We start from the raw sequence: 57,671 nt of genomic DNA on the forward strand, positions 1-57,671 counted from the left end.
AATATATAGGCTTGTCCGCTCTTTTGACAAACTTTTACTATTACAACTCTTATAATTGTGTGCAACGATACCTGATAGGGAGTTGAGTTAAATGGAAAAAGTGGAAAGGGATATTATGGACGGTATTGCAGATGTAGACTTTGGCAAATCAAAAGAGGGATTTGGCGTTATATATCATAAATTCCATACGAAAGTAGAAAGCTTTTTTTTGGCCAAAGGCTATATACTTTTGGTTATTGGTTTTCTTTTGGGGAGAGCGCTAATTCTGGCTAAATTGACCCCGTTTGTCCTCCCTTTCTTTGCGGCGGTGTACTTAACGCGAAAGGATAAGGCGCCTTTAGCGCTAGTAGGCTTAATTGGAGGAGCTGCTACTCTTTCCTTAAGGGAGGCTTTTATTAGTTTTATACTCGCATTTTTATTCCTCATTATTTATAAACCTCTCAGTAAGTGGAGAAAAAATGAGAATAATAATAATTTTGTCCCTGTTCTTGTACTTTCAACTGTTTTGTTAGTTAGCTTAGGCGAGTCTTATATTATTTCGGGCGCAATTACAATGTATGGAGCGATGATGGCGCTTGTTGAAGCGAGTCTAGGATATATTCTTACTTTAATTTTTATGCAGAGTCTGCCATTATTGACTATCGGCAAAAGGAGACAAGCATTAAAAACAGAAGAAATCGTATGTCTCATTATTATGCTGGCTTCTGTTATGACGGGAACAATCGGGTGGAGTCTGTATGACTTGTCAATCGAACATATTATGTCACGCTACTTAGTGCTTTTATTTGCATTTATGGCAGGTGCAACAATTGGCTCGACAGTAGGGGTTGTAACTGGTCTTATATTTAGTCTGGCAAGCATTTCGAGTTTCTATCATATGAGCTTGCTTGCGTTCTCTGGTTTACTTGGCGGATTATTGAAGGAAGGCAGAAAGGTAGGTGTTGCATTAGGACTTTATATTGCAACACTATTAATCGGCATGTATGGAGAAGGTGGCGGTGTGCTGTCAGTTTCCCTTATGGAAACAACTGTCTCTGTTTTTCTATTTATGCTTACGCCATCTTTACTTACGTCACGGATAGCCAAGCATATTCCAGGTACTGCCGAATATTCGCAGGAGCAGCAACAATATATGAGGAAAATGCGTGACGTCACAGCTCAAAGAGTCTCCCAATTTTCCACAGTGTTTGAAGCACTTTCAAATAGTTTTTCTGCGAATAATATACAAAAAGATATAGACGATTCAGATAGAGAGCTTGATTATTTCTTAAGCAATGTGACAGAAAAAACATGTCAAACTTGCTTTAGAAAAGAAGCTTGCTGGGCAAGGAACTTTAATACAACTTATGACTATATGAAAGATATTATGACAGAAATGTCAGAGACGGATGGTAGTATTTCATTAGGGTTATCACGAGAATGGGAGAAGCATTGTACAAGATCGAAAAAAGTAGTAGATGCGATTCATCAGGAATTAACACTGTATCAAGCAAACCAGAAACTTAAAAAGCAAGTTCAAGAAAGCAGAAAGCTAGTTGCAGACCAATTATTAGGTGTTTCAGAGGTGATGGGGGATTTTGCGAAAGAAATACAAAGAGAAAGAGAAAACCACCATAAACAGGAGGAATTAATACTTGAAGCTATCCAAGAATTTGGCATTCATATTGAGAATGTGGAAATTTACAGTCTAGAACAAGGAAATGTTGATATTGACATAACCATTCCATATAACACAGGATTCGGAGAGTGTGAAAAGCTTATAGCGCCAATGCTGTCAGATATTTTAAATGAAACAATCATTGTCAATAAAGAAGAGACTGGAGCTTATGGGAATGATTACAGCCATGCAACATTCCGTTCTGCAAAAGCATTTGTCGTTGAAACAGGTGTTGCTCATGCTGCAAAGGATGGTGGGTTTATCTCGGGAGACAGTTATTCAACGATCGAACTTGGATTAGGCAAATATGCTGTAGCAATAAGTGACGGGATGGGTAATGGAGAGCGGGCGCATATCGAAAGTGAGGAAACATTGCAGCTTCTCCAGAAAATACTTCAATCTGGAATTGAAGAACAGGTTGCGATCAAATCTATCAACTCTGTGCTGTCATTAAGAACAACTGATGAGGTATTTGCAACTCTAGATTTGGCGATGATTGATTTGCAAAATGCAAATGCTAAGTTTCTTAAAATTGGGTCCACACCAAGTTTTATAAAAAGGGGATCGAAAGTAATTAAAATACAAGCTAGCAACTTGCCGATGGGGATTGTTCAGGAATTTGATGTTGATGTGGTAAGTGAGCAATTAAAAGCAGGAGATTTATTGATCATGATGAGTGATGGGGTATTTGAGGGACCAAAGCATGTCGAAAACTTTGACTTGTGGATGAAGAGGAAAATCAAAGAGCTTAAAACAGAAAGTCCACAGGAGGTTGCTGACCTTATTATGGAAGAGGTTATCAGGTCTCGGTCTGGTCTAATTGAGGATGATATGACTGTGCTTGTAGCACAGATTAACCATAATATACCGAAATGGGCTTCTATCCCAATGAGAGGATTTCATCAAAAAGCAAACTAGTTCACTAAAATAGAGGTATAAATGCTCTCTTTTCCGTCGAAAATGGGACTAACTCATTAATAGATGGAGGGGAGAAATATGAAAACAGGTACAATAAAACAAATATTGCTTATAACAGACGGGTGTTCTAATCAGGGAAATGATCCAATTGCAATGGCTGCATTAGCGAACGAACAAGGAATTACTGTAAACGTAATCGGGGTAATGGAAAAGGATATTATTGATGATCGTGGTTTGAAAGAAATAGAGGAAATTGCCCTTTCAGGCGGAGGGGTGAGTCAGGTTGTATACGCTCAAGCTTTAGCGCAAACAGTTCAAATGGTAACAAAAAAAGCAATGACTCAAACATTGCAGGGCGTTGTCAACAAAGAGCTGCAGCAGATATTAGGAAAATCAAGCAGTGTGGAAGATTTACCACCGGAAAAACGGGGAGAAGTGATGGAGGTTGTCGATGAGCTCGGTGAAACAGTTGAGCTGGAGGTGCTTGTTTTAGTTGATACTAGTGCGAGTATGAAGCATAAGCTTCCTACAGTGAAAGAAGCTTTGATTGACTTGTCTTTGAGTTTGAATGCAAGATCAGGTGAAAACAGATATTCAGTATTTGTATTTCCCGGGAAAAAGAAAGATGTCGAAAAGCTGCTTGACTGGACTCCGCGGCTAGAATCATTAACAAGTATTTTTTCTAGGCTTACAACTGGGGGTATTACACCTACTGGTCCGGCTTTAAAAGAAGCAATCCAATACTTTAAGCAAAAACGTTCATTAAGGAGTCTGATTAGACGTGACGATGATGAATTCTATGAAGAGTCCATTTAAGATTAATCGCGGAACAATAATCAAAGGGAAATGGCATCGGAAGGATTATACCATAATTAAAGAGCTTGGCTTTGGGGCAAATGGGACTGTGTTTCTCGCAGACTCTGCCCTTGGAAAGGTTGCTTTAAAGCTAAGTGATAATGGCATGTCAATTATTTCAGAGGTAAATGTATTAAAATCCTTTGCTAAGGTCCAAGGTTACAGCCTTGGACCTTCTTTAATAGATGTTGATGATTGGGTCACGACGAGTGGAACAGTATCTTTTTATGTTATGGAGTATATAAATGGACCTGATTTATTAACTTATATTGAAAATAAGGATAGTTCTTGGGTCAATGTATTAATGATACAGCTATTAAAGGATCTTCAAGTTCTACATGATAACAATTGGGTGTTCGGAGATTTAAAGCCGGAAAACTTAATTATAAATGGGCCTCCTACTAGAATAAGATGTATTGATGTAGGTGGTACTACTATTATAGGCAGAGCAATAAAAGAGTTCACAGAATTTTATGACCGCGGCTACTGGGGACTCGGATCAAGAAAGGCAGAGCCTTCTTATGATCTGTTTGCTGTCGCTATGATTATGATAAATATTTTTTATCCGAAGAGATTTAATAAGCTAGAAGGAGGACTTAAGCAGCTCCAAATGATGATTCAAAAGAAGCGGGAATTATTACCTTATGAACTGGTGCTAACAAAAGCGCTAACTGGTAGATACGGCAGTGCTAATGAGATGAGAGGCGAGCTGATTAAACTTTCTAGCGGCCAAGAAGCTAGGACAAATACAAGGACAAGCAACTCTGGCAAAACAAAGGCTCCATCTATAAAAAACAGAGGGGCTAGTCCAAAAAGAGCACAGGCACAGCAAAAAAAGATGGCCAAAAAGAAAAAAAGGACAGGTTATCTAGAATCTATTCTATTAATAGTAGTCATATCATTGCTTTATATTGTATATATTTATGGTCAATTGACTTAATATACGATAGGAAACATAAGGGAAAGCATTTGATGTAGCTTTCGCAAAAATGTTATTCTTACATAAGCAGACTGCATGCTTACATAAAAAGGTCATAACAGATTACTATGCAGAATAGTGATAAATTAAGGAAGTATTTTAATGTTGGAAGAAAAGGTAGTAGAGTATCTGAAAAAGAAGGAATTGTCGCTTAGCGGTGCGAGAGTGCTTGTTGGAGTGTCTGGTGGACCAGATTCCTTGGCACTGCTTCACTTCCTTTGGAGCAAAGAGTCAGCCTGGAATATAAAGGTGATAGCGGCACATGTTGATCATATGTTCAGAGGGGAGGAATCATTAGAAGATGCAAAATTTGTAGAAGAATTTTGCAAGGGAAAATCCATTCCATTCATTTGGAAGCAAATCGATATGCCGGCTATTATAAAGCAAACCGGAAAAAATGGCCAGCTGGCTTCACGAGAATGCCGATATGCATTTTACAAAGAAATTATGGAAGAGAGCGGTATATCCCTTCTTGCCCTCGGTCATCATGCAGATGATCAGATTGAGACGATTTTAATGCGCTTGACGAGAGGAAGTAGTGCTAAGTCGAGAGCTGGAATTCCCTTCAGCCGCCCTTTTGGGCCGGGAAGATTATTTAGGCCATTTTTATGTTTAGAAAAGCAGGAAATAGAGGAATACTGTAATAGGCATATGCTTTTCCCTAGAAGAGATCCGAGCAATGATAAAGAAGTATACAGCAGGAACAGATTTCGAAAGCATGTTCTGCCATTCTTAAAGCAGGAAAATCCGAATGCCGCAGCCCATTTTCAGCGTTTTAGCGAGGAAGCGGAGGAGGACGAGGCCTTTTTATTGGCAGCAACGAAATCAGTTTGGAGTAAAGTGGTAAAGAGCCAGAGAGAAAATGAGATAACAGTTGATATTAACGCATTCCTCTCAATAGCTATTTCTTTACAAAGAAGATGTATTCATCTAATATTAAATTATCTCTATAAAGAGAAGATATCTTCCTTATCCGCATTACATACTAACCAAATTATTGCATTGTTTCAGAATCCTCATTCTTCCGGAAACATTGATCTCCCAGAAGGTTTGAAGGTAATTAAATCCTACCATTTGGCACACTTTCAATTAAATATTTCACCAAATGAACCCTTTTATCATGAATTTTTGAAATCGGGAGAGATATTATTACCAAATGGGCATTATATTAGGGTAGAATATACTAGCAGCATTCAAACTCCGATTGCAGATGCTATCCTTGTTGATCCTGAATCAATTACCTTTCCGCTTGTTATAAGGACAAGGAAAAACGGGGATAAGATACAAGTTAGAGGAATGAATGGGATGAAGAAAGTGAAGAAACTGTTCATCGATGCAAAGATTCCTCTGCAAGAGAGAGACGGATGGCCAATCATTACAGATGGGAACGATAACATATTATGGGTTCCTGGGCTAAAAAAATCTGTTTTTTCTTTAAAGCAGGCGAATAGTGGTTATAATCTATTAATAACATATAAAAAGCAATGATCTTCTAGGGGGCACACAAGCAATGAAACATGATATCGAAAAAATATTGATTTCTGAAGATGAACTACAAGGCAAGATTAAGGACCTTGGTTTTCAATTAACAGAGGATTATAAGGATAAATTTCCTTTAGCTGTAGGAGTGCTTAAAGGAGCTATGCCATTTATGGCTGACCTTTTGAAACGCATGGATACATATCTAGAAATGGACTTTATGGATGTTTCTAGCTATGGAAACTCAACAGTATCTTCTGGTGAAGTGAAAATCTTAAAGGATTTGGATACTTCTGTAGAAGGAAGAGATATCCTCATTATTGAAGACATAATTGACAGCGGCTTAACATTAAGCTACCTTGTTGAGCTATTCCGTTACCGCAAAGCAAAATCCATCAAGATTGTGACGCTGCTTGATAAGCCTTCTGGAAGGAAAGTAGATTTACAAGCTGATTACATTGGATTTATCGTTCCAGATGAATTTGTTGTAGGTTATGGACTTGATTATGCTGAAAGATACCGTAATTTGCCTTACATTGGTGTTTTAAAACCAGAAGTTTATACTAACAATAACGAGTAATTGGAGTGACAGGGAAGTTTTGTGTTCAAGAGGGTAATTTCTTGAATTTACACAATTTTCTATGTTACTATACAATATAGTTTGTTTACCGTGGGAGGAGGTAAGGGATGAACCGTATTTTCCGTAATACCATCTTTTATTTATTAATATTTTTAGTAATTATTGGTGTGGTAAGTTTCTTTAATGGTAATAACGAGCCAACCAAGCAATTATCGTATACCGATCTGATTAAGCACCTTGAAGAAGGTGATGTCAGTTCCATTACACAGCAGCCTGAACGAGGCGTTTTAGAATTACGCGGGCAGTTAGATTCTTACAGTGAAGATGAATACTTCGTTTCTTACGTAACGAATAATGAAACTGTTCAAAACCGCATTGATAAAGCGGCTACAGAAGGATCAAAAATTGATGTCCTTCCTGCTCAAGAAACGAGCAGCTGGGTGACATTCTTTACTTCTATTATTCCTTTTGTCATTATATTCATCTTGTTCTTCTTCTTGCTCAACCAAGCGCAAGGCGGCGGCAGTCGAGTAATGAACTTTGGAAAGAGCAAAGCGAAGCTTTATAATGAAGAGAAGAAGAAAGTCCGTTTTAAAGATGTAGCAGGAGCGGATGAAGAGAAGCAAGAGTTAGTAGAAGTTGTAGAATTCCTGAAAGACCCAAGAAAATTTGCTGAGCTAGGAGCAAGAATTCCGAAGGGTGTCCTTCTTAATGGACCTCCAGGAACAGGTAAAACATTATTAGCAAGAGCTGTCGCAGGTGAAGCAGGAGTTCCATTCTTCTCCATCAGCGGATCTGACTTTGTGGAAATGTTTGTTGGGGTCGGTGCATCTCGTGTACGTGACCTATTTGAAACAGCGAAAAAGAATGCACCATGTATTATCTTTATAGATGAGATTGACGCAGTAGGTCGTCAGCGTGGGGCAGGGCTCGGCGGAGGCCATGATGAGCGTGAACAAACTCTGAACCAATTGTTGGTTGAGATGGATGGTTTTGGAGCAAACGAAGGGATCATCATTATCGCTGCGACTAACCGACCGGACATTCTTGACCCAGCGTTATTGCGTCCAGGACGTTTTGACCGTCAAATCACTGTTGACCGACCTGATGTTACTGGCCGTGAAGCAGTATTGCGTGTACATGCCCGCAACAAGCCATTAGATCCATCAGTAGATTTAAAAAGCATTGCGATGCGTACACCTGGTTTCTCAGGCGCAGATTTAGAAAACTTGCTTAACGAAGCAGCACTTGTCGCTGCAAGAGCAGATAAGAAAAAGATTGATATGGAAGATATGGATGAGGCAACAGACCGTGTAATTGCTGGTCCGTCCAAAAAGAGCCGTGTCATTTCTAAAAAAGAAAGAAATATTGTGGCATACCACGAAGCTGGTCATACAATCATAGGTGTTGTCCTTGATGAGGCAGATATGGTGCATAAAGTTACCATCGTACCAAGGGGTCAAGCTGGAGGCTATGCAGTTATGCTTCCAAAAGAAGACCGCTTCTTACTGACAAGGCAAGAGTTGTTAGACAAAATTACTGGATTGCTTGGCGGCCGTGTGGCAGAGGATATTGTCTTCGGTGAAGTCAGCACTGGTGCACATAATGATTTCCAAAGAGCAACAAACATTGCTCGCAAAATGGTTACTGAATATGGAATGAGCGAAAAGCTTGGACCGCTTCAATTCGGTCAAGCGCAAGGAGGTCAAGTCTTCCTTGGCAGAGATTTGAATAATGAACAAAACTATTCAGATGCTATCGCATATGATATTGACCAAGAAATTCAACGCATCATTAAAGAGAGCTATGAAAGAGCGAAAACAATCTTAACTGAAAACAGGGAGAAGCTAAACTTGATTGCCGAAACATTGTTAGAAATCGAAACATTGGATGCGGAACAAATCACTAGCCTGTATAAAGATGGAGTTCTTCCAGACCGTTCTAAAAAATCATTCACAAATGATGATGTGAAAGTCAACATCAATATGAAAAAAGAAGATGAAGAGACTAAAGAAGATTAAAACCTTCACTATAAGGGAATGCACACTTGTGCATTCCCTTTTTTCTTCCGTAAAGTTCATTGGATTTCACTTACATATGCTCGTATGTTATGATATTTTAGTGCTAATAATCCATACATCTATTAAGGGCAACAGCTGCTTAAATAGATGGTGTTTGAAGAATAATAAAAAAGTGGTGACTGACTTTGATTTTTGTTTTTGATATTGGGAATACAAATATAGTGCTAGGTGTATACGAAGGCGATAAGCTGACACAACACTGGAGAATAGAAACGAACCGCTTTAAAACGGAAGATGAATATGGCATGATAATCAAGTCTCTGTTTGACCATGTGGGCTTAAAGTTTTCGGATATTGACGGAATTATTATTTCCTCTGTAGTACCGCCGATTATGTTCTCTCTAGAAAGAATGTGTCATAAATACTTTAATATTAAACCGTTAGTAGTTGGTCCTGGAACGAAAACAGGGCTGAACATTAAATATGATAATCCAAAAGAGGTAGGTGCAGACAGGATTGTTAATGCAGTTGCTGCGATACATGAATACGGGAGCCCATTAATAATTGTAGACTTTGGAACTGCAACAACATTCTGCTATGTTAATGAGCATAAACAATATATGGGTGGAGCTATTGCACCTGGTATTAATATTGCGACAGAAGCTCTATATTCTAAAGCTGCTAAGCTGCCGAGAATAGAAATTGCCCGACCGGATGGAGTGGTAGGCAAAAACACAGTATCTGCTATGCAGTCTGGAATATTATATGGATATGTTGGACAAGTTGAGGGTATTGTAAAGAGAATGAAAGAGCAGAGCTCAGAAAATCCAAAGGTAATTGCAACAGGCGGACTAGCTAATCTCATCAGTCAAGAATCAAATGCAATTGACGTAGTAGATCCATTTTTAACATTAAAAGGTTTACAGCTTATATATAAGAAAAATAAGGAAAAGTAAGTAATAAGAATATAGGAAAAGAGGTATTTTATGAGTGATTATTTAGTAAAGGCTTTAGCCTTTAACGATCAAGTACGTGCATATGCTGTTAGAAGCACAGAGACAGTTGCTGAGGCTCAACGCAGGCACTACACTTGGCCTACTGCATCTGCGGCATTAGGAAGAACTTTATCTGCTACAGCAATGTTGGGAGCAATGCTTAAAGGTGATCAAAAGCTAACGGTGAAAGTAGATGGAGATGGACCTATAGGGCTAATCCTTGTTGATGGAAATGCGAAAGGTGAAGTAAGGGGCTATGTAACGAATCCACAAACTCATTTTGATTTAAACGAACATGGAAAGCTGGATGTTAGAAGAGCGGTAGGAACAGAGGGAACACTGTCTGTTGTTAAAGATATCGGAATGCGTGACTACTTCACAGGGCAAGTGCCGATTGTATCTGGGGAGCTTGGAGAAGATTTTACTTACTACTTGGTGACATCAGAGCAAGTACCTTCATCTGTCGGTGTCGGAGTACTTGTTAATCCAGATAACTCAATCTTAGCGGCTGGCGGATTCATCATTCAGCTTATGCCAGGAACAGATGATGAAACCATCACAAAAATTGAAAAGAGATTACAAGAAATACCGCCGATTTCTAAGCTGATTGAAAAAGGTCTTACTCCGGAAGAAATTCTGGAAGAAATCTTTGGAAAAGATAATATGAAAATTATTGAGAAGATGCCCGTATCGTTCACATGTACATGCTCAAAGGAGCGATTTTCAACGGCAATTATCAGTTTAGGCAAGGCAGAAATAGAAGATATGATCGCAACAGATGAAAAGGCTGAAGCACACTGCCACTTCTGTAATGAAAAATACCTTTTCTCCAAAACTGAATTAGAGGAGCTTCTTGAAGAAGCGCTATAAAAAATAAGCCTGGTGCATGTTTGCACCAGGCTTATTTTTTTATTCTGGTAAGTAGATTTTCAATCAAGGCTTATGTTTGGATTTTTTCGAAAATAAGAACAAATCAATTGACAAAATGGGCATTCATTGATAAATTAATAATTAATAGAATACCAATTAAGATACTCGGATTAAGAGATAAGGGAGAGATTAAGAATGACTCGTATAGCTAATTCAGTTGTAGATTTAATAGGTCAAACTCCTATTGTAAAATTAAACCGTTTAACAGATGAAGCAAGTGCAGATGTATATCTTAAACTAGAATATATGAATCCAGGTAGCAGTGTTAAAGACCGTATTGCTCTAGCGATGATTGAAGCTGCTGAGCAGAGCGGTGATTTGAAGCCTGGCAGCACACTTATTGAGCCTACTAGCGGAAACACAGGGATTGGCTTAGCAATGGTTGCAGCTGCAAAAGGATATAAAGCAATTCTTGTTATGCCTGAAACAATGAGCTTGGAGCGCCGTAACTTGCTAAGAGCATACGGTGCAGAACTAGTATTAACACCAGGACCTGAGGGCATGGGTGGCGCAATTCGCAAAGCGGAAGAATTGTCTAAAGAAAATGGATATTTCCTACCACAGCAGTTTAAAAATGTTTCTAATCCTGAAGTTCATAGAAGCACTACTGGTCCAGAAATCGTGGCAGCTTTTGGTGATGAAGGCTTAGATGCGTTTATCGCAGGAATTGGCACTGGCGGAACAATTACAGGAGCCGGAGAAGTATTAAAAGAAAAATATAATGATATTAAAATATATGCAGTAGAACCAACGGATTCTCCGGTATTATCTGGAGGAAAACCAGGTCCTCACAAAATTCAAGGAATTGGGGCAGGTTTTGTGCCAGAAATCCTGAATAGTGAAGTTTATGATGATATTATTCAAGTAACAACAGATCAAGCATTCGAATATGCTAGAAAAGCAGGTAAAGAAGAAGGTATTCTTGGTGGAATCTCTTCTGGTGCTGCTATCTATGCTGCCATTAAGGTTGCTAAAGAACTAGGAAAAGGCAAAAAAGTCTTGGCTGTAATTCCAAGTAACGGAGAGCGTTATTTGAGCACAGCTTTATACCAATTTGATGAAGAGTAATCATGCAAGAAAAAGACAGCCGGTGGGCTGTCTTTTTTTTGCTTAGCAATATAGACGGCCACCTGAAAAATGCCGGCAAATTTTTTTGTTTTTCCTCTGCTTCATCATGTATGATGATAAAAGAGAAATAGAAGGAGCGAGAGTGAATTGAAAAAATTTAAGGTTTTCAGCAAGAGTTTAAGTATTTCATATGCTCAATTTTATGAGCAGTTCATTCAGTTATCCCAAGAATCACAGTATTATGCCATCTTGGAAAGCGGCAGGGGTGGAAGATACAGCATTGCTGCAATGAACCCTATTGCCACGATGATCGGAAAAGACAATACATTAGAAGTAGTGGGCATAGAGGGAACAACTATACATAAAGGCAATCCGCTCCATACAGTTAAACAGATAATGAAGGAGTATGAAGTAGAAGCTAACCATGAATCTCCAGAGTTTCAAGGGGGAGCGATTGGATTCATAAGCTATGATTATATCCGCTATATTGAAGAAATCCCGAATATTGCAGTTGATGATTTAGAAACACCAGATGTATTTTTTATGCTTTTTGATAATTGGTTTGTTTATGATCTGAAGGAAAACAAATTATGGCTGTCAGCCTTATACACAGAAGCAACTTCCTCCGAAGTGGAAGATAGAATAGATAAAGCAGTGGAAAAGCTACAGGAGAACAGGAAAGTTGAACACCAAATGCTGACTCCTGAAAAAACAATGGGACAAGAGGTTTCTATTAAGGATAATGAATTTCAACAGTCAGTCAGGAAAATACAAGAATATATTTCTCAAGGAGACGTTTTTCAAGTAAACTTGTCTGTTCGCCAAATGAAGTCACTAAACGTTTCAGCTTTGGAAGTGTATAATCAGCTGCGCATCCTCAACCCATCACCGTATATGGGGTATTTTCACACACCTGATTTTCAGCTTGTTTCCGGTTCGCCTGAGCTGTTAGTGAAGAAAAAAGGTGATGAGGTTAGTACTCGCCCGATTGCAGGCACAAGATCGAGAGGTAAAGATAATGATGAGGATCAGAAGCTTGCTGATGAACTCATTAACAGTGAAAAGGAACGGGCAGAGCATGTGATGCTCGTTGATCTCGAACGGAATGACCTAGGAAGGGTTTGTGAGTACGGTTCAGTTGAAGTTGATGAGTTCATGGCAATAGAAAAGTACTCTCATGTGATGCATATTGTTTCTAATGTCCGTGGGAAATTAGCTGCTAAGTATGATGAATATGACCTGATTGACAGTATGTTCCCGGGAGGAACGATAACAGGAGCCCCGAAAATACGAACAATGGAAATTATTGAAGAACTCGAGCCTGTAAGAAGAGGACCTTATACCGGGTCAATGGGCTGGATTGGTTTTAATAAAGATATTGAATTAAATATTATGATTAGAACGATGCTTGTGAAAGATAAGAAATCGTATGTACAAGCTGGGGCTGGGATTGTCATAGATTCTGTCCCAAGTAATGAGTATAAGGAATCAATGAAAAAAGCCAGAGCTCTATGGAATGCGAAAGAACTGGCAGAAGAGAAATAGGTGAAGAAATGATATATATGATCGATAATTATGATTCATTTACGTATAATCTTGTGCAGTATTTAGGTTCATTAGGCAGTGATCTGACTGTCAGCCGCAATAATAAAACTTCTTTAGAAGAAATCAGAAGAGTAAATCCTGAATACTTAATGATATCTCCAGGACCTTGTACGCCAAATGAGGCGGGGATAAGTCTTGAGGCGATAAGTGCATTTGCTGGAAAGTTGCCTATCTTTGGTGTGTGTTTAGGACATCAAGCAATTGCTCAAGCATTCGGTGGAAAGGTAATCCGAGCTGAAAATTTAATGCACGGCAAAACTTCTCCAATCTACCATGATAATAAGACTATATTTGAAGGCTTGCCGAACCCCTTCCCAGCAACAAGATATCATTCTCTTCTTGTCGAAAAAACTTCCTTGCCTGACTGTCTGGAAGTTTCTGCATGGACTAAGGAGGGGGAAATAATGGCGCTGCGCCATAAGGAGCTTCCTATAGAGGCAGTGCAATTTCATCCAGAATCAATCATGACAACAGCTGGTATGGATATTCTAGCCAACTTTGTTGAGTTATATAAAAAAGGGGCTGCTTCCTGATAGTGTATATTTATATAAATGGAGAAATCATCCCTCACGAAAAGGCACAGATTTCTGTTTTCGATCATGGGTTTATGTACGGTGCTGGTCTGTTTGAAACTTTCCGCACATACAGAGGACATCCGTTCCTATTGGACAGTCATCTGGGCCGGCTTAATAAAGGGTTAAGGCAGCTGAATATAGACCGTTCCTTTTACAGAGAAGAAACAAATCAAATCATTCAGCGATTATTGAATGAAAATAAGCTGGAAAATGCATATATTCGCTTTAATGTTTCGGCCGGAATCGGTGGTATAGGACTTCAAACATCCTCTTATACCGAACCAAACGTTATAATGTATATGAAATCATTGCAAACCGGTGAATCACTTGGAGAGAAAAAAGCGGAATGGCTGAGGATACGGCGGAATACTCCTGAGGGTGATGAAAGACTGAAGTCCCATCATTATTTGAATAACCTTTTAGCTAAGAGAGAGATAGGTGAGGATGTTCAGATGGAGGGACTTTTTTTGACAAAAGAAGGTTACGTGGCTGAAGGGATAACATCTAATTTATTTTGGATAAGAAATGGGATTTTATATACTCCAAGTGTGGAAACAGGTATATTGAACGGAATTACTAGACGGTTTATCCTAGCGTTGGCAGCTCAATCAGGGTTAGAGGTGCGGGAAGGACTATATAAGCAGGAAAATTTATTGGAGGCAGATGAGGTATTTATCACAAATTCCATTCAGGAAATTGTCGCAATCAAAAGTATTGGGTCAGAATCGTACAAAGGAGTCAGTGGTCCCATTGTGCAGATGCTCTATACAAGATATAAAGATAATTGTTCATACTTATGGTCAATTGATGAGTTAGGAGGACATAGATAAGGATGCAGAATATAAAATGCGGGAAGTACAAACTGCCGTTTCAAGAAAGAACAATTGTGATGGGCATATTAAATGTTAATCCAGATTCCTTCTCAGATGGGGGCAAGTATAACGAGCGAGACAAAGCACTATTGCATGCTCAGGAAATGGTTGAAAACGGCGCGGATATTTTAGATATTGGCGGAGAATCAACAAGACCAGGGTATACAGAAATCTCTGCAGAAGAGGAAATAGAAAGGGTTGCTCCTATCATTGAGTTGATCTCGAATGAAGTAGACGTTCCTATTTCCATTGACACTTATAAGGCAAAGGTTGCAAGAGCAGCTATGGCATCCGGGGCTCATATTATTAATGATATTTGGGGAGCAAAACGAGAACCAGAAATTGCAGCTGTAGCTGTAGAGTATGATGCACCGATTGTGCTTATGCATAATCGCAATGACAAGGACTATCAATCATTTGTAGAAGATGTTATTGCTGATATGAACGAAAGTATTGATATCTCCGTAAAAGCGGGTGTGAAAAAAGACAAAATCATTCTTGATCCAGGTATTGGTTTTGCGAAGGATTTAACGTATAACCTTGAAATGATGCGTAATTTGGACAAGCTCGTAGCACTAGGTTACCCTGTGCTGCTTGGCACCTCTAAAAAGTCCATGATTGGAAAGATCTTAGACTTGCCAGTAGCGGAAAGACTAGAAGGCACTGGTGCAACTGTATGTTTTGGAATTCAGAAAGGCTGCCAAATTATCCGGGTGCATGATGTCAAGGAGATGACAAGAATGGCTCGTATGATGGATGCTTTAATGGGAAAGGGGCAGTACGGTGGATAAGATAGCATTAAACAAAATGGAGTTCTATGGGTATCATGGAGTTTTCAAAGAAGAAACAAAACTGGGGCAAAGATTTATTATTGACCTAGAAGTTGAGACAGATCTACAACAAGCAGGAACTACTGATAATCTGGAGTATTCCATTAATTATGGAAAGCTTTATTTCGATGTGAAGGAAGTTGTAGAAGGTGACCCTGTTAAACTGATTGAGTCTGTTGCAGAGGCAATAGCACAAAAGTTGCTGGGAAGCTACGAGCGCATTTTTAGTGTGATGGTACGCGTGATTAAGCCGGACCCGCCAATTCCGGGTCATTATCAATCTGTTTCTGTTGAGATAACGAGGAAGCGCGGATGAATAACGCGGCGTTCTTATCATTAGGATCAAATATAGGCAATCGATTGCAGAATTTGGAGGAAGCCGTCCGAAAGCTGAACCAATACGAGGATATAAAAGTGGTAAGTGTTTCCTCCATTTATGAAACAGATCCTGTAGGTTATAGGGATCAGGAAATGTTCTTAAATATAGCTGTTGAAGTATGCACTTCATTATCGCCGTTTGCATTATTAGAAGTTTGCCAAAGTATTGAGCAAAAACTTGGAAGGAAAAGGATAATTAAATGGGGCCCAAGGACAATAGACCTTGACATTTTATTGTATAATCACGAAAATATAGAATCAGAGAAGCTAATTGTTCCACATCCAAGAATAGAGGAAAGGGCTTTTGTTCTAATTCCATTAATAGAGATAGCTCCTTTCGTGAAGATACCGAATAAATCCACACGTTTACAAGAAAGTCTAGAGCTTTTGCAGGATAAAGAAGGAGTAAGAGTATGGAGACATCAGAAAAATGGGGAAGACGTATTCGAGCTTTTCGAAAACTAAAAGGATATACACAAGAGAATCTTGCTAAAGAACTGCTTGTGTCTGTATCTATATTAGGAGAAATAGAAAGAGGTAACCGAGTTCCCTCTGATGAGATAATTGATTCAATCGTTAAAGTGTTAAAGATAAGCAGAGAAGAGCTAGATCCGAATATTAATAGCTGAAAACAAAGGGAGGTAAAAATTTGTTTAAGATAGGCAATGTTGAGATGAATAACCGTGTTGTTTTAGCGCCAATGGCAGGAATATCTAACTCGGCATTTCGCTTAACAGTAAAGGAATTCGGCGCAGGTTTAGTTTGTGCAGAAATGATCAGCGATAAAGGGATTGTTTCAAAAAATCAAAAAACAATGAACATGTTATATATAGATGAAAGAGAAAATCCTCTAAGCTTGCAGATTTTCGGCGGAGAAAAGGAAACGTTGGTTGAGGCTGCTCGATTTGTTGATAAGAATACTAATGCTGATATTATTGATATCAACATGGGTTGCCCTGTTCCTAAAATTACGAAATGCGATGCAGGAGCTAAATGGCTGCTTGATCCCAACAAAATATATGATATGGTATCAGCTGTAGTTGAAGCGGTAGATAAGCCAGTTACAGTAAAGATGCGCATGGGTTGGGATGAAGAGCATATATATGCTGTGCGCAATGCCCAGGCAGTGGAGCGTGCTGGTGGTTCAGCAGTAGCACTGCATGGACGGACACGTGTGCAATTGTATGAGGGCCATGCGAATTGGGATATTATCCGTGAGGTTAAGCAATCCATCAACATCCCGCTGATTGGGAATGGAGATGTTAATACGCCCCAAGATGCAAAAAGAATGCTTGATGAAACTGGTTGTGATGCAGTAATGATCGGCAGAGCTGCTTTAGGAAACCCATGGATGATCTATCGTACTGTAAACTATCTTGAAACAGGGAAGCTTGCAGGTGAACCATCTGTACGTGAAAAGATAGATGTTTGTATCCTTCATTTAGATCGTTTAATAAATTTAAAAGATGAATATATCGCCGTTAGAGAAATGAGAAAGCATGCAGCCTGGTACTTAAAGGGTATTCGAGGAAATGCGAAAGCACGCAATGGAGTGAATGAATGTGAAACTCGCGAGCAGCTCGTTTCGTTATTAAATGGTTTAGTATTGGAAGAAGAAGCGAAAGAAAGGGAAATTCAAGTAGGATAATACCTTATTTCTTATTTCATACACGACCAAAAGGCTGCCGGTGAAAAAAACTGGCGGTTTTTTTTCTTTTTTAGTGTCTGTAGTTGTAACATTGTGTAGAATAATAAAGTATGTAATTAAAGTCACGACTACCTTAAAAGGTGTCATACATAAATAAAGATGGTGGAGTTGATTTAAGCATGAGTCATGAAGAATTGAATTTAAATGACCAATTACAAGTTAGACGAAACAAAATGACTGATCTTCGTGATCAAGGTATAGATCCTTTCGGCAAAAGATTTGAACGTACCCATTTATCGGAGGAGTTAAAAAGCCAATTTGATTCTCTTTCTAAGGAAGAACTTGAAGAGAAGGGGATTATTGTTTCTCTTGCAGGACGAGTAATGACTAAAAGAGGAAAAGGTAAAGCAGGTTTTGCTCATATTCAAGATCTTGCAGGACAAATCCAGCTTTATGTTAGAAAAGATGCTGTTGGAGAGGACCAATACGCAATTTTTAACACAGTAGATCTAGGGGATATTGTCGGAGTGGAAGGAACTCTATTTAAAACGAATGTTGGAGAGCTGTCTATAAAGGTTAAGGATTTCACTTTGCTTACAAAAGCATTGCGCCCGCTTCCTGATAAGTTCCATGGATTAAAAGATATTGAACAGCGCTACCGTCAGCGTTATCTTGATTTAATTTCTAGTGAGGAAAGCAAGCATACATTTATTCTTCGCAGTAAAATTATTCAGGCTATGCGCAGATACTTAGACGACCATGGTTATTTAGAAGTAGAAACACCGATGATGCATTCGATTGCAGGTGGTGCATCTGCACGTCCGTTTATTACACATCATAATGCTTTAGATATGCCGTTATACATGCGTATTGCGATTGAACTACATCTGAAAAGATTAATTGTCGGCGGTATGGAGAAGGTTTATGAAATAGGCCGTGTATTTAGGAACGAAGGGGTTTCTACTAGACATAATCCTGAATTTACAATGATTGAACTTTATGAAGCGTATGCTGATTACCGTGATATCATGAGTCTGACAGAAAATTTAGTTGCACATATTGCTCAAGAAATTCATGGTACGACAACAATACCATACGGAGAATATGAAGTAGATCTTAAACCAGAATGGACAAGACTTCATATGGTTGATGCAATTAAACAATATACAGGTGTTGATTTCTGGCCTGAGATGTCAGTGGAGGAAGCAAGAAAACTAGCTAAAGAAAACAATATTGAAATCAATGAGCACATGACTTATGGACATATAGTTAATGAGTTCTTTGAGCAAAGAGTAGAAGAGAAGCTGATTCAACCAACATTTATTTTCGGGCACCCGCTTGAAATCTCACCATTAGCGAAGAAAAATGATGAGGATCCGCGATTCACTGATCGTTTCGAATTGTTTATCGTAGGTAGAGAGCATGCGAATGCATTTACAGAGTTAAATGATCCAATTGATCAAAGAGAAAGATTTGAAGCACAGCTGAAAGAAAGAGAGCAAGGAAATGATGAAGCTCATCTAATGGATGACGACTTTGTAGAGGCGCTTGAATATGGTATGCCTCCAACAGGTGGACTAGGTATCGGTATCGACAGACTAGTTATGCTATTGACAAATGCACCATCTATCAGAGATGTACTATTATTCCCATTAATGAGACACCGCTCATAATTAAAAAAGACCTGGAATGCAGAGACATTCCAGGTCTTTTAATATAATAAAAACTTTTAGGTTGTCTGCTGGTTTTGTTCATGTACTTATGGGTAAAATGCAGATATAGTTATTAGAATATTTTTTCTTTAAAAAAAGAGTTGCATAGGGTCGAATAGGGTGGTATATTTATATTCGTTGCTGAAACAAGCCAGTAACACAAATGAAAAATAATTTTAAAAACTGTTGACTTGAAAGTAGACTTCTGGTAATATTAAAAAAGTCGTCTGATAGCGACAGAAATTGCTCTTTGAAAACTGAACAAACAAAACGTCAACAATAATCGTTTTTATAACTTGCGTTATAAAGATAAAAACAAAGTAACAAAAAGCTAGAGTTTAGCAAATGAGCTAATCTTACTCTTTATCGGAGAGTTTGATCCTGGCTCAGGACGAACGCTGGCGGCGTGCCTAATACATGCAAGTCGAGCGGACTTAAAAAGCTTGCTTTTTAAGTTAGCGGCGGACGGGTGAGTAACACGTGGGCAACCTGCCTGTAAGACTGGGATAACTTCGGGAAACCGGAGCTAATACCGGATAATCCTTTTCTACTCATGTAGAAAAGCTGAAAGACGGTTTACGCTGTCACTTACAGATGGGCCCGCGGCGCATTAGCTAGTTGGTGAGGTAACGGCTCACCAAGGCGACGATGCGTAGCCGACCTGAGAGGGTGATCGGCCACACTGGGACTGAGACACGGCCCAGACTCCTACGGGAGGCAGCAGTAGGGAATCTTCCGCAATGGACGAAAGTCTGACGGAGCAACGCCGCGTGAGTGATGAAGGTTTTCGGATCGTAAAACTCTGTTGTTAGGGAAGAACAAGTACGAGAGTAACTGCTCGTACCTTGACGGTACCTAACCAGAAAGCCACGGCTAACTACGTGCCAGCAGCCGCGGTAATACGTAGGTGGCAAGCGTTGTCCGGAATTATTGGGCGTAAAGCGCGCGCAGGCGGTCCTTTAAGTCTGATGTGAAAGCCCACGGCTCAACCGTGGAGGGTCATTGGAAACTGGGGGACTTGAGTGCAGAAGAGAAGAGTGGAATTCCACGTGTAGCGGTGAAATGCGTAGAGATGTGGAGGAACACCAGTGGCGAAGGCGACTCTTTGGTCTGTAACTGACGCTGAGGCGCGAAAGCGTGGGGAGCAAACAGGATTAGATACCCTGGTAGTCCACGCCGTAAACGATGAGTGCTAAGTGTTAGAGGGTTTCCGCCCTTTAGTGCTGCAGCAAACGCATTAAGCACTCCGCCTGGGGAGTACGGCCGCAAGGCTGAAACTCAAAGGAATTGACGGGGGCCCGCACAAGCGGTGGAGCATGTGGTTTAATTCGAAGCAACGCGAAGAACCTTACCAGGTCTTGACATCTCCTGACAATCCTAGAGATAGGACGTTCCCCTTCGGGGGACAGGATGACAGGTGGTGCATGGTTGTCGTCAGCTCGTGTCGTGAGATGTTGGGTTAAGTCCCGCAACGAGCGCAACCCTTGATCTTAGTTGCCAGCATTTAGTTGGGCACTCTAAGGTGACTGCCGGTGACAAACCGGAGGAAGGTGGGGATGACGTCAAATCATCATGCCCCTTATGACCTGGGCTACACACGTGCTACAATGGATGGTACAAAGGGCAGCAAAACCGCGAGGTCGAGCCAATCCCATAAAACCATTCTCAGTTCGGATTGTAGGCTGCAACTCGCCTACATGAAGCTGGAATCGCTAGTAATCGCGGATCAGCATGCCGCGGTGAATACGTTCCCGGGCCTTGTACACACCGCCCGTCACACCACGAGAGTTTGTAACACCCGAAGTCGGTGGGGTAACCTTTTAGGAGCCAGCCGCCTAAGGTGGGATAGATGATTGGGGTGAAGTCGTAACAAGGTAGCCGTATCGGAAGGTGCGGCTGGATCACCTCCTTTCTAAGGAAAAATGGAATTCGTTCCATTCACAGATTGTTGATGATTTTGTTGTTCAGTTTTGAGGGAGCAATTCCTCAAAACATCAGGGTAGTGAGTAGCGAGCAGATCAAGGAAACGACTGATCGAGCACCGCAGCGTACGACAGTACGTGAGGAGCACAGAGAAGAAGTTGACGCAGAGATGCGAAGTTAATCATTAGCCGAATTTGTTCCTTGAAAACTAGATTATGAATAGTAAGAACCAAGAAAGAAACCGAGTAATCGCCATCTTAGATTCTCTATTTAATAGAAGAATTTCAGGGTAAAGAGTAACATCTTTAGCCGAAACAAGTTAAGTTAGAAAGGGCGCACGGTGGATGCCTTGGCACTAGGAGCCGATGAAGGACGGTACTAACACCGATATGCTTCGGGGAGCTGTAAGTAAGCTTTGATCCGGAGATTTCCGAATGGGGGAACCCACTATCCGTAATGGGATAGTATCGTTACTTGAATACATAGAGTAACAGAAGGCAGACCCGGGGAACTGAAACATCTAAGTACCCGGAGGAAGAGAAAGCAAACGCGATTCCCTGAGTAGCGGCGAGCGAAACGGGATTAGCCCAAACCAAGAGGCTTGCCTCTTGGGGTTGTAGGACACTCTACATGGAGTTACAAAGGAACGGGGTAGATGAATAGGTCTGGAAAGGCCAGTCATAGAAGGTAAAAACCCTGTAGTCGAAACTTCGTTCCCTCCTGAGTGGATCCTGAGTACGGCGGGACACGTGAAATCCCGTCGGAAGCAGGGAGGACCATCTCCCAAGGCTAAATACTCCCTAGTGACCGATAGTGAACCAGTACCGTGAGGGAAAGGTGAAAAGCACCCCGGAAGGGGAGTGAAATAGATCCTGAAACCGTGTGCCTACAAGTAGTTAGAGCCCATTAATGGGTGATAGCGTGCCTTTTGTAGAATGAACCGGCGAGTTACGATTACATGCGAGGTTAAGTTGAAGAGACGGAGCCGCAGCGAAAGCGAGTCTGAATAGGGCGTAATAGTATGTGGTCGTAGACCCGAAACCAGGTGATCTACCCATGTCCAGGGTGAAGTCCAGGTAACACTGGATGGAGGCCCGAACCCACGCACGTTGAAAAGTGCGGGGATGAGGTGTGGGTAGCGGAGAAATTCCAATCGAACTTGGAGATAGCTGGTTCTCTCCGAAATAGCTTTAGGGCTAGCCTCAAGGTAAGAGTATTGGAGGTAGAGCACTGTTTGGACTAGGGGCCCCCATCGGGTTACCGAATTCAGACAAACTCCGAATGCCAAATACTTATCCTTGGGAGTCAGACTGCGAGTGATAAGATCCGTAGTCAAGAGGGAAACAGCCCAGACCACCAGCTAAGGTCCCAAAGTATACGTTAAGTGGAAAAGGATGTGGAGTTGCTTAGACAACCAGGATGTTGGCTTAGAAGCAGCCACCATTTAAAGAGTGCGTAATAGCTCACTGGTCGAGTGACTCTGCGCCGAAAATGTACCGGGGCTAAACGTATCACCGAAGCTGTGGATTGACATCTACGATGTCAGTGGTAGGAGAGCGTTCTAAGGGCGTTGAAGCTAGACCGTAAGGACTGGTGGAGCGCTTAGAAGTGAGAATGCCGGTATGAGTAGCGAAAGATGAGTGAGAATCTCATCCACCGAATGCCTAAGGTTTCCTGAGGAAGGCTCGTCCACTCAGGGTTAGTCGGGACCTAAGCCGAGGCTGAAGAGCGTAGGCGATGGACAACAGGTTGATATTCCTGTACCACCTTATGAATCGTTTGAGCGATGGGGGGACGCAGGAGGATAGGGTAAGCGTGCTGTTGGATTAGCACGTCCAAGCAGTTAGGCTGGTAATGAGGCAAATCCCATTACCGTGAAGGCGGAGCTGTGACGGCGAGGGAAATATAGTACCGAAGTTCCTGATTCCACACTGCCAAGAAAAGCCTCTAGCGAGATTCAAGGTGCCCGTACCGCAAACCGACACAGGTAGGCGAGGAGAGAATCCTAAGGTGAGCGAGAGAACTCTCGTTAAGGAACTCGGCAAAATGACCCCGTAACTTCGGGAGAAGGGGTGCTCTTTTGGGTGCAAGCCCGAGAGAGCCGCAGTGAATAGGCCCAGGCGACTGTTTAGCAAAAACACAGGTCTCTGCGAAGCCGTAAGGCGAAGTATAGGGGCTGACACCTGCCCGGTGCTGGAAGGTTAAGAGGAGGGGTTAGCGTTCGCGCGAAGCTCTGAATTGAAGCCCCAGTAAACGGCGGCCGTAACTATAACGGTCCTAAGGTAGCGAAATTCCTTGTCGGGTAAGTTCCGACCCGCACGAAAGGTGTAACGATCTGGGCACTGTCTCAACGAGAGACTCGGTGAAATTATAGTACCTGTGAAGATGCAGGTTACCCGCGACAGGACGGAAAGACCCCGTGGAGCTTTACTGTAGCCTGATATTGAATTTTGGTACAGCTTGTACAGGATAGGTAGGAGCCTTGGAAGCCGGAGCGCCAGCTTCGGTGGAGGCATTGGTGGGATACTACCCTGGCTGTATTGACATTCTAACCCGCACCCCTTATCGGGGTGGGAGACAGTGTCAGGTGGGCAGTTTGACTGGGGCGGTCGCCTCCTAAAAAGTAACGGAGGCGCCCAAAGGTTCCCTCAGAATGGTTGGAAATCATTCGTAGAGTGTAAAGGCACAAGGGAGCTTGACTGCGAGACCTACAAGTCGAGCAGGGACGAAAGTCGGGCTTAGTGATCCGGTGGTTCCGCATGGAAGGGCCATCGCTCAACGGATAAAAGCTACCCCGGGGATAACAGGCTTATCTCCCCCAAGAGTCCACATCGACGGGGAGGTTTGGCACCTCGATGTCGGCTCATCGCATCCTGGGGCTGTAGTCGGTCCCAAGGGTTGGGCTGTTCGCCCATTAAAGCGGTACGCGAGCTGGGTTCAGAACGTCGTGAGACAGTTCGGTCCCTATCCGTCGTGGGCGTAGGAAATTTGAGAGGAGCTGTCCTTAGTACGAGAGGACCGGGATGGACGCACCGCTGGTGTACCAGTTGTCTTGCCAAAGGCATAGCTGGGTAGCTATGTGCGGAAGGGATAAGTGCTGAAAGCATCTAAGCATGAAGCCCCCCTCAAGATGAGATTTCCCATAGCGTAAGCTAGTAAGATCCCTGAAAGATGATCAGGTTGATAGGTTTGAGGTGGAAGCGTGGTGACACGTGGAGCTGACAAATACTAATAGATCGAGGACTTAACTAATAAATGATTACTCATTCTTTCTTCTTACAACATAATCTAGTTTTGAGGGAATAACTCTCAAAATTACATAGTCTGGTGGCGATAGCGAGAAGGTCACACCCGTTCCCATACCGAACACGGAAGTTAAGCTTCTCAGCGCCGATGGTAGTTGGGGGCTCTCCCCCTGTGAGAGTAGGACGTCGCCAGGCGTATAATGGAGGATTAGCTCAGCTGGGAGAGCATCTGCCTTACAAGCAGAGGGTCGGCGGTTCGATCCCGTCATCCTCCACCATACAAACGCCGATGTAGCTCAATTGGTAGAGCAACTGACTTGTAATCAGTAGGTTGGGGGTTCAAGTCCTCTCGTCGGCACCATCTTTTATTAATAGAGATGAGTCATTAGCTCAGTTGGTAGAGCATCTGACTTTTAATCAGAGGGTCGCAGGTTCGAATCCTGCATGACTCACCATTTATGCGGGTGTGGCGGAATTGGCAGACGCACTAGACTTAGGATCTAGCGCCGCAAGGCGTGGGGGTTCGACTCCCTTCACCCGCACCATTTAATTTAATACTCGAGCGGAAGTAGTTCAGTGGTAGAACACCACCTTGCCAAGGTGGGGGTCGCGAGTTCGAACCTCGTCTTCCGCTCCATTTTTAAAAAACAATGCCGGGGTGGCGGAACTGGCAGACGCACAGGACTTAAAATCCTGCGGTAGGTGACTACCGTACCGGTTCGATTCCGGTCCTCGGCACCATTGTTTTTCAAATATTTAGCGCCCGTAGCTCAATTGGATAGAGCGTCTGACTACGGATCAGAAGGTTATGGGTTCGACTCCTTTCGGGCGCGCCAAATATACGGGAAGTAGCTCAGCTTGGTAGAGCACTTGGTTTGGGACCAAGGGGTCGCAGGTTCGAATCCTGTCTTCCCGACCATTATTTCTCATTAAAAGATGGGGCCTTAGCTCAGCTGGGAGAGCGCCTGCCTTGCACGCAGGAGGTCAGCGGTTCGATCCCGCTAGGCTCCACCAATATTTTTTTGGGTATTGACAATGTATCCAATTTTTATTATAGTTGAAAAGCTGCATTAAGCAGTTTACTAATTGCTCTTTGAAAACTGAACAAACAAAACGTCAACAATAATCGTTTTTATAACTTGCGTTATAAAGATGAAAACAAAGTAACAAAAAGCTAGAGTTTAGCAAATGAGCTAATCTTACTCTTTATCGGAGAGTTTGATCCTGGCTCAGGACGAACGCTGGCGGCGTGCCTAATACATGCAAGTCGAGCGGACTTAAAAAGCTTGCTTTTTAAGTTAGCGGCGGACGGGTGAGTAACACGTGGGCAACCTGCCTGTAAGACTGGGATAACTTCGGGAAACCGGAGCTAATACCGGATAATCCTTTTCTACTCATGTAGAAAAGCTGAAAGACGGTTTACGCTGTCACTTACAGATGGGCCCGCGGCGCATTAGCTAGTTGGTGAGGTAACGGCTCACCAAGGCGACGATGCGTAGCCGACCTGAGAGGGTGATCGGCCACACTGGGACTGAGACACGGCCCAGACTCCTACGGGAGGCAGCAGTAGGGAATCTTCCGCAATGGACGAAAGTCTGACGGAGCAACGCCGCGTGAGTGATGAAGGTTTTCGGATCGTAAAACTCTGTTGTTAGGGAAGAACAAGTACGAGAGTAACTGCTCGTACCTTGACGGTACCTAACCAGAAAGCCACGGCTAACTACGTGCCAGCAGCCGCGGTAATACGTAGGTGGCAAGCGTTGTCCGGAATTATTGGGCGTAAAGCGCGCGCAGGCGGTCCTTTAAGTCTGATGTGAAAGCCCACGGCTCAACCGTGGAGGGTCATTGGAAACTGGGGGACTTGAGTGCAGAAGAGAAGAGTGGAATTCCACGTGTAGCGGTGAAATGCGTAGAGATGTGGAGGAACACCAGTGGCGAAGGCGACTCTTTGGTCTGTAACTGACGCTGAGGCGCGAAAGCGTGGGGAGCAAACAGGATTAGATACCCTGGTAGTCCACGCCGTAAACGATGAGTGCTAAGTGTTAGAGGGTTTCCGCCCTTTAGTGCTGCAGCAAACGCATTAAGCACTCCGCCTGGGGAGTACGGCCGCAAGGCTGAAACTCAAAGGAATTGACGGGGGCCCGCACAAGCGGTGGAGCATGTGGTTTAATTCGAAGCAACGCGAAGAACCTTACCAGGTCTTGACATCTCCTGACAATCCTAGAGATAGGACGTTCCCCTTCGGGGGACAGGATGACAGGTGGTGCATGGTTGTCGTCAGCTCGTGTCGTGAGATGTTGGGTTAAGTCCCGCAACGAGCGCAACCCTTGATCTTAGTTGCCAGCATTTAGTTGGGCACTCTAAGGTGACTGCCGGTGACAAACCGGAGGAAGGTGGGGATGACGTCAAATCATCATGCCCCTTATGACCTGGGCTACACACGTGCTACAATGGATGGTACAAAGGGCAGCAAAACCGCGAGGTCGAGCCAATCCCATAAAACCATTCTCAGTTCGGATTGTAGGCTGCAACTCGCCTACATGAAGCTGGAATCGCTAGTAATCGCGGATCAGCATGCCGCGGTGAATACGTTCCCGGGCCTTGTACACACCGCCCGTCACACCACGAGAGTTTGTAACACCCGAAGTCGGTGGGGTAACCTTTTAGGAGCCAGCCGCCTAAGGTGGGATAGATGATTGGGGTGAAGTCGTAACAAGGTAGCCGTATCGGAAGGTGCGGCTGGATCACCTCCTTTCTAAGGAAAAATGGAATTCGTTCCATTCACAGATTGTTGATGATTTTGTTGTTCAGTTTTGAGGGAGCAATTCCTCAAAACATCAGGGTAGTGAGTAGCGAGCAGATCAAGGAAACGACTGATCGAGCACCGCAGCGTACGACAGTACGTGAGGAGCACAGAGAAGAAGTTGACGCAGAGATGCGAAGTTAATCATTAGCCGAATTTGTTCCTTGAAAACTAGATTATGAATAGTAAGAACCAAGAAAGAAACCGAGTAATCGCCATCTTAGATTCTCTATTTAATAGAAGAATTTCAGGGTAAAGAGTAACATCTTTAGCCGAAACAAGTTAAGTTAGAAAGGGCGCACGGTGGATGCCTTGGCACTAGGAGCCGATGAAGGACGGTACTAACACCGATATGCTTCGGGGAGCTGTAAGTAAGCTTTGATCCGGAGATTTCCGAATGGGGGAACCCACTATCCGTAATGGGATAGTATCGTTACTTGAATACATAGAGTAACAGAAGGCAGACCCGGGGAACTGAAACATCTAAGTACCCGGAGGAAGAGAAAGCAAACGCGATTCCCTGAGTAGCGGCGAGCGAAACGGGATTAGCCCAAACCAAGAGGCTTGCCTCTTGGGGTTGTAGGACACTCTACATGGAGTTACAAAGGAACGGGGTAGATGAATAGGTCTGGAAAGGCCAGTCATAGAAGGTAAAAACCCTGTAGTCGAAACTTCGTTCCCTCCTGAGTGGATCCTGAGTACGGCGGGACACGTGAAATCCCGTCGGAAGCAGGGAGGACCATCTCCCAAGGCTAAATACTCCCTAGTGACCGATAGTGAACCAGTACCGTGAGGGAAAGGTGAAAAGCACCCCGGAAGGGGAGTGAAATAGATCCTGAAACCGTGTGCCTACAAGTAGTTAGAGCCCATTAATGGGTGATAGCGTGCCTTTTGTAGAATGAACCGGCGAGTTACGATTACATGCGAGGTTAAGTTGAAGAGACGGAGCCGCAGCGAAAGCGAGTCTGAATAGGGCGTAATAGTATGTGGTCGTAGACCCGAAACCAGGTGATCTACCCATGTCCAGGGTGAAGTCCAGGTAACACTGGATGGAGGCCCGAACCCACGCACGTTGAAAAGTGCGGGGATGAGGTGTGGGTAGCGGAGAAATTCCAATCGAACTTGGAGATAGCTGGTTCTCTCCGAAATAGCTTTAGGGCTAGCCTCAAGGTAAGAGTATTGGAGGTAGAGCACTGTTTGGACTAGGGGCCCCCATCGGGTTACCGAATTCAGACAAACTCCGAATGCCAAATACTTATCCTTGGGAGTCAGACTGCGAGTGATAAGATCCGTAGTCAAGAGGGAAACAGCCCAGACCACCAGCTAAGGTCCCAAAGTATACGTTAAGTGGAAAAGGATGTGGAGTTGCTTAGACAACCAGGATGTTGGCTTAGAAGCAGCCACCATTTAAAGAGTGCGTAATAGCTCACTGGTCGAGTGACTCTGCGCCGAAAATGTACCGGGGCTAAACGTATCACCGAAGCTGTGGATTGACATCTACGATGTCAGTGGTAGGAGAGCGTTCTAAGGGCGTTGAAGCTAGACCGTAAGGACTGGTGGAGCGCTTAGAAGTGAGAATGCCGGTATGAGTAGCGAAAGATGAGTGAGAATCTCATCCACCGAATGCCTAAGGTTTCCTGAGGAAGGCTCGTCCACTCAGGGTTAGTCGGGACCTAAGCCGAGGCTGAAGAGCGTAGGCGATGGACAACAGGTTGATATTCCTGTACCACCTTATGAATCGTTTGAGCGATGGGGGGACGCAGGAGGATAGGGTAAGCGTGCTGTTGGATTAGCACGTCCAAGCAGTTAGGCTGGTAATGAGGCAAATCCCATTACCGTGAAGGCGGAGCTGTGACGGCGAGGGAAATATAGTACCGAAGTTCCTGATTCCACACTGCCAAGAAAAGCCTCTAGCGAGATTCAAGGTGCCCGTACCGCAAACCGACACAGGTAGGCGAGGAGAGAATCCTAAGGTGAGCGAGAGAACTCTCGTTAAGGAACTCGGCAAAATGACCCCGTAACTTCGGGAGAAGGGGTGCTCTTTTGGGTGCAAGCCCGAGAGAGCCGCAGTGAATAGGCCCAGGCGACTGTTTAGCAAAAACACAGGTCTCTGCGAAGCCGTAAGGCGAAGTATAGGGGCTGACACCTGCCCGGTGCTGGAAGGTTAAGAGGAGGGGTTAGCGTTCGCGCGAAGCTCTGAATTGAAGCCCCAGTAAACGGCGGCCGTAACTATAACGGTCCTAAGGTAGCGAAATTCCTTGTCGGGTAAGTTCCGACCCGCACGAAAGGTGTAACGATCTGGGCACTGTCTCAACGAGAGACTCGGTGAAATTATAGTACCTGTGAAGATGCAGGTTACCCGCGACAGGACGGAAAGACCCCGTGGAGCTTTACTGTAGCCTGATATTGAATTTTGGTACAGCTTGTACAGGATAGGTAGGAGCCTTGGAAGCCGGAGCGCCAGCTTCGGTGGAGGCATTGGTGGGATACTACCCTGGCTGTATTGACATTCTAACCCGCACCCCTTATCGGGGTGGGAGACAGTGTCAGGTGGGCAGTTTGACTGGGGCGGTCGCCTCCTAAAAAGTAACGGAGGCGCCCAAAGGTTCCCTCAGAATGGTTGGAAATCATTCGTAGAGTGTAAAGGCACAAGGGAGCTTGACTGCGAGACCTACAAGTCGAGCAGGGACGAAAGTCGGGCTTAGTGATCCGGTGGTTCCGCATGGAAGGGCCATCGCTCAACGGATAAAAGCTACCCCGGGGATAACAGGCTTATCTCCCCCAAGAGTCCACATCGACGGGGAGGTTTGGCACCTCGATGTCGGCTCATCGCATCCTGGGGCTGTAGTCGGTCCCAAGGGTTGGGCTGTTCGCCCATTAAAGCGGTACGCGAGCTGGGTTCAGAACGTCGTGAGACAGTTCGGTCCCTATCCGTCGTGGGCGTAGGAAATTTGAGAGGAGCTGTCCTTAGTACGAGAGGACCGGGATGGACGCACCGCTGGTGTACCAGTTGTCTTGCCAAAGGCATAGCTGGGTAGCTATGTGCGGAAGGGATAAGTGCTGAAAGCATCTAAGCATGAAGCCCCCCTCAAGATGAGATTTCCCATAGCGTAAGCTAGTAAGATCCCTGAAAGATGATCAGGTTGATAGGTTTGAGGTGGAAGCGTGGTGACACGTGGAGCTGACAAATACTAATAGATCGAGGACTTAACTAATAAATGATTACTCATTCTTTCTTCTTACAACATAATCTAGTTTTGAGGGAATAACTCTCAAAATTACATAGTCTGGTGGCGATAGCGAGAAGGTCACACCCGTTCCCATACCGAACACGGAAGTTAAGCTTCTCAGCGCCGATGGTAGTTGGGGGCTCTCCCCCTGTGAGAGTAGGACGTCGCCAGGCACCTGAAAAGTCTTAAAGGCATTTTGCTTTTAAGACTTTTTTTATTTATAACTCCCAAAAATCATGCTTCTTAAAATCCACTTACCATTACCTCAAAAAATGCTCATGCTATTACTTGAAAATCTACACAAATCCGACTATAGTTAAATATAATTTATCAATCCCCCCTCTAATACCTATAAAAATTTTTTCTCTAGGTTTGAAATTAAGCGATAATGGGAAAATTAATAAAACATCAATCTTGCTAAACGACTTTTTTATCATGTATAATTATAGTCAAATATAGTCAAAGTCAGAAGGGGGAGGCTTGGTGAGAAATATTTCGGATATAATTGAGCATTATTTAAAAGAAGTATTAGAGATGAGCGGAAAATCACTTGTTGAAATAAAACGAAGCGAAGTTGCCGACAAATTCGATTGTGTACCATCACAAATAAATTACGTCATCAATACCCGATTCACAATTGAAAAAGGGTATTTAGTTGAAAGCAAACGTGGCGGAGGCGGCTTCATTCGAATAATGAAGGTTCAATCACATGATTACGCTCATCTGATCGACCAATTACTTTCCCTTATTCAAAGTCGAATACCTCAAAGCAGTGCAGAAGACGTCATTTACCGTCTTGTTGAAGAAGAGGTCATAAATGAAAGAGAAGCGAAAATAATGCTAAGTGTTATTGATCGCTCTGTACTGTATCTTGACCTTCCATATAGAGATGAACTAAGAGCAAGACTGTTAAAAGCGATGTTAACTACCCTAAAATATAAATAATAATGTTAGTTGTGAGGTGAAAGCATGAATTGTTCAGAATGTAATCAAAGGCCTGCAACACTTCATTACTCCAAAATCATTAATGGGAATAAAACGGAATTTCATCTATGTGAACATTGTGCCAGAGAAAAGGGAGATTTGTTTACGGCAAATGAAACTCCGGGATTTTCATTCAATAGCCTGTTAGCCGGTTTACTAAACATGGAACCGAGCATTCAACATATTAAACATGACCCGTATCAAAAGGAAGCAGAGCTTCAATGTAAGGAATGCTCAATGACTTTCCCTCAATTCACGAAAATTGGGAGGTTTGGCTGTCCTAATTGCTATGAAACTTTCAAAGACAGACTTCAGCCAATTTTAAAGAGATTGCATGGAGGAAATGTCGAACATAAAGGAAAGGTTCCAGAAAGAGTAGGCGGACATATCTTAATCAAAAAGGAAATTGGCAAACTTAGAGAAACACTTAAAGATCTTATCATACAAGAGGAGTTTGAAAAGGCTGCTGAGGTAAGAGACGAGATTAGAAAAAAGGAAAAACAATTGGTTACTTTTAATGAGGGGAGCGAGTAAGAGTTGTCTTTTGAAAAATTCATTAATAAAGCAAAAACATCTTGGATGTGCTCAGATGGACCAGACTCTGACATCGTTCTGACCTCTCGAATAAGATTAGCTAGAAACATAAATTCCATCAAGTTTCCGATACTTTTCTCTAATGAAGAAGCAGAAACAGTGATTCAAAAAGTCGGTGAAAAGGTATCAGCACAGTCAAACGAAAGTTTTGACAACTTAGAACTACTTAAAATGGAAGATCTTCAGCAACTTGAAAAAAGGGTTCTTGTTGAAAAACATTTAATCAGTCCTCTTCTTGCCAATGATGCTGCATATGGAGCGTGCGTTCTTTCTGAGGATGAGGAAGTAAGCATCATGCTCAATGAAGAAGACCACATTAGAATCCAATGTATAAAGCCTGGTTTGCAGGTTATGGAAGCGTTAGAGAAAGCAAATAAAATAGACAATTGGCTGGAAGAGTCCATTGATTATGCTTATCACCTTGAGCTTGGGTATATAACAAGCTGTCCGACAAATATAGGCACTGGCTTAAGAGCATCTGTTATGATGCATCTCCCTGGGATGGTTCTAACCCAACAAATGAATAGAATTATTCCTGCCATCAATCAATTAGGTTTAGTTGTTAGAGGAATTTACGGTGAGGGCAGCGAAGCTTTAGGTAATATATTTCAAATATCCAACCAGATAACATTAGGGAAATCAGAAAGCGATATAGTAGAAGAATTAAAAAGCGTCGTGCATCAGCTTATTGAACAAGAAAGAGCTGCAAGAGAGGTATTAGTAAGAACTTCAAACATACAATTAGAAGATAGGGTTTTCCGATCATATGGAATCCTCTGTAACAGCAGAATAATAGAAACAAAAGAAGCAGCTAAATGCTTATCGGACCTTCAATTAGGTATCGATATGGGCTTTATTAAAAATGTATCAAAAGGGATACTAAATGAACTGCTTATCTTGACTCAGCCTGGTTTTCTGCAACTTTATTCAGGCGGGCAAATGAATCCAAATGATCGCGACATACGCCGCGCATCCTTAATAAGAGAAAGATTATTGTTGGAAACAGAGTAATTATATAATTGGGAGGATGACATTATGATGTTTGGACGTTTTACAGAAAGAGCACAAAAGGTACTGGCACTTTCACAAGAGGAAGCAATCCGCTTAGGACATAACAATATTGGTACAGAACATATTCTTCTTGGTTTAGTCCGAGAAGGAGAAGGCATTGCTGCAAAGGCACTGCAAGCACTTGGCTTAAGTCCTGAAAAAATCCAGGAGGAGGTAGAAAACCTAATTGGCAGAGGTCAGGAAGGTTCTCAAACAATCCACTACACTCCTAGAGCAAAAAAAGTAATTGAACTTTCTATGGATGAAGCAAGAAAGCTTGGTCATTCTTATGTAGGTACAGAGCATATTCTTCTTGGTCTTATCCGAGAAGGAGAAGGTGTAGCAGCACGAGTCCTCAATAATGTTGGTGTTAGTTTAAATAAAGCAAGACAGCAAGTATTACAACTACTTGGAAGCAGTGAATCGGGAAGCCATCAAGGCAGCTCTGCTGCAAGCGCAAATACTCCAACTCTAGACAGTCTTGCACGAGATTTAACTGCTATTGCAAGAGAAGGTAGTCTAGATCCAGTTATTGGTAGAAGTAAGGAAATTCAACGTGTAATTGAAGTATTGAGCAGAAGAACTAAAAACAATCCTGTTCTTATCGGTGAGCCTGGTGTCGGTAAAACGGCAATAGCAGAAGGATTGGCACAGCAAATTGTTCAAAATGAAGTACCTGAAATTTTAAGAGATAAAAGGGTTATGACTTTAGATATGGGTACAGTTGTAGCAGGAACAAAATACCGCGGTGAATTTGAGGACCGTTTGAAAAAGGTTATGGATGAGATTCGCCAAGCAGGTAACATCATTCTCTTTATTGATGAGTTGCATACACTGATTGGGGCAGGCGGTGCTGAAGGTGCAATTGATGCATCTAATATTCTAAAGCCTTCCCTTGCTCGAGGAGAGCTGCAATGTATTGGTGCGACTACATTAGATGAGTACCGCAAATATATTGAGAAAGATGCTGCTCTAGAAAGACGTTTCCAACCAATCACAGTTGATGAGCCTACTATTGATGAATCTATCCAGATTTTAAAAGGTCTGCGTGACAGATATGAGGCGCATCACCGTGTATCAATCATTGATGAAGCAATTGAAGCAGCAGTGAAATTGTCAGATCGTTATATTTCTGATCGCTTCTTGCCAGATAAAGCAATTGATTTAATAGATGAAGCAGGATCGAAGGTAAGATTAAGATCTTACACAACTCCTCCTAACTTAAAGGAACTAGAAGTTAAATTAGAGGAAGTGCGCAAAGAAAAGGATGCATCAGTCCAAAGCCAAGAGTTTGAAAAGGCTGCTTCCTTGCGTGACACAGAGCAAAGACTTCGTGAACAGCTGGAAGAAACGAAGAAGAATTGGAAAGAAAAACAGGGTCAAGAAAATACAGAAGTAACAGTGGAAGATATCGCAACTGTTGTATCAAGCTGGACTGGAATCCCTGTATCAAGATTGGCACAAACTGAAACAGATAAGCTTCTTAATATGGAAAACATTCTTCATAACAGGGTAATTGGCCAAGAGGAAGCAGTAAAAGCTATCTCCAAAGCTGTAAGAAGAGCAAGAGCCGGTTTGAAAGATCCAAAACGCCCTATTGGTTCCTTCATTTTCTTAGGACCAACAGGTGTAGGTAAAACAGAGCTTGCGCGTGCCCTTGCTGAATCAATGTTTGGCGATGAAGATGCAATGATTCGCATTGATATGTCCGAGTACATGGAGAAGCATTCTACGTCAAGACTTGTTGGTTCACCTCCAGGGTATGTAGGTTATGAGGAAGGCGGACAGCTTACTGAGAAAGTAAGAAGAAAACCTTATTCAGTTGTACTTCTAGATGAAATAGAAAAAGCTCACCCGGATGTTTTCAATATTCTGCTGCAGGTGTTAGAAGACGGGCGCTTAACTGACTCTAAAGGAAGAACAGTTGATTTTAGAAATACAGTACTAATCATGACATCGAATGTTGGTGCGTCTGCTTTAAAAACGAATAAATATGTAGGCTTTAATATTCAGGATGGTGAACAGGACTACAAAGATATGAAAGGACGTGTGATGGAAGAGCTGAAAAGAGCATTCCGTCCAGAGTTCTTAAACCGTATCGATGAGATTATTGTGTTCCATTCCTTAGAGAAGAAGCATCTTCAAGAGATTGTATCTCTAATGGCAGATCAGTTAGTAAGCAGATTGAAAGAACAAGAAATATATTTGACTATCACTGATGCTGCTAAGGAGAAGATCGCACAAGAAGGTTATGATCCTGAATATGGAGCTAGACCACTACGCAGGGCCATTCAGAAGCATATCGAAGACCGTCTGTCAGAGGAGCTTTTAAAAGGCACGGTCTTAAACGGACAGCATATTGATCTAGATGTGGAAGATGGGGAATTCACTGTAAGGGTGAAAGATACACAGCAATTGACAAACCTGCAAAAATAACGCTTAATATCATAAATGGCACACGTTTTACTATTGCGTGTGCCATTTATACTTTGTAAGAATAGAAGAGATAGTTAAAGGTAAGGAGATACAAGCATGGCGAAAAGAAAGACAAAGTTCTTATGTCAGGAATGCGGCTATGAGTCTGCAAAATGGATGGGTAAATGTCCAGGCTGTGGAAATTGGAATACAATGGTGGAAGAAGTAGAAAAGGCTCCAGCACAGAGGAAAGGGGCATTTGCTCATTCTCAAGGTGTGACAATAGCTGCCAAGCCTATTCCTGTAACAAGCATTGAGACAGTTAATGAGCCTCGAATTAAAACAGATCTAGAAGAGCTTAACCGCGTGCTCGGAGGTGGGGTGGTACCTGGTTCTCTTGTGCTTATCGGAGGAGATCCGGGGATTGGGAAATCGACACTGCTCTTGCAGGTATCTGCACAATTAGCCCTGAAAAAACAGTCTGTTTTATATGTTTCAGGGGAGGAATCACAAAAACAAACAAAGCTGAGAGCGGACAGGCTTGGAGTTATGTCTGATGATCTCCTTGTATATTCAGAGACAAACTTAGAGGAAATCAGCAGAACGATAGAAAACTCAAAGGTAGATTTTGTGGTAATAGACTCTATCCAAACAATTTTTCATCCAGAAGTCACTTCTGCCCCGGGGAGTGTCTCCCAAGTGCGAGAGTGTACAGCTGAACTGATGAGGATAGGAAAGACAAAGGGAATTGCCATTTTTATAGTTGGTCATGTGACAAAGGAAGGGTCTATTGCAGGCCCAAGACTGCTTGAGCACATGGTGGATACCGTTTTATATTTTGAGGGAGAACGACATCATACCTACAGGATATTGCGGGCTGTTAAAAACCGTTTCGGCTCCACGAATGAAATGGGAATCTTTGAAATGAAGGAATTTGGACTGGAAGAAGTGGAAAATCCATCAGAAATATTTCTGGAGGAACGTTCACAAGGTGCTGCTGGATCAACAGTTGTGGCATCCATGGAAGGAACAAGACCTGTGCTTGTCGAGATACAAGCCCTTATTTCTCCAACAAGCTTTGGAAATCCAAGACGGATGGCAACAGGGATAGATCATAATCGTGTGCCATTATTGATGGCAGTACTTGAAAAAAGAGTTGGAATGCTGTTGCAAAACCAAGATGCTTATTTAAAGGTTGCGGGCGGAGTTAAGCTTGATGAACCGGCGATTGATCTTGCTATAGCTGTTAGTATTGCTTCCAGCTTCAGAGATAAGACCACAAGGGCGACAGACTGCATTATTGGAGAAGTAGGTCTGACTGGGGAAGTGCGAAGAGTATCCAGAATCGAACAACGAGTACAAGAAGCGGCTAAATTAGGATTTGAGCGCGTTATATTGCCTGCTAATAACCTATCAGGTCTTAGTGCTCCCAAGGGGATTGAACTGATTGGTGTCAGTTCTGTTGGAGAGGCGTTAAAAGCTGCCTTAGGAGAGTAACCGGACAAGTTCTATAGAAAAAACAATTGAAGTTGCATTATTGGTATGATAAAATGTAATGTTTAAATAATTTGACATTTAATTACCAAGAATGCTACTCTAAAAATAGCCAAAAAAGAACAAAAAGTTTGCTATTTAACTTTTTCATTACAAATAAAAAAATTCTCTGTAATATTAGGTTTCAAATTCGGGAATTTGTTTATAATGTGAAAGAGGAGGTGTAAGTATTGTTAAGACGGATTGTACAGGCATGTTTTTTAATTATTGGAGGGACTTTGGGAATCGTTTTTATTCCTGATTTATTAAATATGGTTAACTTAAATCATAATTTAATAAATAACCCTTATGTATCGGCAATACTTGGTGCCATTATTTTTTATTTTATTACTTTTTGGGCGATAGATTATATTGTTAATTTTATCAAGCTGGTGGAAGAAACCCTTGTTAAGGCTCCAATCACTGATATTATTACAGGAAGTGTCGGTTTAGCATTTGGACTGATATTAGCCTTCTTGATAGGCTATGCACTAACCGCCATAAAAGTACCGTTAATCAATACGGTCGCGCCTATTCTTTTAACTTTACTTTTTGGCTATTTAGGTTTTCAGGTAGGGTTCAAAAAGAGAGACGAGCTATCCACTCTTTTTGCAGCTAGAAAGAAGAAAGCAAATGAAGAGGAAGTATCAAAACCAGAAAAGAGCAATTTGAAAATTCTAGATACGAGTGTCATTATTGATGGAAGAATCGCTGACATTTGCCAGACAGGTTTCCTTGAGGGAACGATTGTAATTCCGCAGTTTGTACTTGGTGAATTGCAGCATATCGCAGATTCATCTGATGCTTTGAAAAGAAACAGAGGAAGAAGAGGTCTTGATATCCTCAATCGCATTCAGAAAGAGCTTGCAATCAAAGTGGAGATTTATGAAGGCGACTTTGAAGAAATTACAGAAGTGGACAGCAAGCTTGTAAAGCTCGCTAAAATTACAAATGGTGTTGTAGTTACTAATGATTTTAACCTAAATAAGGTTTGTGAATTGCAAAAGGTATCCGTTCTAAATATTAATGACTTGGCGAATGCTGTAAAACCAGTTGTTTTGCCAGGGGAAGAAATGAAGATACTTATTATTAAAGATGGTAAAGAGCATAACCAAGGTGTTGCCTATTTGGATGACGGCACGATGATCGTTGTTGAAGAAGGACGCAACTTTATAGGAAAACATATTGATGTGCTTGTCACTAGTGTTTTGCAGACATCGGCAGGAAGAATGATTTTTGCAAAACCAAAGTTATTAGAAAAAGCATTGTAATGGATGGGAGTTTGTTTTATGGCTTATGAAGTCATTATACCGGCCGCGGGTCAGGGGAAAAGAATGGGAGCAGGGAAGAATAAACTGTTCCTTAAAATAGACGGTCTGCCAGTATTTATCCATACTCTCAAGGTGTTTGAAAAGGATGAAAACTGTAGCAAGATTTGGTTGGTTACCAGCCCCCAGGATAAACAAGAAATGCATGGACTGATAAAAAGGAATAAAATAACGAAAATTGCTGCAATCGTAAACGGTGGAGATGAAAGGCAGTATAGTGTCTACAATGCTGTAAAGGAAATTTCAGATGATGCTATCGTCCTTGTTCATGATGCCGCTAGACCATTCATCGACCTTCATCAGATGAAGGAGTTGACGGAAGCTGCAGCAGCGAGTGGAGCATCTGTCTTAGCGGTCCCAATTAAAGATACCGTCAAAAAGGTAAAAGACGGGGTAGTTGAAGAGACAGTAGAACGTTCTAGCTTGTGGGCTATCCAGACCCCACAAGCTTTTCGTATTTCCTTGTTAAAAGAAGCCCATGAAAGAGCAATTGAAGAGGGGTTTCTAGGCACAGATGATGCTAGTCTTGTAGAGAGATTGGGGCAAGACGTTAGAATTGTCATGGGCAACTATGACAATATAAAATTAACTACACCAGAAGATCTATATTTTGCAGAGGCAATCATACAAAAAATAAAGTATAAATCTTAACAGCAAAAGGAGTACAAGACATGTTGCGAATAGGACAAGGTTTTGATGTGCATCAACTAGTAGAGGGGAGACCGCTTATAATCGGCGGTATTGAGATTCCTTATGAAAAAGGACTGCTTGGACACTCTGACGCAGATGTGCTTTTACATACTATAGCAGATGCTTGCTTGGGTGCTATAGGAGAAGGAGACATTGGCAGGCATTTTCCTGATACAGATCAGGCTTTCAAGGACTTTGATTCAGCAGTTCTGTTAAAAGAAGTTTGGAGTATGGTGAAGTCAAAAGGCTATGAGTTGGTGAATGCTGATTGTACAATTATGGCACAGCAGCCAAAAATGGCGCCGCATATTAAGGAAATGCAATCTAGAATTGCTGAGCTGTTGGAAACACCGCTTGAAAACGTAAATGTAAAGGCGACAACAACAGAGAAATTAGGATTTACAGGAAGAGGAGAAGGAATTGCCTCTTTGGCAGTTGTTCTTTTACAGAGAAAAGTGTAGTAACACTCTTTTAATGGAAAATACTAAGTGATAGAATAAACAAGAAATATTTATGAAACAAATTCGAGGAGGCAGAACCATGAGTAACGAAATACGTGTTCGTTATGCCCCAAGTCCAACGGGACATTTACACATAGGGAATGCGCGTACTGCATTATTCAATTATTTATATGCACGCAATTTGGGTGGGAAGTTTATTATCCGAATTGAGGATACAGATAAAAAACGTAATATCGAAGGTGGAGAGCAAAGCCAATTAAAATACTTAAAGTGGCTTGGCATAGATTGGGACGAAAGCGTAGATGTCGGTGGAGATTTTGGTCCTTACCGTCAATCAGAGCGAAATGACATCTATAAAAAATATTATAATGAATTGCTTGATCGCGGATTAGCGTATAAGTGCTACTGTACGGAAGAAGAAATTGAAGCAGAGCGGGAAGAGCAAGTAAAGAATAATGAAACACCGAAATACTCCGGCAAATGCCGTCATTTGACTAAGGAAGAACAGGCGAAACTAGAAGCGGAAGGCAGACAGCCTAGCATCCGAATTAAGGTTCCAGAGAATGTTGTGTATGAATTTGAGGACATGGTCAAAGGATCTGTTTCTTTTGAATCAGAAACAATTGGGGATTATGTTATAGTTAAAAAAGACGGCACCCCTACATATAACTTTGCGGTTGCTATAGATGATCATCTAATGGAAATTTCCCACGTTCTTAGGGGAGATGACCATATTACAAACACACCTAAGCAGCTGATGATTTATGATGCGCTTAATTGGGAGAGACCAGTGTTTGGCCATATGACTTTAATCGTCAATGAAAGCAGAAAGAAACTGAGCAAACGAGATGAATCTATTATTCAATTTATCGAGCAATATGAAGAGCTTGGCTATCTGCCAGAAGCACTTTTCAACTTTATTACCCTGCTAGGTTGGTCTCCAGAAGGAGAGGAAGAGCTCTTTACGAAGGATGAATTCATCAAAATCTTTGACGCAGCAAGACTTTCGAAGTCACCTGCTCTCTTTGACCAGAATAAACTGGCATGGATGAACAACCAGTACATTAAAAAGGCTGACCTAAGCAAGGTCATTGAGCTGGCGTTACCTCATCTTATTAAAGCAGGACTTGTTGAGGAGAACCGTTCAAGTGAAGAGGACAAGTGGGTTCATAATCTAATCGGCTTGTACCAGGAGCAAATGAGCTGTGGTGCTGATATTGTCGGTCTATCTACATTGTTCTTCAGTGAAGATATAGAGTATGATGAAGAAGCAAAAGAGGTATTATCTGGTGAACAAGTGAAGGAAGTGCTGTCTTCCTTTAAGGAAGAGCTGGATGCTTTGAGTGAATGGACTGCAGATAATATTAAAGCTGCCATTAAAAAAGTCCAGAAGGCTACAGGCCAAAAAGGCAAAAATTTATTTATGCCGATTCGTGTAGCTGCAACTGGTCAAACACATGGACCAGATCTTCCTAAAGCAATTGAATTGCTTGGATCTTCTAAAATTGAAAAAAGATTATTATCTCTAATTGGTTAACATTCTGATAAAAATGTAATATAGTAAAGGAAAACCAAATAAATAATAAATCGTAGAAGAGGAAAAGTAAAAAAAGGATGCTTTTTAGAGAGAACCATCAGCGGCTGAAAGTGGTTCAAGCCTCTCCTTTTTTGAAGTGCCCCTCTGAGTCCTATATTGAAAAACGAAAAGCAGTTTCTAGGTCTTTTGTTTAGTAAATAGAGGCGGTTCCTAACCGTTAACAAGGTTTGAGTGGAGATTATTGCCTAGGGAATAATCTAAACAGAGTGGAACCGCGCATATAAAAGCGTCTCTGTCTTTATGGACAGAGACGCTTTTTTTTGTAGGTATAAAGCAAAGTTGGGGGAATATAAACGGCTTTCATGTAAATAGAGAAGGAATTGGGAGGGTTAAAATGTTTAAGCGCATTAAAGAAGACATATCAGTAGTATTTGAACAAGATCCTGCAGCAAGAAGCACAATTGAAGTAGTCCTTACTTACTCTGGATTGCATGCGATTTGGCTTCATCGCCTTGCGCATCGTTTTTACAAACATAGATGGTTTTTTCTTGCCCGCACGATATCTCAATTCAGCCGTTTAGTAACTGGTGTAGAAATACACCCAGGAGCGACGATTGGAAAAAGGCTCTTTATAGATCATGGCATGGGAGTTGTTATAGGGGAAACTTGCGAAATTGGTGATAATGTGACGATATTTCAAGGGGTAACCTTAGGAGGAACCGGGAAAGAAAAAGGAAAGAGACATCCAACGGTCAAGGATAATGCGTTAATTGCAACTGGAGCAAAAGTATTAGGTTCGATAATTATTGGTGAGAATGCAAAAATTGGAGCCGGTTCTGTTGTTTTGAAAGATGTTCCGCCAAATTCCACAGTCGTAGGTATTCCTGGGACGGTAGTGGTGCAGGATGGTATTAGAATAAAAAAAGACTTAAACCACTCCGATTTACCTGACCCATTTGCGGAGAGAATGAAGGAATTAGAGAATGAGCTGCTTCATTTAAAAACCGAATTGAAAGAGCTGAAAAAGGAAGGGAGATATAGGTAATGCCTATTCAAATTTATAATACATTATCAAGGGAAAAAGAAGATTTTGTACCTTTAGAAGAGGGTAAGGTTAAAATGTATGTTTGCGGTCCAACCGTATACAACTATATTCATATTGGAAATGCAAGACCAGCAATAGTATTTGATACAGTAAGACGCTATCTAGAATTTAGAGGCTATGATGTAAACTTTGTTTCTAATTTCACTGATGTAGACGATAAATTGATTAGGGCTGCCAATGAGCTTGGAGAAGAGGTTCCTGCTATTGCAGACCGCTTTATTGAAGCTTATTTTGAAGACGTTACAGCACTTGGTTGCAAAAAAGCAGATACCCATCCTCGTGTAACAGAAAGTATGGATATCATTATTGAATTCATCGCAGCGCTAATTGATAAAGGCTATGCTTATGAGTCAGAGGGAGATGTCTATTATCATACTAGAAAATTTGAAGGATACGGTAAATTATCGCATCAATCAATTGATGAGCTTAGATCTGGAGCAAGAATAGCTGTTGGTGAAAAAAAGCAAGATTCTCTTGATTTCGCTCTATGGAAAAATGCAAAAGAGGGAGAAATCTCTTGGGAAAGCCCGTGGGGACAAGGAAGACCAGGATGGCATATAGAGTGCTCAGCAATGGTTAAAAAGTATTTAGGGGACACAATTGACATTCATGCAGGAGGACAGGATCTAGCCTTCCCTCATCATGAGAATGAGATTGCCCAATCAGAGGCATTATCAGGAAAGACGTTTGCAAACTATTGGATGCACAATGGCTATATTAATATTGATAATGAGAAAATGTCTAAGTCGTTAGGTAACTTTATTACAGTTCACGATATTCTGCAGATCCACGATCCACAAGTATTAAGATTCTTTATGCTGTCGGTTCATTACCGCAACCCAATCAATTACAGTGAAGAAGTACTAGAGAATACAAGAGCTGGATTGGAGCGTATTAGAACTTCTTACGATAACTTGCTGCACCGCAAGGTTACAAGCACTGACCTAACGGATACGAATGAAGAATGGCTGAATAAAATCACTAATTTGCATAATCAATTCATTGAAAGTATGGATGATGATTTTAACACAGCTAACGGTATTTCCGTGTTATTTGACCTTTCCCAGCAAGCTAATTATTACTTATTGGAAAAGACAACGTCAGCGGCTGTCATCAATGCGTTTATAAAAGAATTTGAAGAGCTTTTCGGAGTGCTTGGGCTTTCGCTTGCGCAGGAAGATTTGCTTGACGAGGAAATAGAAGCACTTATCGAGAAACGAAATCAGGCACGCAAAGAACGTAATTTCCAATTGGCTGACCAAATTAGAGACCAATTGAAAGCGATGAACATCATATTAGAAGATACGCCACAGGGCATTCGCTGGAAAAGAGGGTAATGAATGCTCCTTTACGATAAGAATATTGATGAAAAACAACTGAATAGCTTGGCTCTTGCGTATATGGGTGATGCTGTACTGGAGATATACGTCAGAAGGCATCTTCTATATAGCGGCAAGGTGAGGCCTAACCAGCTCCATAGGGAAGCTACTAAGTATGTTTCAGCAAAGGGGCAAGCAAAGGTCGTCCATGCGCTGATAGCGGAGGATTTTTTCACACCTGAAGAATTTGCGGTCATGAAAAGAGGCAGAAACGCAAAATCTGGGAGTATACCAAAAAATACGGATGTTCAAACATACCGGTATAGCACTGGTTTTGAAGCTGTGCTTGGGTATTTATATTTGTCTAAGGATGAGGAGCGGCTTGAAAAAATTATTCAAGCTGCCTTATCCATCATTGAAAAGCAGTAGGAGGAACCAATAGTGGATAATGATTATATTGTTGGAAAGAACGCAGTAATTGAAGCGTTAAAATCAGAAAGGGATGTCAATAAGATTCTTATTGCAGAAGGCTCCCAAAAAGGGCAAATGCAGACCGTGATCGGTTTAGCGAAAAATTCGAATGTACTTGTTCAATTTGTGCCAAAGAAAAAGCTTGATACACTTGTAGATGCAAACCACCAGGGGGTTGTGGCTCAGGTTGCCGCTTACCAATATGCTGAAATGGATGATTTGTTCGCACTTGCTGAAAAGCGAAATGAAGCACCATTTTTTATGCTGTTGGATGAGATTGAAGATCCGCATAATCTAGGCTCTATTATGCGTACAGCCGATGCTGTAGGAGCACATGGAATTATTATTCCAAGAAGAAGAGCAGTAGGGCTGACTGCAACTGTTGCTAAAGCATCGACGGGAGCGATTGAACATATCCCGGTTGTTAGGGTGACAAATATGGCCAGAGCGATTGATGAGCTCAAGGAAAGAGGAGTATGGATCGCAGGAACTGATGCGAAAGGCAAAGAAGATTACCGCAGGTTTGATGGAACAATGCCGCTTGGCCTTGTAATTGGAAGTGAAGGGAAAGGGATGGGAAGGCTCATCCGTGACAAGTGCGACTTTCTTATCCAGCTGCCTATGGCAGGTGCAGTGACATCATTAAATGCATCCGTAGCTGCAGCACTTTTAATGTATGAGGTATACCGTAAACGCCATCCAATTGAGGGATAATGATGGATATACTTATAGTTGACGGCTATAACATTATAGGAGCATGGCCAGAGCTCAATAAGTTGAAGAATAATGATTTGGCGGCTGCTAGAGATGCCTTGCTCGAGAAAATGGCAGAATATCAGGGGTATTCAGGGTATCGTGTCATCATAGTTTTTGATGCCTACTATGTCAGGGGTACGGAAAAAAAGTACAGAAACTCTAAGGTTGAAGTGATTTTCACAAAGGAAAATGAAACGGCTGATGAAAGAATCGAAAAGCTAGCAAAAGAGCTAAGCAATAGAAGAACACAAGTTCATGTTGCTACATCGGATTTTACTGAACAGTGGGCTATATTTGGACAAGGAGCTCTAAGGATTTCAGCGAGAGAGCTCCTGATAGAAATGGCTGATATTGAAAAAAATATCGAAAAAAAAGTAAAGCGAATTAAAGAAAGAAAGCCTGTAATTAAGATACCGCTTTCTAAAGAAATGGAAGAATTATTTGAAAAATGGCGCCGCGGCGAGAAATGAGTTGTTGACGCTTAAAAAAACCCTACTGTATAATGGTTTTATCCATGATTGTGCGGTCGGGGGGATCTGAATGAGTGCTGACAACAGGAGTAAGAGTAATGAAAGTGTTGAGAAGTATTTAGAACTTGATGATGAAACACTGGTCGAATTAGTTCATAAGGGAGAAAGTGATGCTTTAGACTTTCTCATTCAAAAATATCGTAATTTTGTAAGAGCTAAAGCTAGATCTTATTTCCTAATCGGTGCTGATAAAGAAGATATTGTTCAAGAAGGCATGATTGGTTTGTATAAAGCCATCCGAGATTTTAAAGGGGACAAGCTGTCGTCATTTAAGGCTTTTGCTGAATTATGCATTACGAGGCAAATTATCACTGCAATAAAGACGGCAACAAGACAGAAGCATATTCCTTTAAATTCCTACGTCTCTCTTGATAAGCCAATTTACGATGAAGAGTCAGATCGAACATTAATGGATGTTATTTCTGGAGCGAAGATATTAGATCCAGAGGAATTAATAATCAATCAAGAAGAGTTTGACCATATCGAAGTGAAAATGTCCGAGCTTCTGAGTGATTTGGAAAGGAAAGTGTTAGCTCTGTATTTAGATGGACAATCCTATCAGGAGATTTCAGAAGAGCTTAACAGGCATGTAAAGTCGATAGATAACGCTCTCCAAAGGGTTAAAAGAAAGCTTGAGCGCTACCTGGAGATCCGGGAGTTTTCACTGTGATAGTAACAAAACCGCAGAAAAGGCAATTAACTGACTAATATTGACATACATTCATGTCCATGTTACAGTTTGGGGAGATATAAAGGACGTAGTAGGTGTTATTTAATGAGAAATAAGCTTGTATTGGCTTGTGGAAAATGCGGCTCCAGAAACTATTCGACAATGAGCAGCAAAACCACAGATCGCCTTGAAGTGAAGAAATATTGTCAAACATGCAATGCACATACAGTTCATAAAGAGACAAAATAGCAAATGCTGCTAAGACAGGCTACCCGCTTTTAAATATGGAGGTAACGAAATGCAACGCACTGTTAACTTTTTCCGCGAAGTAGGCAGAGAATTAAGAAAGGTTAGTTGGCCGAAAAGAAAGGAACTGACTAACTACACAATCACCGTCCTTGCGACAGTAGTGTTCTTTGCTTTGTTCTTTGCACTAGTTGATATGGGAATTTCCGAACTAATTCGTTTAATACTTGAATAACTGTTGTCCACTCATGGTATAATGGTAACACAATAGGAAACACACAAAGCCCGGAAACGGGTTTTTTCATTGCTTGAAAATAACTATTAAGCTTTTTTATGGGATTGCTCTTTTTAAATGAATGCATTACATAAGGCATGAAGAGTAAAATAGCGTTAAGGAGGGACGGACATAACAGTCCTCAAATATGGAAAAAAATTGGTATGTAGTACATACTTACTCTGGCTATGAGAACAAAGTCAAAGCCAACCTAGAAAAACGTGTTGAAACAATGGGAATGCAGGATAAAATTTTCCGTGTAATCGTGCCGGAAGAAGAAGAAACAGATATCAGAAACGGCAAGAAAAAAGTCGTTAAAAGAAAGGTATTCCCGGGCTATGTTCTAGTGGAAATCGTCATGACAGATGATTCTTGGTATGTTGTCCGCAACACTCCTGGTGTAACAGGATTCGTTGGATCTGCAGGTTCTGGTTCAAAGCCGACTCCGCTTATGCCTGACGAAGTACAAGTTATTCTTAAGAGAATGGGCGTTGACGAACAACGTATTGATATCGAGTTTGAATTGGGTGAAACAGTTAAAGTAAATGAAGGTCCATTTGCAAACTTCACAGGATCTGTCGAAGAGATAGATAATGATAAAGCAAAAGTAAAAGTTTTAGTGAATATGTTCGGCAGGGATACACCTGTAGAGCTTGATTTTACACAAATTGAAAAATTTTAACCTGAAAAACTTGAAATGAACGAGAAAAAGTGTTAATATTTCAAAGGTCAGTATGTCTCAAAAGATGAGATGGAATATTGTCGCATTCTTTATGATAATATAAAGATTATATGTGTTGAGTGGGAGGGGAAAACCCCTATTACCACATCACGGACTTTAAGGAGGTGTGTCTCGTGGCTAAAAAAGTAATTAAAGTTGTTAAATTGCAAATTCCAGCAGCTAAAGCAAATCCGGCGCCACCAGTTGGACCAGCATTAGGTCAAGCAGGTGTTAACATCATGGGATTCTGTAAGGAGTTTAACGCTCGTACAGCTGAACAAGCTGGTTTAATTATTCCTGTTGAGATTACGGTTTTTGAAGACCGTTCATTTACATTTATTACAAAAACTCCACCTGCTGCAGTTTTATTGAAAAAAGCAGCTGGTATTGAGTCTGGTTCTGGTGAACCTAACCGTAATAAAGTAGCAACTGTTAAGCGTGATAAAGTACGCGAGATTGCTGAAACAAAAATGCCTGATCTAAATGCAGCTAGCGTTGAAGCAGCTATGCGTATGGTTGAAGGTACTGCCCGCAGCATGGGTATTGTTATTGAAGACTAAACCATATCCAATATGGTTCTGTTGATTAAGGTTGCGACATCTTTTGTTAGCGTCGCAACCTTTATTCGTGGGAGGTAATTCCGCTAAAACCACAATTCAAGGAGGAAATATAGTTATGGCTAAAAAAGGTAAGAAGTATTTAGAAGCTATCAAGCAAGTTGATCGTACTAAAGCTTACCCAGTTGCAGAAGCAATTGAACTAGTTAAAAAAACAAGCACTACAAAATTTGATGCATCAGTTGAAGTTGCTTTCCGTCTAGGAGTAGATCCTAAGAAAGCTGACCAACAAATCCGTGGAGCTGTTGTGCTTCCACACGGTACTGGTAAAACTCAACGCGTGTTAGTTTTTGCTAAAGGCGATAAGCTTAAAGAAGCAGAAGCTGCAGGTGCAGATTTTGTTGGAGATGCTGAATATATCACTAAAATCCAACAAGGTTGGTTCGATTTCGACGTTATCGTTGCTACTCCAGACATGATGGGTGAAGTTGGTAAACTTGGTCGCGTATTGGGACCTAAAGGTTTAATGCCAAACCCTAAAACTGGAACAGTTACTTTTGATGTTACAAAAGCAGTTAACGAAATTAAAGCTGGTAAAGTAGAATACCGTGTGGACAAAGCTGGAAACATCCACGTTCCAATCGGTAAAGTATCTTTCGAAGATGCTAAACTAGTTGATAACTTCACAACTATCTTTGAAACAATGCAAAAAGTAAAACCTGCAGCAGCAAAAGGAACTTACATGAAGAACGTTTCTGTTACTTCAACAATGGGTCCTGGCGTAAAAGTAGATCCTTCTACTGTTTGATAAAAATTGGCATTTGACAAAACAAGATAGATAGCCTATACTACATCTTGTTGTTAAAATAAATATAACATTTATACCAAAGACAGCAGGTGCTTAACGCTTAATTCCCTGCCGAGGTAATACGATAGACTTAACAGTTGTGTAAACGACTATTGTATATTCCTCCATGTCTTTTCGGATGTGGAGGATTTTATTTGTCGGTATGAATGTAATTCTACAGGAGGTGTAAAGATGAGCAGCATTATCGAACAAAAGCAGCAAATTGTATCTGATATCGCAGAGAAATTGAAAGCTAGTAAATCAACAATCGTTGTTGACTACCGTGGTCTTTCTGTTTCTCAAGTAACTGAACTTCGTAAACAGCTTCGTGAAGCTGGCGTTGAATTCAAAGTTTACAAAAACTCAATGACGCGCCGCGCTGCTGAAGCTGCTGGACTAAGCGGTCTTAATGATGCTTTGACTGGTCCTAACGCTATTGCATTCAGTAATGAAGATGTAGTTTCACCAGCAAAAATTCTTAACGACTTCGCTAAGAAAAACGAAGCGCTTGAAATTAAAGCGGGTGTAATTGAAGGAAATATCGCTTCTGTTGAAGATGTTAAAGCTCTTGCTGAGCTACCATCTCGCGAAGGACTTCTTTCTATGCTACTCAGCGTGCTTCAAGCACCAATCCGCAACTTCGCTCTTGTTACAAAAGCAGTTGCAGAACAAAAAGAAGAACAAGGAGCGTAATCTATTACGCTACTATCATGTATCCTAATAAAACACATACAAAACAAGGAGGAAAAATATAATGTCTAAAGAACAAATCTTAGAAGCAGTTAAAAACATGACTGTTTTAGAACTAAACGACCTAGTTAAAGCTATTGAAGAAGAATTCGGTGTAACTGCAGCAGCTCCTGTTGCTGTTGTTGGTGCTGCTGGTGGAGACGCTGCAGCTGAAAAAACTGAGTTTGATGTAGTTCTTGCATCTGCTGGAGATCAAAAAATCAAAGTTATCAAAGTTGTTCGTGAAATCACAGGCCTTGGTCTTAAAGAAGCGAAAGAACTTGTTGACAACACTCCTAAAGCTGTTAAAGAAGGAGCTACTAAAGAAGAAGCTGAAGAAATCAAAGCTAAACTTGAAGAAGTTGGAGCTAACGTTGAAGTTAAGTAATGTTAGTTTGGAAAAGCCCGCTGCATAGGCGGGCTTTTTTGACCTTGAAATAAACAAATGTTAAAATACATTTTGTTAATATCCTCGGAAGCATTTCTTCTATTAAATCTCCATGGAGGTGGTCAAGTATGACTGAACATTATTACTCTCGTTCCCAGAATGTTAGCAGTGATCCAAATTATTGGGACTTTACCCTAAAAGAAAACAAATTTCGTTTTAAGACAGACAATGGGGTGTTCTCCAAGAAAGAAGTAGACTTCGGTTCACGGGTATTAATCGAGGCTTTTACATACCCAGAAGTTGATGGCGACATACTTGATGTAGGTTGCGGGTATGGTCCAATCGGACTCTCTATTGCAAAAGAAGCGATGGATAGAAAAGTGCATATGGTTGATGTCAATGAAAGAGCATTGGCACTAGCGAAAGAAAATGCTGCTCTCAATCAAATTGGCAATGTTGTTATTTATGAGAGTGACAGACTACTGCAGGTAAAAGGGAACAAATTTGCAAGTATCTTAACAAATCCGCCAATCCGCGCAGGAAAAAAGGTTGTCCATGATATATTTGAACAAAGCTATGAGCATCTCATCAATAATGGAGAGCTGTGGGTTGTTATTCAAAAAAAACAGGGAGCTCCATCTGCTTTGGAAAAACTGGAACAGTTATTCCAAGAAGTAGATGTTGTTGATAAGCAAAAAGGTTATTTTATTATAAAAGCAAAAAGGATTGACTAGTCCGAATCGTTGTGATAGCATTGTATAATGCCAATATATTATTTTTCTTTTATCCATTTTTTTATTCAATTAATGTATAAAATTGGTGGATTTCGGAAAAGCTAACAAAATAATACTTGAAATATGAAAAATGCGGTTTTTTGTTTTGAAAACCCTTTTTCTTTTTGTCTTATAAATAACATTGTATGCTGTTTATAAGATGTTAATAGATGTACTATAACGTTTGATTTGAGGGGTGAATCAGTTGACAGGTCAACTTGTTCAGTATGGACGACACCGCCAGCGCAGAAGCTATGCACGAATTAGTGAAGTTTTAGAATTACCAAATCTAATAGAAATCCAAACCTCTTCCTATCAATGGTTTCTAGATGAGGGATTGCGTGAAATGTTCCAAGATATTTCACCAATTGAAGATTTTACTGGCAACTTATCATTGGATTTTATCGACTACAGTTTAGGTGAACCAAAGTACTCTGTCGAGGAATCAAAAGAGCGAGATGTTACATATTCAGCACCATTGCGTGTAAAGGTTCGTCTTGTTAACAAAGAAACAGGGGAAGTAAAGGACCAGGATGTATTCATGGGTGATTTCCCACTTATGACAGAGACTGGTACGTTTGTAATTAACGGTGCAGAACGTGTAATCGTATCACAGTTAGTTCGTTCTCCAAGTGTTTACTATAATGGTAAATTAGATAAAAACGGTAAAAAAGGATTTACTGCTACTGTAATTCCAAACCGTGGTGCTTGGCTAGAGTACGAAACAGACGCGAAGGATGTAGTGTATGTGCGTATTGACCGTACACGTAAACTTCCAATAACAGTATTATTGCGTGCGTTAGGATTTGGATCCGATCAAGAGATTCTTGACTTAATCGGGGACAATGAATACTTGCGAAATACTCTTGAAAAAGATAACACAGAAGGTACGGAGAAAGCTCTTTTAGAAATTTATGAGCGTTTACGTCCTGGTGAGCCGCCTACTGTTGAAAATGCGAAAAGTCTATTGGTGTCAAGATTCTTTGATCCAAAGAGATATGACTTAGCAAATGTAGGTAGATATAAAATTAATAAAAAGCTTCATATCAAAAATAGATTGTTCGGCCAACGTTTGGCAGAAACACTTGTGGACCCTGAAACAGGCGAAATTATCGCAGAGAAGGGTACTCTTTTAGACAGACGTGCATTGGACCGTATCATTCCTAACTTGGAAAATAACATCGGCTTTAAAACTCTTAACCCATACGGTGGCGTTTTAGAAGATGATGTAACAGTTCAATCTGTTAAAATCTATGCACCAATTGATGATGGAGAAAAAGAAATTAACGTTATTAGCAATGCATATGTAGAGGAAGCTGTTAAAAACATCTCTCCTGCAGATATCATTTCATCAATCAGTTATTTCTTTAACCTGCTTCATGGTGTTGGTCTGACAGATGATATCGACCACTTAGGTAACAGACGTCTGCGTTCTGTTGGGGAATTGCTTCAAAACCAATTCCGCATCGGTTTATCAAGAATGGAGCGTGTAGTTCGTGAAAGAATGTCTATTCAGGATACAAACACGATTACTCCGCAACAATTGATTAATATCAGACCTGTTATTGCGTCTATTAAAGAATTCTTCGGAAGCTCACAGCTTTCACAGTTCATGGACCAAACAAACCCGCTTGCTGAGTTGACTCATAAACGTCGTTTATCTGCATTGGGACCTGGTGGTTTGACACGTGAACGTGCTGGCTTCGAAGTTCGTGATGTTCACTACTCTCACTATGGACGTATGTGTCCAATTGAAACTCCAGAGGGACCGAACATTGGTTTGATCAACTCCTTGTCTTCATTTGCGAAAGTGAACCGTTTTGGTTTCATTGAAACGCCGTATAGACGTGTAGATGCAGAGACAGGCCAAGTAACGAATCATATCGATTACTTGACTGCTGATGAGGAAGACAACTATGTTGTTGCCCAAGCGAATTCTCGCCTTGGCGATGACGGTTCTTTCCTAGATGAGGAAGTAGTTGCACGTTTCAGAGGGGAAAACACTGTTGTTAAACGCGATCGCATCGACTATATGGATGTATCTCCTAAACAGGTTGTGTCTGCAGCGACAGCATGTATTCCGTTCTTAGAAAATGATGACTCGAACCGTGCCCTTATGGGAGCGAACATGCAACGTCAAGCTGTGCCTTTGATGCAGCCGGAAGCTCCAAGAGTAGGTACTGGAATGGAATATGTTTCTGGTAAAGACTCAGGTGCTGCTGTTATCTGTAAGCATGAAGGTATTGTTGAACATGTTGAAGCACGTGAAGTGTGGGTAAGAAGAGTTACTGTTATTGACGGTCAAGAAGTTAAAGGTAACTTAGATAAATATAGAATGCTTAAATTCATTCGTTCTAACCAAGGAACTTGCTACAACCAAAGACCTATTGTAGCTGTTGGAAACAGAGTAACAAAAGGTGAAATCCTTGCTGACGGACCTTCTATGGAATTGGGAGAACTGGCTCTAGGAAGAAACGTTCTTGTTGCCTTCATGACATGGGATGGCTATAACTATGAAGATGCCATCATCATGAGCGAACGCCTTGTTAAAGACGATGTGTATACATCTATTCATATTGAAGAATATGAGTCAGAGTCTCGTGATACGAAACTAGGACCTGAAGAAATTACACGTGACATTCCAAACGTTGGGGAAGATGCTCTTCGCAACTTGGATGACCGCGGAATTATCCGTGTTGGTGCTGAAGTGAAAGATGGAGACCTTCTTGTTGGTAAAGTAACTCCAAAAGGAGTAACAGAACTTACTGCAGAAGAGCGTCTACTTCATGCAATCTTCGGAGAAAAAGCACGTGAAGTGCGCGATACAAGTCTTCGTGTACCACACGGCGGCGGCGGAATTGTCCACGACGTGAAGGTGTTTAACCGTGAAGACGGAGATGAACTGCCACCAGGTGTTAACCAGCTTGTACGCGTTTATATCGTACAAAAACGTAAAATCCATGAAGGAGATAAAATGGCGGGACGTCATGGTAACAAAGGGGTTATTTCCCGAATCTTACCTGAAGAAGATATGCCATATCTACCTGATGGTACACCTGTTGATATCATGTTAAACCCACTTGGGGTTCCATCTCGTATGAACATCGGTCAGGTTCTTGAGCTGCACTTAGGTATGGCAGCACGAAGCTTGAATATCCATGTTGCATCACCTGTATTTGATGGTGCTCGTGAGGAAGATGTTTGGGAAACAATTAGAGAAGCTGGAATGGCTCAAGATGCTAAAACAGTTCTTTATGATGGACGTACAGGTGAACCGTTTGATAACAGAGTATCTGTCGGTGTCATGTACATGATTAAACTTGCACACATGGTTGATGATAAGCTTCATGCTAGATCAACTGGTCCTTACTCTCTTGTTACGCAGCAGCCATTGGGCGGTAAAGCGCAATTCGGCGGACAGCGTTTCGGTGAGATGGAGGTTTGGGCACTTGAAGCATACGGTGCGGCTTATACTTTGCAAGAGATTCTTACTGTTAAATCAGATGACGTAGTTGGTCGTGTGAAAACATATGAAGCCATTGTAAAAGGTGAGAATGTACCTGAACCAGGTGTTCCTGAATCATTCCGTGTATTAATGAAAGAGCTTCAAAGCTTAGGATTGGATGTTAAAATCCTATCCAGCACAGAAGAAGAAATAGAAATGCGAGATACAGAAGATGATGATGATATTCAACAAGCTGAATCTCTAACAATAGCACCAGATGCACAAGAGCCTGAATCAGAAAAAGTAGGCATGCAAGAGTAACTTGACGCAATTTTGGAGGGAGGCTGACGCTAGTGAAAAGGGGTCAGCCTTCCTAAATTAAACACGTATTAGCAAATGTATGTAGGGCTTAGCCTGAAGATCAAAAGGGAGGTAGGACCCTTGTTGGATGTAAACAATTTTGAATTTATGAAAATAGGTTTGGCTTCACCGGACAAAATCCGTTCATGGTCATTTGGTGAGGTAAAAAAACCTGAAACAATTAACTATAGAACTTTAAAACCAGAAAAAGACGGCTTATTCTGTGAGCGTATTTTTGGTCCTACAAAAGACTGGGAATGTCATTGTGGGAAATACAAGCGTGTAAGATATAAAGGTGTAGTCTGTGACCGTTGTGGTGTAGAGGTAACTCGCGCTAAAGTACGCCGTGAGCGTATGGGTCATATTGAACTAGCAGCACCTGTTTCTCACATTTGGTACTTCAAAGGCATCCCTAGCCGTATGGGTCTTGTATTGGATATGTCACCACGTGCTTTAGAAGAAGTTATCTACTTTGCTTCATATGTAGTGACAGACCCAGGTGATACTGCACTTGAAAAGAAACAGCTTCTTTCTGAAAAAGAATTTCGCGCTTACCGCGACAAGTACGGTGTTAAATTCCAAGCATCTATGGGTGCTGAGGCAATTAAAAAGCTTCTTTCAGACATAGATTTAAACAAGGATGTAGAAGGCTTAAAAGAAGAGTTGAAAACAGCACAAGGCCAACGCCGTACACGTGCAATTAAAAGACTGGAAGTTCTAGAAGCATTCCGCGGTTCAGGCAATGAGCCTTCTTGGATGATCCTAGATGTGCTTCCTGTTATTCCTCCAGAATTGCGCCCGATGGTTCAATTGGATGGTGGACGTTTTGCAACATCTGACCTTAACGATCTATATCGCCGTGTAATCAACCGTAATAATCGTCTGAAAAGATTATTAGATTTAGGTGCTCCAAGCATCATTGTTCAAAACGAAAAACGCATGCTTCAAGAAGCAGTAGATGCGCTTATCGATAATGGTCGCCGTGGCCGTCCGGTTACAGGACCAGGTAACAGACCGCTTAAATCTCTTTCTCATATGCTTAAAGGGAAACAAGGTCGTTTCCGTCAAAACTTGCTGGGTAAACGTGTTGACTACTCAGGTCGTTCTGTTATCGTAGTTGGACCGAACTTGAAAATGTATCAGTGCGGACTTCCAAGAGAGATGGCACTAGAATTATTCAAGCCTTTCGTTATGAAAGAATTGGTTGAAAAAGGTTTGGCGCATAACATTAAATCTGCTAAGCGTAAAATCGAAAGAGTACAACCAGAAGTATGGGATGTCTTAGAAGAAGTTATCAGAGAGCATCCAGTATTGCTTAACCGTGCACCGACATTGCACAGACTTGGTATCCAAGCGTTTGAACCTACTCTAGTAGAAGGTCGCGCTATCCGTTTGCATCCACTTGTTTGTACAGCATATAACGCTGACTTCGATGGTGACCAAATGGCTGTCCATGTTCCATTATCTTCTGAAGCACAAGCTGAAGCTAGATTGCTTATGCTCGCTGCTCAGAACATCTTGAACCCTAAGGATGGAAAACCGGTTGTTACACCGTCACAGGATATGGTTCTAGGTAACTATTACTTGACTCTTGAAAGAGAAGGCGCTGTTGGTGAAGGTATGATCTTCAATGATACGAGCGAGGCGCTGTTAGCATACCAAAACGGTTATGTTCATTTACACACTCGTGTTGCTGTACGTGCAAGCTCTTTGAATAACCAAACATTCACTGAAGAGCAAAACAATCAGCTATTATTAACGACTGTAGGGAAATTAGTATTCAACGAAATTCTTCCTGAATCTTTCCCATACATTAACGAACCAACAAAAGCTAATCTTGAAGAAAAGACTCCAGAAAGATTCTTCGTGGAGCAAGGCACAGATGTGCGTGCAGCGATTCAAGCAATGCCAATCATTGAGCCGTTCAAGAAGAAAATACTTGGAAATATTATCGCGGAAGTATTCAAGCGATTCAAAATCACTGAAACTTCTAAGATGCTTGATAGAATGAAGGATCTTGGCTTCAGACACTCCACAAAAGCTGGTATCACAGTTGGGGTTGCAGATATCGTCGTTCTTGGTGAAAAACAAGAAATTATCGATGAAGCACAAGGTAAAGTAGACAATGTTATGAAGCAATTCAGACGTGGTCTAATCACAGAAGAAGAGCGTTATGACAGAGTAATTTCGATTTGGAGTTCCGCTAAGGATGTTATCCAAGCGAAACTGATGAAATCATTGGATAAACGAAATCCAATCTTTATGATGAGTGATTCCGGTGCCCGTGGTAACGCATCTAACTTTACACAGTTAGCTGGTATGCGCGGATTGATGGCCAACCCGGCTGGTAGAATTATCGAGTTACCTATCATCTCAAGTTTCCGTGAAGGATTAACAGTATTGGAATACTTCATTTCAACACATGGTGCTCGTAAAGGTCTTGCCGATACAGCACTTAAAACAGCGGATTCTGGTTACTTGACTCGCCGTCTTGTTGACGTAGCACAAGATGTCATTGTCCGTGATGATGACTGTGGTACAGACAGAGGCTTGCTTGTTGCAGCACTTAAAGAAGGCACAGAAATCATTGAGCCGTTGGATGAGCGTCTAATTGGACGTTATGCAAGAAGACCAATCAGACATCCAGAAACAAATGCAGTTATTGTAGCAGAAAATGAGCTTATCACAGAAGATCTTGCTGTTGAAATCGTAGCTGCTGACATTAAAGAAGTGTGGATTCGCTCTGCATTCACATGTAACACTCGCCATGGCGTATGTAAAAAATGTTACGGACGCAACCTTGCAACTGGCCAAGAAGTTGAAGTTGGTGAAGCAGTTGGTATTATTGCTGCCCAATCTATCGGTGAGCCAGGAACTCAGTTGACAATGCGTACATTCCATACAGGTGGGGTTGCTGGAGACGATATCACACAAGGTCTACCTCGTATTCAAGAGATTTTTGAAGCGCGTAACCCTAAAGGTCAGGCTGTTATTACAGAAATGGCAGGGGTTATTGTCGGAATCAACGAAGGAAGAGACCGTCAGCATGAGATTGTAGTTCAAGGTGAACTTGAAACAAGAACGTATACTGCACCATATACTGCAAGACTTAAAGTGAAGATTGATGATAGAGTTGAACAAGGTCAAGAATTGACTGAGGGTTCTATCGATCCGAAAGAATTAATTAAAGTGAAGAACGTTACTGCAGTACAAGAGTATCTTCTTCGCGAAGTTCAAAAAGTTTATCGTATGCAAGGGGTTGAAATTGGAGATAAGCACGTTGAGGTAATGGTTCGCCAAATGCTTCGTAAAGTGCGCGTAGTTGATGCTGGTGAAACAGAAGTATTGCCAGGCACGCTATTAGATATTCACCAATTTACTGATGCAAACGCAAAAGCTTTAAGAGAAGGTAAACTACCTGCAACTGGAAGACCAGTATTGCTAGGTATTACAAAAGCATCTCTTGAAACTGATTCATTCCTATCTGCAGCATCATTCCAAGAAACTACAAGAGTTCTTACAGATGCAGCTATTAAAGGTAAACGTGATGAATTGCTTGGATTGAAAGAGAATGTTATCATTGGT

General features: G+C 41.6%; 43 protein-coding genes, 9 tRNA genes, 6 rRNA genes and 2 other annotated features (1 of these 60 only partly in view). All 58 genes read left to right on the forward strand.

All coding sequences use genetic code 11. From position 1 onward, the window contains the following. The first annotated feature begins 91 nt into the window (after nt 1–91). The gene (gene spoIIE / locus L8T27_RS00385; RefSeq protein ID WP_237940520.1) at nt 92–2,575 is read left to right on the forward strand and encodes a stage II sporulation protein E; all 2,484 of its coding nucleotides are present in this window, start codon (nt 92–94) and stop codon (nt 2,573–2,575) included. A 78-nt stretch (nt 2,576–2,653) separates the two neighbouring features. Beyond that, complete coding sequence (locus L8T27_RS00390; protein WP_237940522.1) at nt 2,654–3,391, forward strand: vWA domain-containing protein; 738 nt, start codon at nt 2,654–2,656, stop codon at nt 3,389–3,391. Next, a complete protein-coding gene (locus L8T27_RS00395) occupies nt 3,363–4,370 on the forward strand; it encodes a protein kinase domain-containing protein (RefSeq protein ID WP_237942192.1) in 1,008 nt (335 codons plus the stop codon). The genes L8T27_RS00390 and L8T27_RS00395 overlap by 29 nt, the downstream gene beginning before the upstream one ends. 141 nt (nt 4,371–4,511) lie before the next feature. Beyond that, entirely contained in the window at nt 4,512–5,897 is a 1,386-nt protein-coding gene (gene tilS / locus L8T27_RS00400; RefSeq protein ID WP_237940524.1) for a tRNA lysidine(34) synthetase TilS, read from the forward strand. Between the two features lie 22 nt (nt 5,898–5,919). Beyond that, the gene (gene hpt / locus L8T27_RS00405) at nt 5,920–6,468 is read left to right on the forward strand and encodes a hypoxanthine phosphoribosyltransferase (RefSeq protein WP_233318777.1); all 549 of its coding nucleotides are present in this window, start codon (nt 5,920–5,922) and stop codon (nt 6,466–6,468) included. A gap of 107 nt (nt 6,469–6,575) precedes the next feature. After that, nucleotides 6,576–8,489: an ATP-dependent zinc metalloprotease FtsH gene (gene ftsH, locus L8T27_RS00410; protein WP_237940525.1), complete on the forward strand. Its 1,914-nt coding sequence runs from the start codon at nt 6,576–6,578 to the stop codon at nt 8,487–8,489. A 185-nt stretch (nt 8,490–8,674) separates the two neighbouring features. Beyond that, nucleotides 8,675–9,445 carry a type III pantothenate kinase gene (locus L8T27_RS00415; RefSeq protein ID WP_233318773.1) on the forward strand — a complete coding sequence of 257 codons (771 nt, stop codon included), beginning with the start codon at nt 8,675–8,677 and terminating at the stop codon, nt 9,443–9,445. Nucleotides 9,446–9,475: 30 nt separating this feature from the next. After that, entirely contained in the window at nt 9,476–10,354 is an 879-nt protein-coding gene (hslO, locus tag L8T27_RS00420; RefSeq protein WP_233318771.1) for an Hsp33 family molecular chaperone HslO, read from the forward strand. A gap of 195 nt (nt 10,355–10,549) precedes the next feature. Next, on the forward strand, nt 10,550–11,482 hold the full coding sequence (gene cysK, locus L8T27_RS00425) for a cysteine synthase A (RefSeq protein WP_233318769.1): 933 nt from the start codon (nt 10,550–10,552) through the stop codon (nt 11,480–11,482). A gap of 147 nt (nt 11,483–11,629) precedes the next feature. After that, entirely contained in the window at nt 11,630–13,027 is a 1,398-nt protein-coding gene (locus L8T27_RS00430; RefSeq protein ID WP_233318766.1) for an anthranilate synthase component I family protein, read from the forward strand. Between the two features lie 8 nt (nt 13,028–13,035). Further along, complete coding sequence (pabA, locus tag L8T27_RS00435; RefSeq protein ID WP_237942194.1) at nt 13,036–13,620, forward strand: aminodeoxychorismate/anthranilate synthase component II; 585 nt, start codon at nt 13,036–13,038, stop codon at nt 13,618–13,620. 2 nt (nt 13,621–13,622) lie between these two features. Continuing rightward, nucleotides 13,623–14,492, forward strand: a complete 870-nt coding sequence (pabC, locus tag L8T27_RS00440; RefSeq protein ID WP_233318761.1) for an aminodeoxychorismate lyase — start codon at nt 13,623–13,625, stop codon at nt 14,490–14,492. 2 nt (nt 14,493–14,494) lie between these two features. Then, a complete protein-coding gene (gene folP / locus L8T27_RS00445; RefSeq protein WP_233318759.1) occupies nt 14,495–15,325 on the forward strand; it encodes a dihydropteroate synthase in 831 nt (276 codons plus the stop codon). Beyond that, complete coding sequence (gene folB, locus L8T27_RS00450; protein ID WP_237940526.1) at nt 15,318–15,680, forward strand: dihydroneopterin aldolase; 363 nt, start codon at nt 15,318–15,320, stop codon at nt 15,678–15,680. Before folP ends, folB begins: the two co-directional genes overlap by 8 nt. Further along, nucleotides 15,677–16,207, forward strand: coding sequence for a 2-amino-4-hydroxy-6-hydroxymethyldihydropteridine diphosphokinase (gene folK, locus L8T27_RS00455; RefSeq protein ID WP_237940527.1), 531 nt, complete (start codon nt 15,677–15,679; stop codon nt 16,205–16,207). The genes folB and folK overlap by 4 nt, the downstream gene beginning before the upstream one ends. Then, the gene (locus L8T27_RS00460; protein WP_233318752.1) at nt 16,156–16,371 is read left to right on the forward strand and encodes a helix-turn-helix domain-containing protein; all 216 of its coding nucleotides are present in this window, start codon (nt 16,156–16,158) and stop codon (nt 16,369–16,371) included. Before folK ends, L8T27_RS00460 begins: the two co-directional genes overlap by 52 nt. A 20-nt stretch (nt 16,372–16,391) precedes the next feature. Beyond that, nucleotides 16,392–17,390, forward strand: coding sequence for a tRNA dihydrouridine synthase DusB (dusB, locus tag L8T27_RS00465; protein WP_237940528.1), 999 nt, complete (start codon nt 16,392–16,394; stop codon nt 17,388–17,390). Nucleotides 17,391–17,569: 179 nt separating this feature from the next. Continuing rightward, nucleotides 17,570–19,063 (forward strand): lysine--tRNA ligase, encoded by a 1,494-nt coding sequence (gene lysS, locus L8T27_RS00470; protein WP_237940529.1) that lies wholly within the window; start codon nt 17,570–17,572, stop codon nt 19,061–19,063. 402 nt (nt 19,064–19,465) lie between these two features. After that, nucleotides 19,466–21,014: ribosomal RNA gene (locus L8T27_RS00475) — 16S ribosomal RNA — on the forward strand. Nucleotides 21,015–21,342: 328 nt separating this feature from the next. Then, nucleotides 21,343–24,277 (forward strand): 23S ribosomal RNA (locus tag L8T27_RS00480). 71 nt (nt 24,278–24,348) lie between these two features. Next, nucleotides 24,349–24,465 (forward strand): 5S ribosomal RNA (gene rrf / locus L8T27_RS00485). A gap of 7 nt (nt 24,466–24,472) precedes the next feature. Further along, a tRNA-Val gene (locus tag L8T27_RS00490) sits at nt 24,473–24,548 on the forward strand. A 7-nt stretch (nt 24,549–24,555) separates the two neighbouring features. Continuing rightward, a tRNA-Thr gene (locus tag L8T27_RS00495) sits at nt 24,556–24,631 on the forward strand. 18 nt (nt 24,632–24,649) lie between these two features. Beyond that, nucleotides 24,650–24,725 (forward strand) — tRNA-Lys (locus L8T27_RS00500). A 5-nt stretch (nt 24,726–24,730) separates the two neighbouring features. Continuing rightward, a tRNA-Leu gene (locus tag L8T27_RS00505) sits at nt 24,731–24,815 on the forward strand. A gap of 17 nt (nt 24,816–24,832) precedes the next feature. Further along, nucleotides 24,833–24,907: transfer RNA gene (locus L8T27_RS00510), tRNA-Gly, on the forward strand. A 15-nt stretch (nt 24,908–24,922) separates the two neighbouring features. Next, nucleotides 24,923–25,011: transfer RNA gene (locus L8T27_RS00515), tRNA-Leu, on the forward strand. Between the two features lie 18 nt (nt 25,012–25,029). Further along, a tRNA-Arg gene (locus L8T27_RS00520) sits at nt 25,030–25,106 on the forward strand. A 6-nt stretch (nt 25,107–25,112) separates the two neighbouring features. Continuing rightward, nucleotides 25,113–25,189: transfer RNA gene (locus L8T27_RS00525), tRNA-Pro, on the forward strand. Between the two features lie 19 nt (nt 25,190–25,208). After that, nucleotides 25,209–25,284, forward strand: a tRNA-Ala gene (locus L8T27_RS00530). A 192-nt stretch (nt 25,285–25,476) separates the two neighbouring features. Further along, nucleotides 25,477–27,025 (forward strand): 16S ribosomal RNA (locus L8T27_RS00535). Between the two features lie 328 nt (nt 27,026–27,353). Then, nucleotides 27,354–30,288: ribosomal RNA gene (locus tag L8T27_RS00540) — 23S ribosomal RNA — on the forward strand. Between the two features lie 71 nt (nt 30,289–30,359). Beyond that, nucleotides 30,360–30,476, forward strand: a 5S ribosomal RNA gene (gene rrf, locus L8T27_RS00545). The 16S, 23S and 5S rRNA genes sit together here with 9 tRNA genes alongside, the layout of an rRNA operon. Nucleotides 30,477–30,786: 310 nt before the next feature. Beyond that, on the forward strand, nt 30,787–31,248 hold the full coding sequence (locus L8T27_RS00550; protein ID WP_192486452.1) for a CtsR family transcriptional regulator: 462 nt from the start codon (nt 30,787–30,789) through the stop codon (nt 31,246–31,248). Nucleotides 31,249–31,272: 24 nt separating this feature from the next. Further along, nucleotides 31,273–31,821 (forward strand): protein-arginine kinase activator protein McsA, encoded by a 549-nt coding sequence (gene mcsA, locus L8T27_RS00555; RefSeq protein ID WP_233318650.1) that lies wholly within the window; start codon nt 31,273–31,275, stop codon nt 31,819–31,821. Between the two features lie 3 nt (nt 31,822–31,824). Further along, nucleotides 31,825–32,892 (forward strand): protein-arginine kinase McsB, encoded by a 1,068-nt coding sequence (mcsB, locus tag L8T27_RS00560; protein ID WP_237940530.1) that lies wholly within the window; start codon nt 31,825–31,827, stop codon nt 32,890–32,892. 24 nt (nt 32,893–32,916) lie between these two features. Then, nucleotides 32,917–35,367, forward strand: coding sequence for an ATP-dependent protease ATP-binding subunit ClpC (clpC, locus tag L8T27_RS00565; RefSeq protein WP_192486449.1), 2,451 nt, complete (start codon nt 32,917–32,919; stop codon nt 35,365–35,367). 96 nt (nt 35,368–35,463) lie between these two features. Further along, entirely contained in the window at nt 35,464–36,843 is a 1,380-nt protein-coding gene (gene radA, locus L8T27_RS00570; protein ID WP_192486448.1) for a DNA repair protein RadA, read from the forward strand. Between the two features lie 227 nt (nt 36,844–37,070). Beyond that, nucleotides 37,071–38,150 carry a PIN/TRAM domain-containing protein gene (locus tag L8T27_RS00575; protein WP_192486447.1) on the forward strand — a complete coding sequence of 360 codons (1,080 nt, stop codon included), beginning with the start codon at nt 37,071–37,073 and terminating at the stop codon, nt 38,148–38,150. Nucleotides 38,151–38,168: 18 nt separating this feature from the next. Then, complete coding sequence (gene ispD / locus L8T27_RS00580; RefSeq protein WP_192486446.1) at nt 38,169–38,858, forward strand: 2-C-methyl-D-erythritol 4-phosphate cytidylyltransferase; 690 nt, start codon at nt 38,169–38,171, stop codon at nt 38,856–38,858. Between the two features lie 20 nt (nt 38,859–38,878). Continuing rightward, nucleotides 38,879–39,358 carry a 2-C-methyl-D-erythritol 2,4-cyclodiphosphate synthase gene (gene ispF, locus L8T27_RS00585; protein ID WP_237940531.1) on the forward strand — a complete coding sequence of 160 codons (480 nt, stop codon included), beginning with the start codon at nt 38,879–38,881 and terminating at the stop codon, nt 39,356–39,358. Between the two features lie 79 nt (nt 39,359–39,437). Beyond that, the gene (gltX, locus tag L8T27_RS00590; RefSeq protein ID WP_237940533.1) at nt 39,438–40,895 is read left to right on the forward strand and encodes a glutamate--tRNA ligase; all 1,458 of its coding nucleotides are present in this window, start codon (nt 39,438–39,440) and stop codon (nt 40,893–40,895) included. A 44-nt stretch (nt 40,896–40,939) separates the two neighbouring features. After that, nucleotides 40,940–41,192, forward strand: a binding site (T-box leader). Between the two features lie 97 nt (nt 41,193–41,289). After that, nucleotides 41,290–41,940 (forward strand): serine O-acetyltransferase, encoded by a 651-nt coding sequence (gene cysE, locus L8T27_RS00595; protein WP_192486443.1) that lies wholly within the window; start codon nt 41,290–41,292, stop codon nt 41,938–41,940. Continuing rightward, nucleotides 41,940–43,337, forward strand: a complete 1,398-nt coding sequence (cysS, locus tag L8T27_RS00600) for a cysteine--tRNA ligase (protein ID WP_237940535.1) — start codon at nt 41,940–41,942, stop codon at nt 43,335–43,337. The genes cysE and cysS overlap by 1 nt, the downstream gene beginning before the upstream one ends. Before the next feature lie 3 nt (nt 43,338–43,340). Beyond that, nucleotides 43,341–43,748 carry a Mini-ribonuclease 3 gene (locus L8T27_RS00605; protein WP_192486441.1) on the forward strand — a complete coding sequence of 136 codons (408 nt, stop codon included), beginning with the start codon at nt 43,341–43,343 and terminating at the stop codon, nt 43,746–43,748. 12 nt (nt 43,749–43,760) lie between these two features. After that, nucleotides 43,761–44,504, forward strand: a complete 744-nt coding sequence (gene rlmB, locus L8T27_RS00610) for a 23S rRNA (guanosine(2251)-2'-O)-methyltransferase RlmB (protein ID WP_192486440.1) — start codon at nt 43,761–43,763, stop codon at nt 44,502–44,504. 2 nt (nt 44,505–44,506) lie between these two features. Then, the gene (locus L8T27_RS00615) at nt 44,507–45,016 is read left to right on the forward strand and encodes an NYN domain-containing protein (RefSeq protein ID WP_192486455.1); all 510 of its coding nucleotides are present in this window, start codon (nt 44,507–44,509) and stop codon (nt 45,014–45,016) included. Nucleotides 45,017–45,086: 70 nt separating this feature from the next. Next, nucleotides 45,087–45,746 carry an RNA polymerase sporulation sigma factor SigH gene (gene sigH / locus L8T27_RS00620; RefSeq protein WP_192486439.1) on the forward strand — a complete coding sequence of 220 codons (660 nt, stop codon included), beginning with the start codon at nt 45,087–45,089 and terminating at the stop codon, nt 45,744–45,746. Between the two features lie 105 nt (nt 45,747–45,851). After that, complete coding sequence (gene rpmG / locus L8T27_RS00625) at nt 45,852–45,995, forward strand: 50S ribosomal protein L33 (protein WP_192486438.1); 144 nt, start codon at nt 45,852–45,854, stop codon at nt 45,993–45,995. Between the two features lie 49 nt (nt 45,996–46,044). Continuing rightward, the gene (gene secE, locus L8T27_RS00630; RefSeq protein WP_192486437.1) at nt 46,045–46,227 is read left to right on the forward strand and encodes a preprotein translocase subunit SecE; all 183 of its coding nucleotides are present in this window, start codon (nt 46,045–46,047) and stop codon (nt 46,225–46,227) included. 187 nt (nt 46,228–46,414) lie between these two features. Further along, on the forward strand, nt 46,415–46,948 hold the full coding sequence (gene nusG, locus L8T27_RS00635; RefSeq protein ID WP_192486436.1) for a transcription termination/antitermination protein NusG: 534 nt from the start codon (nt 46,415–46,417) through the stop codon (nt 46,946–46,948). A 173-nt stretch (nt 46,949–47,121) separates the two neighbouring features. Next, nucleotides 47,122–47,547, forward strand: coding sequence for a 50S ribosomal protein L11 (gene rplK / locus L8T27_RS00640; protein ID WP_141434103.1), 426 nt, complete (start codon nt 47,122–47,124; stop codon nt 47,545–47,547). A gap of 115 nt (nt 47,548–47,662) precedes the next feature. Beyond that, on the forward strand, nt 47,663–48,352 hold the full coding sequence (gene rplA, locus L8T27_RS00645; RefSeq protein WP_192486454.1) for a 50S ribosomal protein L1: 690 nt from the start codon (nt 47,663–47,665) through the stop codon (nt 48,350–48,352). Between the two features lie 58 nt (nt 48,353–48,410). Beyond that, nucleotides 48,411–48,554, forward strand: a sequence feature (ribosomal protein L10 leader region). A gap of 29 nt (nt 48,555–48,583) precedes the next feature. Beyond that, nucleotides 48,584–49,084 (forward strand): 50S ribosomal protein L10, encoded by a 501-nt coding sequence (gene rplJ / locus L8T27_RS00650; RefSeq protein ID WP_192486435.1) that lies wholly within the window; start codon nt 48,584–48,586, stop codon nt 49,082–49,084. A 61-nt stretch (nt 49,085–49,145) separates the two neighbouring features. After that, a complete protein-coding gene (gene rplL, locus L8T27_RS00655; protein ID WP_192486434.1) occupies nt 49,146–49,508 on the forward strand; it encodes a 50S ribosomal protein L7/L12 in 363 nt (120 codons plus the stop codon). A gap of 128 nt (nt 49,509–49,636) precedes the next feature. Beyond that, nucleotides 49,637–50,242: a class I SAM-dependent methyltransferase gene (locus L8T27_RS00660; RefSeq protein WP_233318662.1), complete on the forward strand. Its 606-nt coding sequence runs from the start codon at nt 49,637–49,639 to the stop codon at nt 50,240–50,242. 244 nt (nt 50,243–50,486) lie between these two features. Then, nucleotides 50,487–54,047, forward strand: a complete 3,561-nt coding sequence (gene rpoB / locus L8T27_RS00665) for a DNA-directed RNA polymerase subunit beta (protein WP_233318664.1) — start codon at nt 50,487–50,489, stop codon at nt 54,045–54,047. Between the two features lie 120 nt (nt 54,048–54,167). Next, nucleotides 54,168–57,671: the 5' portion of a DNA-directed RNA polymerase subunit beta' gene (gene rpoC / locus L8T27_RS00670; protein WP_233318666.1), read on the forward strand. The gene runs 96 nt beyond the window's last position; the window shows 3,504 of its 3,600 coding nt (coding positions 1–3,504); it begins with the start codon at nt 54,168–54,170; its stop codon lies beyond the right edge, outside the window.

This window comes from Niallia sp. Man26, assembly GCF_022049065.2.
Classification (GTDB): domain Bacteria; phylum Bacillota; class Bacilli; order Bacillales; family Cytobacillaceae; genus Niallia.

What these genes read in the sequence shown, in the direction of transcription:
- gltX (WP_237940533.1), top strand. Translation starts at nt 39,438, where the DNA reads ATGAGTAACGAAATACGTGTTCGTTATGCCCCAAGTCCAACGGGACAT.
- L8T27_RS00605 (WP_192486441.1), top strand. Translation starts at nt 43,341, where the DNA reads ATGCTCCTTTACGATAAGAATATTGATGAAAAACAACTGAATAGCTTG.
- ispD (WP_192486446.1), top strand. Translation starts at nt 38,169, where the DNA reads ATGGCTTATGAAGTCATTATACCGGCCGCGGGTCAGGGGAAAAGAATG.
- folP (WP_233318759.1), top strand. Translation starts at nt 14,495, where the DNA reads ATGCAGAATATAAAATGCGGGAAGTACAAACTGCCGTTTCAAGAAAGA.
- sigH (WP_192486439.1), top strand. Translation starts at nt 45,087, where the DNA reads ATGAGTGCTGACAACAGGAGTAAGAGTAATGAAAGTGTTGAGAAGTAT.
- hpt (WP_233318777.1), top strand. Translation starts at nt 5,920, where the DNA reads ATGAAACATGATATCGAAAAAATATTGATTTCTGAAGATGAACTACAA.
- L8T27_RS00615 (WP_192486455.1), top strand. Translation starts at nt 44,507, where the DNA reads ATGGATATACTTATAGTTGACGGCTATAACATTATAGGAGCATGGCCA.
- nusG (WP_192486436.1), top strand. Translation starts at nt 46,415, where the DNA reads ATGGAAAAAAATTGGTATGTAGTACATACTTACTCTGGCTATGAGAAC.
- spoIIE (WP_237940520.1), top strand. Translation starts at nt 92, where the DNA reads ATGGAAAAAGTGGAAAGGGATATTATGGACGGTATTGCAGATGTAGAC.
- L8T27_RS00390 (WP_237940522.1), top strand. Translation starts at nt 2,654, where the DNA reads ATGAAAACAGGTACAATAAAACAAATATTGCTTATAACAGACGGGTGT.
- hslO (WP_233318771.1), top strand. Translation starts at nt 9,476, where the DNA reads ATGAGTGATTATTTAGTAAAGGCTTTAGCCTTTAACGATCAAGTACGT.
- secE (WP_192486437.1), top strand. Translation starts at nt 46,045, where the DNA reads ATGCAACGCACTGTTAACTTTTTCCGCGAAGTAGGCAGAGAATTAAGA.
- rplL (WP_192486434.1), top strand. Translation starts at nt 49,146, where the DNA reads ATGTCTAAAGAACAAATCTTAGAAGCAGTTAAAAACATGACTGTTTTA.
- folK (WP_237940527.1), top strand. Translation starts at nt 15,677, where the DNA reads ATGAATAACGCGGCGTTCTTATCATTAGGATCAAATATAGGCAATCGA.
- lysS (WP_237940529.1), top strand. Translation starts at nt 17,570, where the DNA reads ATGAGTCATGAAGAATTGAATTTAAATGACCAATTACAAGTTAGACGA.
- ispF (WP_237940531.1), top strand. Translation starts at nt 38,879, where the DNA reads ATGTTGCGAATAGGACAAGGTTTTGATGTGCATCAACTAGTAGAGGGG.
- radA (WP_192486448.1), top strand. Translation starts at nt 35,464, where the DNA reads ATGGCGAAAAGAAAGACAAAGTTCTTATGTCAGGAATGCGGCTATGAG.
- tilS (WP_237940524.1), top strand. Translation starts at nt 4,512, where the DNA reads ATGTTGGAAGAAAAGGTAGTAGAGTATCTGAAAAAGAAGGAATTGTCG.
- L8T27_RS00660 (WP_233318662.1), top strand. Translation starts at nt 49,637, where the DNA reads ATGACTGAACATTATTACTCTCGTTCCCAGAATGTTAGCAGTGATCCA.
- cysK (WP_233318769.1), top strand. Translation starts at nt 10,550, where the DNA reads ATGACTCGTATAGCTAATTCAGTTGTAGATTTAATAGGTCAAACTCCT.
- pabA (WP_237942194.1), top strand. Translation starts at nt 13,036, where the DNA reads ATGATATATATGATCGATAATTATGATTCATTTACGTATAATCTTGTG.
- mcsA (WP_233318650.1), top strand. Translation starts at nt 31,273, where the DNA reads ATGAATTGTTCAGAATGTAATCAAAGGCCTGCAACACTTCATTACTCC.
- clpC (WP_192486449.1), top strand. Translation starts at nt 32,917, where the DNA reads ATGATGTTTGGACGTTTTACAGAAAGAGCACAAAAGGTACTGGCACTT.
- rpmG (WP_192486438.1), top strand. Translation starts at nt 45,852, where the DNA reads ATGAGAAATAAGCTTGTATTGGCTTGTGGAAAATGCGGCTCCAGAAAC.
- cysS (WP_237940535.1), top strand. Translation starts at nt 41,940, where the DNA reads ATGCCTATTCAAATTTATAATACATTATCAAGGGAAAAAGAAGATTTT.
- L8T27_RS00460 (WP_233318752.1), top strand. Translation starts at nt 16,156, where the DNA reads ATGGAGACATCAGAAAAATGGGGAAGACGTATTCGAGCTTTTCGAAAA.
- rplJ (WP_192486435.1), top strand. Translation starts at nt 48,584, where the DNA reads ATGAGCAGCATTATCGAACAAAAGCAGCAAATTGTATCTGATATCGCA.
- rplA (WP_192486454.1), top strand. Translation starts at nt 47,663, where the DNA reads ATGGCTAAAAAAGGTAAGAAGTATTTAGAAGCTATCAAGCAAGTTGAT.
- ftsH (WP_237940525.1), top strand. Translation starts at nt 6,576, where the DNA reads ATGAACCGTATTTTCCGTAATACCATCTTTTATTTATTAATATTTTTA.
- cysE (WP_192486443.1), top strand. Translation starts at nt 41,290, where the DNA reads ATGTTTAAGCGCATTAAAGAAGACATATCAGTAGTATTTGAACAAGAT.
- L8T27_RS00395 (WP_237942192.1), top strand. Translation starts at nt 3,363, where the DNA reads ATGATGAATTCTATGAAGAGTCCATTTAAGATTAATCGCGGAACAATA.